The sequence below is a fragment of the Pseudomonas sp. Ors-4-3C genome, assembly GCF_055755035.1.
Genome location: NZ_CM146900.1, coordinates 407,291 through 463,474, shown reverse-complemented (window position 1 = coordinate 463,474; position 56,184 = coordinate 407,291). Strand labels below are relative to the sequence as shown.

At 61.1% G+C, this 56,184-nt stretch carries 53 protein-coding genes (2 of these 53 only partly in view); 15 read left to right on the top strand and 38 right to left on the bottom strand.

From position 1 onward, the window contains the following. The 5 genes from ACVHNU_RS02080 to ppc form a co-directional block, all read right to left on the bottom strand. Nucleotides 1-809: the 5' portion of a DUF72 domain-containing protein gene (locus ACVHNU_RS02080; protein ID WP_103368432.1), read on the bottom strand. The gene continues 52 nt to the left of window position 1, outside the view; only the first 809 of its 861 coding nucleotides appear in the window; the start codon lies at nt 807-809; the stop codon falls past the left edge of the window. Then, entirely contained in the window at nt 809-1,117 is a 309-nt protein-coding gene (locus ACVHNU_RS02075) for a hypothetical protein (RefSeq protein ID WP_003222071.1), read from the bottom strand. Before ACVHNU_RS02075 ends, ACVHNU_RS02080 begins: the two co-directional genes overlap by 1 nt. Nucleotides 1,118-1,427: 310 nt before the next feature. After that, a complete protein-coding gene (gene tsaB / locus ACVHNU_RS02070; RefSeq protein ID WP_473018905.1) occupies nt 1,428-2,102 on the bottom strand; it encodes a tRNA (adenosine(37)-N6)-threonylcarbamoyltransferase complex dimerization subunit type 1 TsaB in 675 nt (224 codons plus the stop codon). Between the two features lie 93 nt (nt 2,103-2,195). After that, complete coding sequence (adk, locus tag ACVHNU_RS02065) at nt 2,196-2,843, bottom strand: adenylate kinase (protein ID WP_003222067.1); 648 nt, start codon at nt 2,841-2,843, stop codon at nt 2,196-2,198. Between the two features lie 290 nt (nt 2,844-3,133). After that, a complete protein-coding gene (ppc, locus tag ACVHNU_RS02060) occupies nt 3,134-5,764 on the bottom strand; it encodes a phosphoenolpyruvate carboxylase (protein WP_473018904.1) in 2,631 nt (876 codons plus the stop codon). Nucleotides 5,765-5,977: 213 nt separating this feature from the next. Between ppc and ACVHNU_RS02055 the strand changes: the two genes are divergently transcribed. The 3 genes from ACVHNU_RS02055 (at nt 5,978) to lptF (ending at nt 7,938) form a co-directional block, all read left to right on the top strand. After that, on the top strand, nt 5,978-6,322 hold the full coding sequence (locus ACVHNU_RS02055; RefSeq protein WP_003222064.1) for a hypothetical protein: 345 nt from the start codon (nt 5,978-5,980) through the stop codon (nt 6,320-6,322). Nucleotides 6,323-6,688: 366 nt separating this feature from the next. Next, complete coding sequence (locus ACVHNU_RS02050; protein ID WP_003222062.1) at nt 6,689-7,093, top strand: DUF4398 domain-containing protein; 405 nt, start codon at nt 6,689-6,691, stop codon at nt 7,091-7,093. A 56-nt stretch (nt 7,094-7,149) separates the two neighbouring features. Then, entirely contained in the window at nt 7,150-7,938 is a 789-nt protein-coding gene (gene lptF / locus ACVHNU_RS02045; protein WP_003222060.1) for a lipotoxin F family OmpA-related lipoprotein LptF, read from the top strand. Between the two features lie 174 nt (nt 7,939-8,112). Here lptF and ACVHNU_RS02040 read toward each other — a convergent pair whose 3' ends face one another. The 15 genes from ACVHNU_RS02040 to ACVHNU_RS01970 all read right to left on the bottom strand — a co-directional run bounded on the left by ACVHNU_RS02040 (nt 8,113) and on the right by ACVHNU_RS01970 (nt 24,801). Then, entirely contained in the window at nt 8,113-8,442 is a 330-nt protein-coding gene (locus ACVHNU_RS02040) for a hypothetical protein (RefSeq protein WP_003222058.1), read from the bottom strand. Continuing rightward, a complete protein-coding gene (locus ACVHNU_RS02035; protein WP_473018903.1) occupies nt 8,439-9,344 on the bottom strand; it encodes an alpha/beta hydrolase in 906 nt (301 codons plus the stop codon). The genes ACVHNU_RS02040 and ACVHNU_RS02035 overlap by 4 nt, the downstream gene beginning before the upstream one ends. A gap of 147 nt (nt 9,345-9,491) precedes the next feature. Then, nucleotides 9,492-10,769, bottom strand: a complete 1,278-nt coding sequence (locus ACVHNU_RS02030) for a flavohemoglobin expression-modulating QEGLA motif protein (RefSeq protein WP_003222055.1) — start codon at nt 10,767-10,769, stop codon at nt 9,492-9,494. 24 nt (nt 10,770-10,793) lie between these two features. Beyond that, nucleotides 10,794-11,348 (bottom strand): hypothetical protein, encoded by a 555-nt coding sequence (locus tag ACVHNU_RS02025; RefSeq protein WP_473018902.1) that lies wholly within the window; start codon nt 11,346-11,348, stop codon nt 10,794-10,796. 159 nt (nt 11,349-11,507) lie between these two features. Continuing rightward, complete coding sequence (locus tag ACVHNU_RS02020; RefSeq protein WP_003222051.1) at nt 11,508-12,221, bottom strand: TetR/AcrR family transcriptional regulator; 714 nt, start codon at nt 12,219-12,221, stop codon at nt 11,508-11,510. A 105-nt stretch (nt 12,222-12,326) separates the two neighbouring features. After that, nucleotides 12,327-13,829, bottom strand: coding sequence for a lysine--tRNA ligase (gene lysS / locus ACVHNU_RS02015; protein ID WP_473018901.1), 1,503 nt, complete (start codon nt 13,827-13,829; stop codon nt 12,327-12,329). A gap of 112 nt (nt 13,830-13,941) precedes the next feature. Beyond that, a protein-coding gene (gene prfB, locus ACVHNU_RS02010) for a peptide chain release factor 2 (protein ID WP_103485386.1) occupies nt 13,942-15,037 on the bottom strand; the annotation gives its coding sequence in 2 pieces (ribosomal slippage) (nt 13,942-14,964 and nt 14,966-15,037; 1,095 coding nt in all). A 226-nt stretch (nt 15,038-15,263) separates the two neighbouring features. Continuing rightward, on the bottom strand, nt 15,264-16,265 hold the full coding sequence (locus ACVHNU_RS02005) for a response regulator (RefSeq protein ID WP_201135705.1): 1,002 nt from the start codon (nt 16,263-16,265) through the stop codon (nt 15,264-15,266). A 48-nt stretch (nt 16,266-16,313) separates the two neighbouring features. Next, entirely contained in the window at nt 16,314-17,324 is a 1,011-nt protein-coding gene (gene cheB, locus ACVHNU_RS02000; protein ID WP_003222043.1) for a chemotaxis response regulator protein-glutamate methylesterase, read from the bottom strand. Further along, the gene (locus tag ACVHNU_RS01995; protein WP_473018900.1) at nt 17,321-19,615 is read right to left on the bottom strand and encodes a response regulator; all 2,295 of its coding nucleotides are present in this window, start codon (nt 19,613-19,615) and stop codon (nt 17,321-17,323) included. Before ACVHNU_RS01995 ends, cheB begins: the two co-directional genes overlap by 4 nt. Next, nucleotides 19,612-20,307 carry a chemotaxis protein CheW gene (locus ACVHNU_RS01990; RefSeq protein ID WP_003222039.1) on the bottom strand — a complete coding sequence of 232 codons (696 nt, stop codon included), beginning with the start codon at nt 20,305-20,307 and terminating at the stop codon, nt 19,612-19,614. Before ACVHNU_RS01990 ends, ACVHNU_RS01995 begins: the two co-directional genes overlap by 4 nt. Then, nucleotides 20,304-21,575, bottom strand: coding sequence for a CheR family methyltransferase (locus tag ACVHNU_RS01985; RefSeq protein WP_473018899.1), 1,272 nt, complete (start codon nt 21,573-21,575; stop codon nt 20,304-20,306). The genes ACVHNU_RS01990 and ACVHNU_RS01985 overlap by 4 nt, the downstream gene beginning before the upstream one ends. Then, nucleotides 21,572-22,090 carry a chemotaxis protein CheW gene (locus ACVHNU_RS01980; protein ID WP_473018898.1) on the bottom strand — a complete coding sequence of 173 codons (519 nt, stop codon included), beginning with the start codon at nt 22,088-22,090 and terminating at the stop codon, nt 21,572-21,574. Before ACVHNU_RS01980 ends, ACVHNU_RS01985 begins: the two co-directional genes overlap by 4 nt. Continuing rightward, a complete protein-coding gene (locus ACVHNU_RS01975; RefSeq protein WP_473018897.1) occupies nt 22,090-23,712 on the bottom strand; it encodes a methyl-accepting chemotaxis protein in 1,623 nt (540 codons plus the stop codon). The genes ACVHNU_RS01980 and ACVHNU_RS01975 overlap by 1 nt, the downstream gene beginning before the upstream one ends. A gap of 366 nt (nt 23,713-24,078) precedes the next feature. Beyond that, nucleotides 24,079-24,801 carry a tellurite resistance TerB family protein gene (locus tag ACVHNU_RS01970; protein WP_473018896.1) on the bottom strand — a complete coding sequence of 241 codons (723 nt, stop codon included), beginning with the start codon at nt 24,799-24,801 and terminating at the stop codon, nt 24,079-24,081. A gap of 176 nt (nt 24,802-24,977) precedes the next feature. Between ACVHNU_RS01970 and ACVHNU_RS01965 the strand changes: the two genes are divergently transcribed. The 8 genes from ACVHNU_RS01965 to ACVHNU_RS01930 all read left to right on the top strand — a co-directional run bounded on the left by ACVHNU_RS01965 (nt 24,978) and on the right by ACVHNU_RS01930 (nt 35,049). Continuing rightward, entirely contained in the window at nt 24,978-25,892 is a 915-nt protein-coding gene (locus tag ACVHNU_RS01965; RefSeq protein WP_007967749.1) for a LysR family transcriptional regulator, read from the top strand. 130 nt (nt 25,893-26,022) lie between these two features. Then, nucleotides 26,023-27,480 (top strand): gamma-aminobutyraldehyde dehydrogenase, encoded by a 1,458-nt coding sequence (locus ACVHNU_RS01960; RefSeq protein WP_473020047.1) that lies wholly within the window; start codon nt 26,023-26,025, stop codon nt 27,478-27,480. 85 nt (nt 27,481-27,565) lie between these two features. Continuing rightward, complete coding sequence (ydcS, locus tag ACVHNU_RS01955) at nt 27,566-28,717, top strand: putative ABC transporter substrate-binding protein YdcS (RefSeq protein WP_473018895.1); 1,152 nt, start codon at nt 27,566-27,568, stop codon at nt 28,715-28,717. 266 nt (nt 28,718-28,983) lie between these two features. Beyond that, nucleotides 28,984-30,021, top strand: a complete 1,038-nt coding sequence (locus ACVHNU_RS01950) for an ABC transporter ATP-binding protein (RefSeq protein WP_134785514.1) — start codon at nt 28,984-28,986, stop codon at nt 30,019-30,021. 1 nt (nt 30,022) lies between these two features. Further along, nucleotides 30,023-30,958 carry an ABC transporter permease gene (locus ACVHNU_RS01945; RefSeq protein WP_473018894.1) on the top strand — a complete coding sequence of 312 codons (936 nt, stop codon included), beginning with the start codon at nt 30,023-30,025 and terminating at the stop codon, nt 30,956-30,958. Continuing rightward, entirely contained in the window at nt 30,948-31,757 is an 810-nt protein-coding gene (locus ACVHNU_RS01940; protein ID WP_473018893.1) for an ABC transporter permease, read from the top strand. The genes ACVHNU_RS01945 and ACVHNU_RS01940 overlap by 11 nt, the downstream gene beginning before the upstream one ends. 165 nt (nt 31,758-31,922) lie before the next feature. Further along, nucleotides 31,923-33,347 carry a gamma-aminobutyraldehyde dehydrogenase gene (locus ACVHNU_RS01935; protein WP_473018892.1) on the top strand — a complete coding sequence of 475 codons (1,425 nt, stop codon included), beginning with the start codon at nt 31,923-31,925 and terminating at the stop codon, nt 33,345-33,347. Between the two features lie 217 nt (nt 33,348-33,564). After that, nucleotides 33,565-35,049 carry an APC family permease gene (locus ACVHNU_RS01930; protein WP_473018891.1) on the top strand — a complete coding sequence of 495 codons (1,485 nt, stop codon included), beginning with the start codon at nt 33,565-33,567 and terminating at the stop codon, nt 35,047-35,049. Nucleotides 35,050-35,125: 76 nt separating this feature from the next. Here ACVHNU_RS01930 and ACVHNU_RS01925 read toward each other — a convergent pair whose 3' ends face one another. The 3 genes from ACVHNU_RS01925 to ACVHNU_RS01915 all read right to left on the bottom strand — a co-directional run bounded on the left by ACVHNU_RS01925 (nt 35,126) and on the right by ACVHNU_RS01915 (nt 36,175). After that, nucleotides 35,126-35,527 (bottom strand): type II toxin-antitoxin system VapC family toxin, encoded by a 402-nt coding sequence (locus tag ACVHNU_RS01925; protein ID WP_400498633.1) that lies wholly within the window; start codon nt 35,525-35,527, stop codon nt 35,126-35,128. Continuing rightward, nucleotides 35,527-35,772: an AbrB/MazE/SpoVT family DNA-binding domain-containing protein gene (locus tag ACVHNU_RS01920; RefSeq protein WP_400498622.1), complete on the bottom strand. Its 246-nt coding sequence runs from the start codon at nt 35,770-35,772 to the stop codon at nt 35,527-35,529. Before ACVHNU_RS01920 ends, ACVHNU_RS01925 begins: the two co-directional genes overlap by 1 nt. A gap of 217 nt (nt 35,773-35,989) precedes the next feature. Beyond that, entirely contained in the window at nt 35,990-36,175 is a 186-nt protein-coding gene (locus ACVHNU_RS01915; RefSeq protein ID WP_003222012.1) for a hypothetical protein, read from the bottom strand. Between the two features lie 393 nt (nt 36,176-36,568). Between ACVHNU_RS01915 and ACVHNU_RS01910 the strand changes: the two genes are divergently transcribed. Then, nucleotides 36,569-38,197: a glucan biosynthesis protein D gene (locus tag ACVHNU_RS01910; protein WP_003222010.1), complete on the top strand. Its 1,629-nt coding sequence runs from the start codon at nt 36,569-36,571 to the stop codon at nt 38,195-38,197. A 159-nt stretch (nt 38,198-38,356) separates the two neighbouring features. Here ACVHNU_RS01910 and ACVHNU_RS01905 read toward each other — a convergent pair whose 3' ends face one another. From ACVHNU_RS01905 to ACVHNU_RS01890, 4 genes are all read right to left on the bottom strand, one after another. Beyond that, the gene (locus ACVHNU_RS01905) at nt 38,357-38,890 is read right to left on the bottom strand and encodes a GNAT family N-acetyltransferase (protein WP_473018890.1); all 534 of its coding nucleotides are present in this window, start codon (nt 38,888-38,890) and stop codon (nt 38,357-38,359) included. 83 nt (nt 38,891-38,973) lie between these two features. Then, complete coding sequence (locus ACVHNU_RS01900) at nt 38,974-40,080, bottom strand: NADH:flavin oxidoreductase/NADH oxidase (RefSeq protein ID WP_003222005.1); 1,107 nt, start codon at nt 40,078-40,080, stop codon at nt 38,974-38,976. A gap of 348 nt (nt 40,081-40,428) precedes the next feature. Further along, nucleotides 40,429-42,138 carry a single-stranded-DNA-specific exonuclease RecJ gene (recJ, locus tag ACVHNU_RS01895; RefSeq protein WP_223008419.1) on the bottom strand — a complete coding sequence of 570 codons (1,710 nt, stop codon included), beginning with the start codon at nt 42,136-42,138 and terminating at the stop codon, nt 40,429-40,431. A 55-nt stretch (nt 42,139-42,193) separates the two neighbouring features. Continuing rightward, nucleotides 42,194-42,736, bottom strand: a complete 543-nt coding sequence (locus tag ACVHNU_RS01890; protein ID WP_003222001.1) for a YaeQ family protein — start codon at nt 42,734-42,736, stop codon at nt 42,194-42,196. 146 nt (nt 42,737-42,882) lie between these two features. Here ACVHNU_RS01890 and ACVHNU_RS01885 point away from each other — a divergent pair, with 146 nt between their 5' ends. Both ACVHNU_RS01885 and ACVHNU_RS01880 read left to right on the top strand, forming a co-directional pair. Then, the gene (locus ACVHNU_RS01885; RefSeq protein ID WP_473018889.1) at nt 42,883-44,082 is read left to right on the top strand and encodes a CaiB/BaiF CoA transferase family protein; all 1,200 of its coding nucleotides are present in this window, start codon (nt 42,883-42,885) and stop codon (nt 44,080-44,082) included. Next, nucleotides 44,030-44,989, top strand: coding sequence for a TIGR02285 family protein (locus tag ACVHNU_RS01880; RefSeq protein ID WP_473018888.1), 960 nt, complete (start codon nt 44,030-44,032; stop codon nt 44,987-44,989). Before ACVHNU_RS01885 ends, ACVHNU_RS01880 begins: the two co-directional genes overlap by 53 nt. Before the next feature lie 174 nt (nt 44,990-45,163). On the opposite strand, the gene ACVHNU_RS01875 is transcribed toward ACVHNU_RS01880, so the two are convergent. The 7 genes from ACVHNU_RS01875 to xerD form a co-directional block, all read right to left on the bottom strand. Next, nucleotides 45,164-45,445 carry a DUF3509 domain-containing protein gene (locus ACVHNU_RS01875; protein ID WP_473018887.1) on the bottom strand — a complete coding sequence of 94 codons (282 nt, stop codon included), beginning with the start codon at nt 45,443-45,445 and terminating at the stop codon, nt 45,164-45,166. A 162-nt stretch (nt 45,446-45,607) separates the two neighbouring features. Beyond that, nucleotides 45,608-46,015, bottom strand: coding sequence for a response regulator (locus ACVHNU_RS01870; RefSeq protein WP_103485370.1), 408 nt, complete (start codon nt 46,013-46,015; stop codon nt 45,608-45,610). Between the two features lie 127 nt (nt 46,016-46,142). Then, nucleotides 46,143-47,495 carry a transporter substrate-binding domain-containing protein gene (locus ACVHNU_RS01865; protein ID WP_473018886.1) on the bottom strand — a complete coding sequence of 451 codons (1,353 nt, stop codon included), beginning with the start codon at nt 47,493-47,495 and terminating at the stop codon, nt 46,143-46,145. Between the two features lie 119 nt (nt 47,496-47,614). Next, nucleotides 47,615-49,024: a threonine synthase gene (thrC, locus tag ACVHNU_RS01860; RefSeq protein ID WP_003221994.1), complete on the bottom strand. Its 1,410-nt coding sequence runs from the start codon at nt 49,022-49,024 to the stop codon at nt 47,615-47,617. A 66-nt stretch (nt 49,025-49,090) separates the two neighbouring features. Then, nucleotides 49,091-50,395 carry a homoserine dehydrogenase gene (locus ACVHNU_RS01855; RefSeq protein WP_007967780.1) on the bottom strand — a complete coding sequence of 435 codons (1,305 nt, stop codon included), beginning with the start codon at nt 50,393-50,395 and terminating at the stop codon, nt 49,091-49,093. A 131-nt stretch (nt 50,396-50,526) separates the two neighbouring features. Next, nucleotides 50,527-51,258: a bifunctional protein-disulfide isomerase/oxidoreductase DsbC gene (gene dsbC, locus ACVHNU_RS01850; RefSeq protein ID WP_003221989.1), complete on the bottom strand. Its 732-nt coding sequence runs from the start codon at nt 51,256-51,258 to the stop codon at nt 50,527-50,529. 253 nt (nt 51,259-51,511) lie between these two features. Continuing rightward, nucleotides 51,512-52,408, bottom strand: a complete 897-nt coding sequence (gene xerD, locus ACVHNU_RS01845; RefSeq protein ID WP_003221987.1) for a site-specific tyrosine recombinase XerD — start codon at nt 52,406-52,408, stop codon at nt 51,512-51,514. A gap of 108 nt (nt 52,409-52,516) precedes the next feature. Here xerD and ACVHNU_RS01840 point away from each other — a divergent pair, with 108 nt between their 5' ends. Further along, nucleotides 52,517-54,325 carry a cation:proton antiporter gene (locus ACVHNU_RS01840; RefSeq protein ID WP_473018885.1) on the top strand — a complete coding sequence of 603 codons (1,809 nt, stop codon included), beginning with the start codon at nt 52,517-52,519 and terminating at the stop codon, nt 54,323-54,325. Nucleotides 54,326-54,443: 118 nt separating this feature from the next. Here the strand turns inward: ACVHNU_RS01840 and ACVHNU_RS01835 are convergent, their stop codons facing one another. The 4 genes from ACVHNU_RS01835 to rimM form a co-directional block, all read right to left on the bottom strand. After that, entirely contained in the window at nt 54,444-54,857 is a 414-nt protein-coding gene (locus tag ACVHNU_RS01835) for an acyl-CoA thioesterase (protein ID WP_098967381.1), read from the bottom strand. Nucleotides 54,858-55,002: 145 nt separating this feature from the next. After that, nucleotides 55,003-55,353 carry a 50S ribosomal protein L19 gene (rplS, locus tag ACVHNU_RS01830; RefSeq protein ID WP_003175895.1) on the bottom strand — a complete coding sequence of 117 codons (351 nt, stop codon included), beginning with the start codon at nt 55,351-55,353 and terminating at the stop codon, nt 55,003-55,005. 45 nt (nt 55,354-55,398) lie between these two features. Beyond that, complete coding sequence (gene trmD, locus ACVHNU_RS01825) at nt 55,399-56,151, bottom strand: tRNA (guanosine(37)-N1)-methyltransferase TrmD (protein WP_003221981.1); 753 nt, start codon at nt 56,149-56,151, stop codon at nt 55,399-55,401. Nucleotides 56,152-56,154: 3 nt separating this feature from the next. Beyond that, nucleotides 56,155-56,184: the 3' end of a ribosome maturation factor RimM gene (gene rimM / locus ACVHNU_RS01820; protein ID WP_003221979.1), read on the bottom strand. Its footprint extends 507 nt past the window's final position; 30 of the gene's 537 nt are visible here — the last part of the coding sequence; the start codon falls outside the window, past its right edge — the gene reads right to left on this strand; it ends in the stop codon at nt 56,155-56,157.

Sequence of the window (56,184 nt, the reverse complement as noted above, 5' to 3'; positions counted from 1 at the left end):
GATGGCAGGCCAGGCAAACGTTGCATCAATTGTGCGTGAAAACGTTGCGCCAGCTTCGCCGCCATGACGTTGTCGGCGGTGTGCAGGAAGATATAGGGCGTGCGGCCCTCTTCGATCCACTCGGCAATTTTCGCCACCCATGGCACCAGGAACGGGTCGTTAGCCTCAAGCTCGGGGTGGCCGATGAAGCGCACCTGCGGGAACTGGGTGAACGCCGCCGGACGGGTCGGTACCCGGGGCTTTTTCGATTGCGCGTGGATCACCGAAGACTCGGTCGACAGGCAACTGAACAGCGCCCGTGGATCGAGGCAGATGCGTTCTACGCCACGGTCGAGCAGCAAGCGATTGAGCAGGCGTTCGCTCTCACCCTTGGCAAAGAACTGTTCGTGACGCACTTCCACCGCCAGCGGCCGGTCCAGCGCGTCGATGAACGCGGTCAGCTCCGGCAGTCGATGCGGGGTGAAGCTTTTCGACAATTGCAGCCACAGCGGCGAAACACGTTCGCCGAGCGGGCTGAGCAGGTTTACGAAAGTTTCGGCGGCGGTCAGTTGATCGCGCAGGTCACCGCTGTGGCTGATGTCGCCGGGAAACTTGGCGGTGAAGCGAAAGTGTTCGGGCATGGTCTCGGCCCAACGCTGCACGGTGGCCGGCGACGGGCTGGCGTAGAAGGTCGTGTTGCCTTCGACGGCGTTGAACACTTGGGAGTAGAGAGCGAGGAAGTCGGAGGTCTTGGCGTCTTCGGGGTACAGATACTCGCGCCAGGCGTTTTCACTCCAGGACGGGCAACCGAGGTAGTAAGGCAGATCCATCAGATGTACAAGTCGAGGCCCAACACATCCGCATCCCAATCGACAAAACCGGCGGTGCTCAGGTAGCTGGCCAGGGCCATTGCTACGCTTTTGCTCATGGCGCGGTGATAAATCATGTCTTGCTGACGGGCAGGCAGATTGGCAAGGCGTTGTGCGGAGGCTTTGGCAGCGCGGGCGGCCAGTTGCTCTTCAGTCGGGAATTCCAGCTCGCCGTCGATATCGTCGACGGATTCATCCAGCGCCACATTGCCTTTGCGAGGCTTGCGCTTGATGGGGTAGGACTGAGAGGAGAGGCCGTCTATACGCATAAATTCATGCTCGGTATCGATGATGGCAATTTAGCGGCACTTGACCGACTTAGCAAACTGCCGAGTGATAACTAGAACACATAAAGCGTAAAAGGTTTAAAGCCCGGGGTTGGAAACTGACGATTGGCAGAATTTGTAATAAGGCACTGAATTCTGCGTGAGTGCTTTTGTGGCGAGGGAGCTTGCTCCCGCTGGGCTGCGAAGCGGCCCCAATAATCTCAGCGTCCGAGCCAGAAACGTGTACGACTGCTGCGCAGCCGAGCGGGAGCAAGCTCCCTCGCCACAGGGGAATTGCAAACATCCAGATAAATCAGCGAGCCTTCGGGGTGGCGACTTTATCGCGCAGATAAACCGGTTGCGCATCATCGGCCGGGATCGACTCACCGCGTTCCCAGGCAAACCGCGCCAGGGTCAGCAGGTCTTCAGCGTGAGGCAGCATGCCGGCTTCCTGACCGGACAGACTGACCGCGATCCGCTCACCATAGCCCCAACCGGTACCGGCACCGAACCATTCGCCGCTGGCATCGGCCGGCAATGCCGCCACTTCCGGCGGCAGTACCGCTTCGACACCGACCAGACGCATCTCGCCCGCGGTTTCGCGGTAGCAGCCCCAATACACTTCATCCATCCGCGCATCAATGGCCGCCGCAACCTGGCTCACGCCGTGTTCGCGATACGCACGTTGCGCCAGTACGGCCAGGTTCGACACCGGCAGCACCGGACGATCCAGCGCGAACGCCAGCCCCTGCACCACGCCGATGGCAATCCGCACGCCGGTAAACGCACCCGGCCCGCGACCGAACGCGATGGCGTCCACCGCTTGCAGCGTGGTGCCGGCATCGGCCAGCAGTTGCTGGATCATCGGCAGCAGTTTCTGCGCGTGCAAACGCGGGATCACCTCGTAATGGCTCGTGACCTTGCCGTCATGCAGCAAGGCAACGGAGCAAGCTTCGGTCGCGGTGTCCAGGGCCAGCAAGGTGCTCATCGATGTATCCAAAACAGGTGGTGGAAAAAGTGCGTCAGTATAAACAACTACGGCCCGCAAGCGGGCCGAGGATGATGCAGCCAATCAGCTTTTTCAGCTCAGCGCTTCGAGCACCTTGGCGGTGATCGCTTCCACCGAACCAACGCCCGGGATGTGGCTGTACTTCGGCTTGCCGTTGGCAGCGGAGAGCTTCTGGTAGAAGTCCACCAGCGGCTTGGTCTGCGAATGGTAGACCGACAGGCGATGACGCACGGTTTCTTCGGTGTCGTCCTTGCGCTGCACCAGATCGTCGCCGGTAACGTCGTCTTTGCCAGCCACTTTCGGCGGGTTGTAGACGATGTGGTAAACGCGGCCGCTGGCCTCGTGAACGCGACGACCAGCGATACGCTGAACGATTTCTTCGTCCTCAACAGCGATTTCAACCACGGCGTCCAGCTCGACACCGGCGGTTACCAGTGCTTCGGCCTGTGGAATGGTGCGCGGGAAACCGTCGAACAGAAAGCCGTTGGCGCAGTCTGGTTGAGCGATGCGATCCTGCACCAGCGCGATGATCAGGTCATCCGACACCAGACCGCCGGCATCCATGATGCTCTTGGCTTGAACGCCCAGCGGAGTGCCGGCCTTGACCGCAGCACGCAGCATGTCGCCGGTGGAGATTTGCGGAATGCCGAATTTCTCGGTGATGAACTTAGCCTGAGTACCTTTACCGGCCCCGGGAGCTCCCAGCAGAATGACGCGCATCGATGTGCTCCTCAATTTTTTATATAGAAAACAACAGGATTCGCCTCTTGGGGCGGATCTTAAAAATATGGGTCGTGGCCGCACAAACGGCCAAAGGCTGATCAAGATACACAGCAGGCTGCGCCCACACAAGACGCCAAAAGTCGGAGAAACCGCCGCCTGCCGCGACCTTGCGAGCCGGTGAGCCAAGTCGCAACCCCATCACTAACTGTCGCCTGCCCGCACTTGCTCGCCGTATACAAAGCGACACCCGGCCTGTGCACCGGGCGCCTGACACGACAGCAAAAACCTTAGCCGGTATTACGCAAACCGGCGGCGATCCCCGCCACAGACACCAGCAGCGCCTGTTCCACCGGGCTGCCCTGCTCGACATTCTGTTGCCGCGAACGGGCCAACAGTTCGGCCTGCAATAGATGTAGCGGATCGAGATAGGTGTTGCGCAGACGGATGAATTCCAGGGTGTCCGGGCTATGTGCCAGCAGCTGCGACTGGCCGGTCAGGCCGAGTACCACCGCGCACGCCTGCGACAATAGGTCGCGTAACTGCGCGCCCAACGGCAGCAAGTCCGGCTCGACCAGACGCTGATCGTACGACAGCGCGATGTCGGCGTCGGCCTTGGCCAGAACCATTTCCAGCATGTCGATACGGGTGCGGAAGAACGGCCACTGTTCGCGCATCTGCCCGAGCAGTTCGCCCTCGCCACGCGCCAGCGCCTTGCTCAACGCGGTTTCCCAGCCGAGCCAGGCCGGCAGCATCAGACGGGTCTGGGTCCAGCCGAAAATCCACGGAATCGCCCGCAGACTTTCGATGCCACCGGCACGGCGCTTGGCTGGGCGGCTGCCGAGGGGCAGACGTCCCAACTCCTGCTCCGGCGTCGATTGGCGGAAATACTCGACGAACTGCGGATTTTCCCGCACCACGGCGCGATACGCGGCGACGCCGTCGGCGGCCAGTTCATCCATCAGATGGCGCCATTCGGGCGTCGGTGGCGGTGGTGGCAACAACGTCGCTTCCAGCACGGCAGCCAGATACAGATTGAGGTTCTGCTCGGCGATGTCCGGCAGGCCGAATTTGAATCGAATCATTTCGCCCTGCTCGGTGGTGCGGAAGCGCCCCGCCACCGACCCCGGCGGCTGCGACAGGATCGCCGCGTGCGCCGGACCGCCGCCACGGCCCACGGTGCCACCGCGACCATGGAACAACAGCAGTTCGACTTGCTGCTCGCGGCAGATCTCCACCAGCCGCTCCTGGGCGCGATATTGCGCCCACGCCGCAGCGGTGGTGCCGGCATCCTTGGCAGAGTCGGAATAACCGATCATCACTTCCTGCGGGCCTTGCAGCCTGGCGCGGTAACCCGGCAGCAGCAACAGACGTTCCATCACCGGCCCGGCGTTGTCGAGGTCGGCGAGGGTTTCGAACAGCGGCACCACGCGCATCGGCCGCAGCACACCGGACTCTTTGAGCAGCAGTTGCACCGCCAGCACGTCGGAGGCGGCGCCTGCCATCGAGATCACGTAGGAACCCAGCGATGCACTCGGTGCGGCAGCGATTTCCTTGCAGGTGGCGAGCACTTCAGCGGTGTCGGCGGACGGTTTGAAATGCGCCGGGAGCAGTGGCCGACGATTGCTCAATTCGCGGGTGAGGAAGCTGATGCGCTGTTCTTCGTCCCAGTCTTCGTAGCGACCGAGGCCGAGGTAATCGGTGATTTCGGTCATTGCCGAGCTGTGTCGCGTCGAATCCTGACGCACATCGAGGCGCACCAGGAACAGGCCGAAGGTCACCGCCCGGCGCAGGCAATCGAGCAACGGTCCGTCAGCGATCACGCCCATGCCGCATTCGTGCAACGAGTTGAAACACAGTTCCAGCGGATCTAGCAGATCGCGGTTGTTGTGCAACACGTCAGCCGGTGCCGGCGTGTTGGCCGTCAGCGACGCCTGTGCCCAGTTGCGCGTGGCGCGCAGGCGTTCGCGCAATTGCTTGAGCACCGCCCGATAGGGTTCGGCGCTGTCGCCGGCCTTGGCCTTGAGCGCGTCGCTGGCCTGCTGCATCGACAGTTCAGCAGCGAGGTGATCGACATCGCGCAGGTACAGATCGGCAGCCATCCAGCGCGCCAGCAACAGCACCTCGCGGGTCACCGCTGCCGTGACGTTCGGGTTGCCGTCACGGTCGCCGCCCATCCACGAAGCAAAGCGGATCGGCGCCGCCTCCAGCGGCAAACGCAAGCCGGTGGCAGCAAACAACGCCTGGTCGGCCTTGCGCATGTGGTTGGGAATCGCCTGCCACAGCGAGTGTTCGATCACCGCAAACCCCCACTTGGCCTCGTCGACCGGGGTCGGCCGGGTGCGGCGGATTTCTTCGGTGTGCCAAGCTTCGGCGATCAGCCGTTGCAGGGTGTTCTGGATCTGCTCGCGCTCGGCGCTGGTCAGGTCGCGATGATCCTGTGCCGCCAGTTGTCCGGCGATCGCATCGTATTTCTGGATCAACGTGCGCCGCGCCACTTCAGTGGGGTGCGCGGTCAGCACCAGTTCGATTTCCAGGCGCGCCAGTTGCCGGGCCAGGGATTCGGCGCTGTGGCCTTCGTTGCGCAGGCGGGCGAGCAGTTCCGGGAGCACGCGGGATTCGAACGGCGCCGGCTGCGACTCTTCGCGACGATGAATCAATTGATACTGCTCGGCGATGTTCGCCAGGTTGAGAAACTGGTTGAACGCCCGCGCCACCGGCAGCAGTTCGTCTTCGCTCAACTGATTGAGGCTGGCGCTGAGTTCGGCGTCCATCGAGCCACGCCGGTCGGCCTTGGCGCCCTTGCGGATCTGCTCGATCTTGTCGAGAAATTCCTCGCCGTACTGGTCGCGGATGGTATTGCCCAACAGCTCACCCAACAGGTGAACGTCCTCGCGCAAGCGTGCATCAATATCGGTCATCAGCAGTTCTCCAGCGGTAATCGGGACGGCTCAGAAACGAATGCTTTGCCCAGAGAGTGCCGCTCTACGGCGCTTCTTACAAGCAGACGACGAAGGGACTTTAAACCTTGGGGCTTGGAGCTAGTCTCAATAGCAAGCCGTACAACGGCTTGCCGCCGGCCCCGCCGGACACTCACCCAGGCCTGCCACGAGCAGGCGCGAAATGAGGTCATCATGAAAATTCGTGAACTCGCCCAGCATTGGGAAGAAAACGCCAAGGGTCGCCTGACCGACACCGGCTACACGATTCATCTGGACGTCGAGGCCGCTGCGCGGCTGGCGGCGATTGCCGAGATGTACCCCAAACGCCACCCGGAAGAACTGCTCGGCGAACTGATCGGCGCCGCGCTCGAAGAATTCGAGGCGAGCCTGCCGTATGTGAAAGGTTCGACCGTGGTCGCCACCGATGAGGAAGGTGATCCGCTGTACGAAGACGTCGGGCCGACACCGCGGTTTCTGGCGCTTTCTCGCCGGCATCTGCAGGACTTGTCCGCCGCTGCCGGCAAGCAAAAACACTGACACAACAAAGATCAAACTGTGGGAGCGGGCTTGCTCGCGAATGCGGTATTTCAGCCGACATTGATAGCGACTGATTCACCGCATTCGCGAGCAAGCTCGCTCCCACATTGGCTGTATTGAACTTCAAAAATCCCACACTTTTTACCCCGCGCGTACCTCTCCCCGCCTCCAAAGTTCCCGGTTTAGAGCCTTGTCCGTTTGGTCAAAAAAAAATTTGGCGATAGGCCATCTTTTCTGAACTTTTGAAAAACGCCTCCGGTCGGAAGCTGTAACCACGCCTGGAACGAGCGTTTCAAAAACTCGCTTTACACGACGCTCGCGGCTCCTCGACCAGGATGGATTTTCAGTTTTATCAGGAGTTAAACAATGGAGTTGAAGACCATGAAGACCCAAACCTCGTTCTCCCACCTGCGCGGTCTGAAACTGGCTGCTCTGGCTATCGGTACCAGCTTCGTTCTGGCCGGTTGCGCCGGTAACCCACCGACCGAGCAGTACGCCGTGACCCAATCGGCGGTCAACAGCGCCGTCAGCGCCGGTGGTACCGAGTTTGCTGCGGTGGAAATGAAGCAGGCGCAGGACAAGCTGAAACAAGCCGAAATCGCCATGCACGACAAGAAGTATGAACAGGCTCGCACCCTCGCCGAACAGGCCGAATGGGATGCGCGTGTAGCAGAACGCAAGGCTCAGGCCGCCAAGGCCGAACAGGCTCTGAAGGATTCCCAGAAAGGTGTTCAGGAACTGCGTCAGGAAAGTCAGCGCACCGTGCAGTAAGCGCGCATCCCGAATCGCAAAGCTGAAACTTTTATAGATAGAAAGGACGACAAATTATGCGTAAGCAACTGATGATCCCCGCTCTTCTGGCCGCAAGCGTTGCCCTGGCTGCCTGCTCCACTCCGCCTAACCCGAACCTGGAACAGGCGCGCACCAACTACGCCGGCCTGCAGGCCAACCCGCAAGCCAGCAAAGTCGCTGCCCTGGAAACCAAGGACGCCAGCGATTACCTGGACAAGGCTGACAAGGCTTATCTGGACAAGCAAGACGCTGCCAAGGTTGACCAACTGGCCTACCTGACCAACCAGCGCGTGGAAGTGGCCAAGCAGACCATCGCCCTGCGCACCGCTGAAAACAACCTGAAGAACGCTGCCGCGCAACGTGCCCAGGCCCGTCTGGACGCTCGCGATCAGCAGATCAAACAGCTGCAGAACAGCCTGAACGCCAAGCAGACTGATCGCGGTACCCTGGTGACCTTCGGTGACGTGCTGTTCGCCACCAACAAGGCTGACCTGAAATCCAGCGGTCTGGTGAACATCAACAAACTGGCGCAATTCCTCCAGGAAAACCCTGATCGCAAAGTGATCGTCGAAGGCTACACCGACAGCACCGGCGCGGCGTCTTACAACCAGTCGCTGTCCGAGCGTCGTGCGACCTCGGTTCAAGTCGCACTGATCAAGATGGGCGTAGATCCTTCGCGCATCGTGGTTCAGGGTTATGGCAAGGAATACCCGGTTGCCGACAACGGCAGCGTCTCGGGCCGTGCGATGAACCGTCGTGTGGAAGTGACCATTTCCAACGACAACCAGCCAGTGCTGCCACGTTCGGCCGTCAGCTCGAACTAAGCGTCACGCAGTAACGCAAAAGCCCCGCCTGACTGAGTCAGGCGGGGCTTTTTTTGGCCATACATATTCCCCTGTGGGAGCGGGCTTGCTCGCGAAAGCGGTGGATCAGTCGGAATATAGAGTGACTGACACACCGCTTTCGCGAGCAAGCCCGCTCCCACAGTTTTGATCGGGTTATTGCTCGAGTTTCTGCGGGGTTTCCTGCCCCATGCAGCGCACGGCTTTTTTCTGCGCGTTGATCAGCACACCGGTCAGGCCTTTCTGCTCGGTATCAAACAGCACCAGCACGCCATCGATGCACTGCGCCACTTGCGGCGCCGGGTCCAGCGAGATTTTGTAGTCTTCGCCCGGCACGGTCTTGAGCATGGTGAATTCGTTGAGCAGCAGCGCATCCTCGGGTTTCGCGAAGTGCAGGTAACCGTAGTACCACAGCGCCCCAACCGTGCCGAGGATGCTGCAGATACCGGTGATGATCAGCGGGATGGCGTTACGTTCTTCAGTCATTGCGGACTCTCATTTTCAGAATTCGGGGGTTGCGGGTAGTTCGGGATCTCGCCGAGGCGGCGCAGGCCGTTGAAATGCTCGGGGTCTTCCAGATAACGCAGCATCACCTGGCGCCAGACCGGGTCGCCGAAGGTCTGCACGTGGCCGCCGCGGGTCAGTTGCAGCACACGCGGTGGCGGCGCTGCCTGATACAGGCGGATGGCGTTGGACATTGGCACCAGTGGGTCGTCGATGCTGTGAAAGATCAGTTTCGGCACGCCCTTGAGCTGCGGCATCGAGTGGATGGCGCTGTCGCCGTCCGGCACCAGCCACGACAGGGGCACCTGGAACGGCCAGGTCAGCCATGAGGTGCTGAGGGCGTACTGGCCGACGCTGCGGTAACTGGCGGGCACACCATCGAGCACGAAAGCCTTGAGCTGTTTTTGCCGCTCGGGGTGCTGCGCCAGCCAATGCACAGCCATTGAGCCGCCGAGGCTCTGACCGAGCAGGATCAGCGGCTTGCCTTTGACCTCGGGCGCCTGATCCAGCCAGGCGAACGCGGCGTCGATGTCCTGATAGATCGCCGGCAGGCTCGGTTCACCCTCCGACAAGCCATACCCGCGATAGTCCACCAGCAGCACCTGATAGCCATTTTTCGGCAACCACCAACTGCCGCCGAGGTGCATCGGCAGATTGCCGCCATTGCCGTGCAGGTGCAGAACCGTGCCCTTGACCTCGACCCCGGGTTTGGCCGGCAGCCACCAGGCGTTGAGCTTGAGGCCGTCAACCGTGGTCAGCGTGACGGTACGGTATTCGAGCTTGGCTTTTTCCGGGGTGAAGATCTGGCCCGGCTCAGGGTAGAACAACAGCGAACTGCAACCGCCGAGGGTCAGGAGCAGGCAAAGGATGCCGAGGATTCTCATCCGGTGAAACCTCGCGAAGGAAATTAGCAAAACACATGACCCTGTGGGAGCGAGCTTGCTCGCGAAGGCGGAGTATCAGTCGACATTCAGGCTGAATTGCAGACCGCTTTCGCGAGCAAGCTCGCTCCCACAGGGGTAACTCATCGCCTAGAGGATATTGGAGTAATCCGCCTCGATCCGGTCCAGGCTCAGGTGATTGAGGAAGTTGGAGAAGCACATCCACGCCGACAGCGCGTTCATGTCGCGAAACTGTTCCGGCAAATACTTGGGCGGTACCACCAGACCTTCATCGACCAACTGACGCAGGGTACGCATGTCTTCCAGGGTGGTCTTGCCGCAGAACAGCAGCGGCACCTGTTCGAGCTTGCCTTTACGCACGGCCAACTGAATGTAGTTGTAAACCATGATAAAGCCCTTGAGATAGGACAAGTCTTTGGTAAATGGCAGGCCGGTCGGCGTCGAACCACGGAACACCCGACTGGCGTTGCCGTAGCTTTCGGCCATTTCAAAACCCTGCTCGCGGAAGAACTCGAACACCTGCAAGAAGTCCGCGCCCTCCTCGACCATGTGAATCGCGCGGGTACGGTTGGTCAGCTTGCGCAGGCGACTCGGGTAGGAGGCGAAGGTGATGATTTCCATCAGGATCGCCAGACCTTCCTGGGTCACCGTCGACGAGGGCGGGCCCTTGGACAGGAAGGTGCAGATCGGCTGGTTCAGACCGTTGAGGGTGGTGCCGACATGCACCAGGCCTTCGTGGACTTCCAGTGCGCGCACGTCGCGGTCGTTGAACAGCGCGTCGGTGCGGATCTTGATGTAGTCGGCGCCCGCCGCCGCGTCGGCGACAATCCCGTCGGACTCGAACACGCGGATGGTTTCCTCGGCCTCGCCGAACACCTTGTTCAAACGGGTTTGCAGCAGGTGCACGGCGTCCTTGGCGGTGAGGATCTTCGGCTCGTCCTTCAGGTCGCCCCGGCCATCAATGTTGTTCAGGTAGTCGGACATCATCAGGCCGAGGTCGGCCAGGGTCGGGTCGCCGGCGTGAAACGCATCGGAGGCGGCGCCATACAGCTCTTGCGAGATCAGGCCGAAATCCTCGGTGCCACGCGCTTCGAGCATGCGCACCACCATGCGGTATTCCTTGCACATGCGCCGCATGATCTGCCCGACCGGGTTGAACTGGCCGAGCTGGCGGGTGATGTCGCGCTCGATGTTCTGGAATTCCAGTTTGACCTTGCTCGAATCGAAGGACAGCGGCCGATTGAGGTAATAGTCGCGATCCACCGCCGGCATTTCCTTGCCCTTGGCCTTGAGAAAACCCTTGCGGATATTCTCGTCCCACTTCACCGCGTCGAGCACGCGGATCGGCGTCTGCGCCAGCACAATGCGATCGGACAGCGTGCGTATCGTCTGCTGGTAATCGTCCACCCGAAACTCCTGTAGAAAACTGAATTATTTGGCGCGGGCCTGGCGCTGATAGCGCGCGGCTTCGACGAAGGCATCGGAATTGGCCGGATCGTCGAGGTAAGCAAAGACCTTGTCGAGACTGCTGTCGACCTGTACGCCGTCACCATCGTCGGTCGGGAATGGCTGACCGTCGAGGTTTTTCTGTTTGATCGCCTGATTGATCTGTTCGAGGTCGAGGCTGTACACCACCAGTTCGTGTTTGTCGGTGAGTTCGAAACCGGCGATGGTGTATTGGCCACCGTAACGCGCCGGCACTTTCGCCGACAGATACCAGCGACTGCCATGGTGCGACACGGTGAACGGGTACGCCTCGCGCTCGTGGGGTCTGGCCTTGAACCAGGTGATGGCCTGATAGCGATCAGTGCCGACGCGGGTCAGCTCAAGGTTCATCGGCTCGCCCCAGGCATTGGTGCTCGACCATGTGCCCAGCAACCCCTTGGGCGCCGGGGCACTGGCAGGCAGCGGATCCTTGAAGGTCACCAGACAGCCACTGAGCAGCAGGAACGACAAGGCGATCAGCACGCCACGCCAGGCTTTCATTCAACACTCCCTATGAACACGCGTCGCCCTGATGATCCGGCTCAGTCCCCTTGTGGGAGCGGGCTTGCTCGCGAAGGCGGCGGGTCAGTCAACTGAAGCGTTGAATGTGATACCGCCTTCGCGAGCAAGCCCGCTCCCACAGGGGATCTCCATCAGCTGTCACACCGAGGCGAGGACCAGATGCATATACCGCGTCAGAATCCCGAGCATGTCCTGTTCGGCCAAAGGCTCGGCGTCGTTGAGCAGGCCCTGATATTCCATCCGTCCGATAATCGCCGTCAACACCTTGGCATCTTGCTGCGGTTCACGCGAGCCCAGTACCTGGAACAACTGGCAGGTGCCCTGCAGCAGAATCTGCTGATGGGAGCGCACCAGATCCGCCAGCCGCGGGTTGAGCAGCGCTTCCTGGCGGAACGCCTGCTCGGCCATCAGGTGCTCGCGGCGGTTGACCAGTTGCCGGTGCACGTAGTCAGCCATCAGCCGCGCGATGTCATCCGCCAGTTTCGAGCGCGACTCGGGGCTGCCGTCGCCACTGACGACCATCTCGCGCAGCAGGCCTTCGTTGTTGATCCACAGCTTGGCCATGTAGGCCGCGCTGCGCTCGACGTATTGAGCGAAGGTATCGGTGAGCAGGTCATCGATATCCTTGAAGTAATAGGTGGTGGCCGACAGCGGCACACCGGCCTCGGCCGCCACGGCCCGGTGGCGTACGGCACGCACGCCGTCACGCACGACGATGCGCATCGCCGCGTCGAGAATGTCCTGACGACGCTGCTCGCTGCCCTGTCGGCTGGCCTTGCGGCCCTGGTACTGAACACTTTCAGCGACCGCAGTGGCGATACCCGCTGCACCTTCTTGAGCGATTGCAACCATCACGACTGGACTTCCTCTGCTATTTCAAAAGTAACCAATTGATACATTTGTACCAGACAGGCAATAAAAAGCCGCCTGTTTTAGGCGGCTTTTTAACTGAAACGTTTACGCTTGCGGTCGCATGTGCGGGAACAGGATCACATCGCGGATCGACGGCGAGTTGGTCAGCAACATCACCAGACGGTCGATGCCGATGCCTTCACCGGCCGTTGGCGGCATGCCGTACTCCAGCGCACGCACGAAGTCGGCGTCGTAGTGCATGGCTTCGTCGTCGCCGGCGTCCTTGTCGGCCACCTGCGCCATGAAGCGCTCGGCCTGGTCTTCCGCGTCGTTCAACTCGGAGTAGGCGTTGGCGATTTCACGGCCGCCGATGAACAGCTCGAAACGGTCGGTGACGTTCGGGTTCTCGTCGTTACGACGGGCCAGCGGCGACACTTCGAACGGGTACTGAGTGATGAAGTGCGGCTGCTCCAGCTTGTGCTCGACCAGCTCTTCGAAAATCATCACCTGCAGCTTGCCCAGACCCTCGAAGCCCAGCACCTTGGCGCCGGCCTTCTTGGCGATGGCGCGGGCCTTGTCGATGTCGTTCAGGTCATCGGCGGTCAGCTCAGGGTTGTACTTGAGGATCGAGTCGAACACCGACAGACGGGCAAACGGCTCGCCGAAGTGGAACACCTTGTCGCCGTACGGCACGTCGGTGCTGCCCAGAACCAGCTGCGCCAGTTCGCGGAACAGTTCTTCGGTCAGGTCCATGTTGTCTTCGTAGTCGGCGTAAGCCTGATAGAACTCCAACATGGTGAATTCAGGGTTGTGACGAGTCGAAACGCCTTCGTTACGGAAGTTGCGGTTGATCTCGAACACTTTTTCGAAACCGCCAACCACCAGACGCTTGAGGTACAGCTCAGGCGCGATACGCAGGAACATTTCCATGTCGAGCGCGTTGTGGTGGGTTTCGAACGGCTTGGCTGCGGCGCCGCCAGGAATGGTCTGCAGCATCGGCGTTTCGACTTCGAGGAAGTCGCGCTTCATCAGGAAGCTGCGGATGTGCGCGATCACTTGCGAGCGTACGCGGAAGGTCTGGCGCACGTCTTCGTTGACGATCAGGTCAACGTAACGCTGACGGTAGCGCTGTTCGGTGTCGGTCAGGCCGTGGTGCTTGTCCGGCAGCGGGCGCAGCGACTTGGTCAGCAGGCGCACATTGGACATTTCGACGTACAGGTCGCCCTTGCCGGAACGCGCCAGGGTGCCTTCGGCGGCAATGATGTCGCCCATGTCCCAGGTCTTGACGGCGGCCAGGGTGTCTTCGGACAGGGTTTTACGGTTGACGTAGACCTGGATGCGACCGGTCATGTCCTGGATCACCATGAACGAGCCACGGTTGAGCATGATGCGACCGGCAACCTTGACCGGGATAGCAGCCTCGGCCAGCTCTTCCTTGGTCTTGTCCGCGTACTTCTTCTGCAGATCTTCGCAGTAGTTTTCGCGGCGGAAGTCGTTCGGGAAGGCGTTGCCCTTGGCGCGCTCGGCAGCCAGCTTTTCCTTGCGCAGGGCGATCAGCGAGTTTTCTTCCTGTTGCAGGGCTTGCGGGTCGAGTTGTTGGTCGCTCATGTCTTTAGATATTCCATCAGGTTCGTTGCCCCCGGGCCTGGCGGCCCGGGAATCGCCAGCAGGGCTGGCTCCTACAGGGATCGCGTTGCATCAGCGCCCCTGTGTGCGTCTTTTACAGCCCCGATTTCAGGCTGGCTTCCAGGTATTCGTCGATGTCGCCGTCGAGCACCTTGTCGCAGTCGCTGCGTTCGATGTTGGTGCGCAGGTCCTTGATCCGCGACGCGTCGAGCACGTACGAACGGATCTGGTGACCCCAGCCGATGTCCGACTTGGTGTCTTCCAGCGCCTGGGAAGCGGCGTTGCGCTTCTGCATTTCCTGCTCGTACAACTTGGCCCGCAGCATTTTCATGGCGGTGTCCTTGTTGGCGTGCTGGGAACGTTCGTTCTGGCAGCTGACCACGGTGTTGGTCGGTACGTGGGTGATACGTACGGCCGAGTCGGTGGTGTTTACGTGCTGACCACCGGCACCGGAGGAACGATAGGTGTCGATCCGCAGGTCTGCCGGGTTGATTTCGATTTCGACCTTGTCGTCGATCTCTGGCGAGACGAAAACAGCAGAGAACGAGGTGTGGCGACGGTTGCCGGAGTCGAACGGGCTCTTGCGCACCAGACGGTGCACGCCGATCTCGGTACGCAGCCAGCCAAAGGCGTATTCGCCCTTGATGTGCACGGTCGCACCTTTGATACCAGCGACTTCACCGGCCGACAGCTCCATGATGGTCGCGTCGAAACCGCGTTTGTCCGCCCAGCGCAGGTACATGCGCAGCAGGATGTTGGCCCAGTCCTGGGCCTCGGTACCGCCGGAGCCGGCCTGGATGTCCAGGTAGGCGTTGTTCGGATCCATCTCGTGGCTGAACATGCGGCGGAATTCAAGCTTGGCGAGGTTTTCCTCGAGACGGGCCAGTTCGGCGACGACATCGCCCACTGCACCTTCGTCGTTTTCTTCGACAGCCATGTCCAGCAGGTCGCGGCAATCGGCCAGACCGCCGTTCAGTTCGTCGAGGGTATCGACGATCTGCGCCAGCGCCGAGCGCTCGCGGCCCAGCTCCTGGGCGTATTCAGGTTTGTTCCAGACACTCGGATCTTCAAGCTCGCGATTGACCTCGGTCAGACGCTCATGCTTTTGATCGTAGTCAAAGATACCCCCGAATAGTTTCGGAGCGCTCGGACAGGTCCTTGATGGTGTTCAGGATCGGGTTGATTTCCATGACGGGCAGCACTCGTTGGCGAACTTTTGAAAGCCGGCGAGTATAACGTAATCAGGCTGTCACGGCAGCCCGTCTGGCGGCTGTTAAGGCGATTCACTTGACATGGCCTGACGCAGATCCCCTGTGGGAGCGGGCTTGCTCGCGAAGGCGGTGTGTCATTAAGCATCGATGTCGACTGATACTCCGCATTCGCGAGCAAGCCCGCTCCCACAGGGGGATTGCGAACCTATTCGATACCCACCTGATTACGCCCGTTGTTCTTCGCCAGGTACAACCCGCGATCCGCCGCCGAAATCAGCAGCCGGCAATCGCTGCCCGACTGCGGCACCATGGTCGCCAGGCCGATGCTGATGGTCAGGCTCGCCCCGTCGCTCGGGGTGTTGTGCGGAATCTTCAAGGCCGCCACGGTCTGACGCAGTTTCTCCGCCACCAGGCGTGCGCCGCCCGGCGAGGTGTTCGGCAGCACCAGGGCGAACTCTTCACCGCCGTAGCGCGCCGGCAGGTCCGACGGTCGGGCGCTGGCGTCGCGGATCGCCGTGGCGACCTTGCGCAGCGCCTCGTCGCCTTCGACGTGGCCAAAGCTGTCGTTGTAGGACTTGAAGTAATCGACGTCGATCATCAGCAACGACAACTGGCTCTGGTCGCGCAGCGAACGGCGCCATTCCAGCTCCAGGTACTCGTCGAAGTGCCGGCGGTTGGACAGCCCGGTCAGGCCGTCGGAGTTCATCAGCCGTTGCAGCACCAGATTGGTGTCGAGCAACTGCTGCTGGCTGACGCGCAACGCGCGGTACGCCGCATCCCGCTGCAGCAGGGTCATGTAGGAGCGCGAGTGGTAACGGATGCGCGCCACCAGTTCGATGGTGTCCGGCAGCTTCACCAGATAATCGTTGGCCCCGGCGGAAAACGCCGCACTCTTGATCAGCGGGTCTTCCTTGGTCGACAGGACGATGATCGGGATGTCCTTGGTCGCCGGGTGATTGCGGTACTCGCGCACCAGGCTCAGGCCGTCGAGGCCGGGCATCACCAGATCCTGCAGGATTACCGTCGGTTTGATCCGTACCGCCTGGGCGATGGCCTGGTGCGGGTCGGAGCAGAAGTGGAAGTCGATGTTCTCTTCATTCGACAGCCCACGGCGCACGGCTTCGCCGATCATCGCCTGATCGTCCACCAACAACACCATGGCGGCGTTTTCGTCGGTTTTAATGTCGTCGATCTGTAAATCATTCATGGGCGGTCACCTGAGTACTGCGGGGGCCAGGATTGCGGAATAGCCTGTTCATTTGGGGAAAACCTCCAGCAACCGTGGCGCTATCTTTTCCAGTGGACGGATTTCGACGGCAGCATCGATGGCCGCTGCGGCCTTGGGCATGCCGTAGACCGCACTGCTTTGCTGGTCCTGCGCGATGGTCAGATAACCCTGCTGGCGCATGAGCTTAAGCCCTTGCGCCCCATCGCGTCCCATTCCGGTCAATAAAACCCCGATCGCATCGCCGTTCCAATAACTGGCGACACTTTCGAAAAACACGTCGATCGAAGGTCGGTAGATCTCATTGACCGGCTCGGCGGTGTAGGCCAGCGTGCCGTTTTTCAATAAGCGAATATGGTGGTTGGTGCCGGCCAGCAGCACCGCGCCAGCCTGCGGCGGCTCGCCTTCGCGGGCCAGGCGTACATCGAGGCCGCTGGCGCTGGCCAGCCATTCGGCCATGCCGGCAGCAAACACCTGGTCAACGTGCTGCACCAGCACGATGGCCGCCGAGAAGTTGCGCGGCAGGCCCTTGAGCAACACTTCCAGCGCTGCCGGTCCGCCGGCAGACGAGCCGATCGCCACCAGCCGCTTGCACGACGCCGAACTGCGGTGGGGCGTCGGCACCGGACGCGAGCGCGGGGTTTTCTCGCCGATCAGCCAGCCAATGTTGAGGATCTTGCGCAGCAACGGCGCTGCCGCTTCCTGCGCGTTGCCGGCACCAAGGGCCGGGGTATCGACCACGTCCAGCGCGCCGTGGCCCATGGCTTCGAAGACCCGGTGTACGTTCTGCTGGCGGTCGACCGTGACGATGACAATGGCGCACGGGGTTTCGGCCATGATCCGCCGGGTAGCCTCGACGCCATCCATCACCGGCATGATCAGGTCCATCAGGATCAGATCCGGAGTGTTTTCGGCGCACAGTTGCACCGCCTCGGCGCCATCTCTGGCGACCCAGATCACCTGATGCGCCGGCTCGAAGGCCAGCGCACGGCGCAGTGCCTCCACCGCCAGGGGCATATCGTTGACGATTGCGATTTTCATGCCCGCGCTCCTCCAATGAGCTCAACCACTGCATCAAGCAGGGCGTCGTCATGAAAACTGGCCTTGGCTAAATAATAGTCGGCGCCGGCATCCAGTCCACGACGCCGGTCCTCTTCACGATCCTTGTACGAGACCACCATCACCGGCAGCGATTGCAGACGGTTGTCGCGGCGCAACAGGGTGACCAGCTCGATGCCGTCCATGCGCGGCATGTCGATGTCGGTGATCAGCAAATCGAAGTCCTCCGAACGCAAGGCGTTCCAGCCGTCCATGCCGTCTACCGCCACCGCCACGTCGTAGCCGCGATTGAGCAGCAGCTTGCGTTGCAGCTCGCGCACGGTCAGCGAGTCGTCGACCACCAGAATCCGCTTGCGCGCCACTTCGGCGGCCTGATTGCCATAGCGGGCGATACGTTCCAGACGCCCGGTATTGAGCAGTTTGTCCACCGAGCGCAGCATGTCCTCGACATCGACGATCAGCACCACCGAACCGTCGTCGAGCAACGCCCCGGCGGAAATGTCCTGAACCTTGCCCAGCCGCTCATCCAGCGGCAGCACCACCAACGTGCGCTCGCCGACAAAACGCTCGACCGCCACGCCGTAGACCGCATCGCGCTCGCGGATCACCACGACCTTGAGGGTTTCGCTGCTGCTCTGACTGGCCGGACGATTCAACAACTGGCTGGCGGCGACCAGGCCGACGTGCCGGCCTTCGTGCCAGAAATGCTGGCGCCCCTCGATCTGCACGATGTCCTGTGGCTGCAGATCGCACATGCGCTCGATGTGCGCCAGCGGAAAGGCGTAGGCCTCTTCGCCGACTTCCACCACCAGACTGCGCACCACCGACAGGGTCAGCGGTACTTCCAGATGAAAGCGGCTGCCCTCGCCTGCCGTCTGCTCCAGCACCACCGCGCCGCGCAACTGCCGCACCATGTGCTGCACCGCATCAAGACCGACGCCACGTCCGGACACTTCGGTGACCGTGTCGCGCAGGCTGAAGCCCGGCAGAAACAGGAATGTCAGCAGCTCGTCTTCGCTCAACTGCGCCGCCGTTTCGGCGGGCGAAAGCTGACGTTCGACGATGCTGCGGCGGACCTTTTCCAGATCGACACCGTTGCCGTCATCGCTCAACTCCAGCACCAGCAAACCAGCCTGATGCGAGGCACGCAGGCGGATCAGGCCTTCTTCGGACTTGCCTTTGAGCAGGCGTTGTTCCGGGGTTTCGATGCCGTGATCGACCGCGTTACGCAACAAATGAGTCAGCGGCGCTTCGAGCTTTTCCAATACGTCGCGATCGACCTGCGTCTTCTCGCCCTCGATCTCCAGCCGCACCTGTTTGCCAAGGCTGCGCCCCAGATCCCGGACCATGCGCACCTGACCGGTGAGCACATCGGCGAACGGGCGCATGCGGCAGGCCAGCGCGGTGTCGTAGAGCACTTGGGCGCGCTGGCTGGCTTGCCAGGCGAATTCGTCCAGTTCGGCGTTCTTTTCCGCGAGCAATTGCTGAGACTCGGCCAGCAAGCGTCGGGCATCTTCAAGGGCTTCCTGGGCTTCGAGGCTCAGCGCGTGTTCCTTGAGATGCACGTTGAGGCTTTCCAGTGCCCGCAGGCCGTTATTCTGCATGCGCTTGAGACGCTGCATGGTCGCCAGATGCGGTTTGAGGCGCTGGGTTTCGACCAGCGATTTACTCGACAGGTCGAGCAGGCTGTTCAGGCGTTCGGCGGTAACCCGCAGCACCCGCTCGCCACCTTCGGTGGTGCGTTTGCTCTTGCGCGGAGCCGAATCGGATGCTTCCAGCGGTGTATCGATCACCGTCGCTGGAGGCTCAATCGGAGTCGGCGTTGGCGTTGGCGCCTGCATCTGCAACTCGGCCATCGGCGGCGGCGCCACTGCGGGCGGTGCCGAAGGGTCGAGCAGGCGCCCCATCAACGCCACATACGCTTCGATGTCCGGCGCTTGCGGGGCATTGGCCGGCGTGGCGATACGCATCAACAGATCGGTGCCCTGCAACAACGCATCGATGTGTTCGGGGCGCAGCAGCAGCCGCCCTTCCTGAGCGCTGACCAGGCAATCTTCCATCACGTGGGCGACGCTGACGCCGCTGTCGATCCCGACGATGCGCGCCGCGCCCTTGAGCGAGTGCGCCGCGCGCATGCACGATTCCAGATAATCGGCCTGGGTCGGATTGCGCTCCAGCGCCAGCAGCCCGCTGCTGAGCACCTGGGTCTGGGCCTCCGCTTCGAGACCGAACAGCTCCAGCAGCGAGGCGTCGCGCATTTGCTCGGGGGTCATGTGAGGCTCCGGGTCACGGCGGACAGCAGCTGTTCTTCATCCAGCCAACGCAGGCTGCGCCCCCGGAATTGCAGAACACCACGGGTGTATTTGGCGCTGGCGGTGCTGTGGTGTTCACCGCCGGCACGCGACGCGGCGTCGAGAATTTTTTCGTCGATGGCGTGGATGCCGTCAACTTCGTCCACCGGCACCACCACTGGCCCGCCGTGGGCGGCGATGATCAGCATGCGCGGCATGATCCGCGCGCCGCTGGCCGGTGCGGCATTGCCGTCCAGATCGAGCAGTTCGACCAGCGACAGGCAGGCGACCAACGCCCCGCGCACGTTCGCCACGCCGAGCAAGGCCCGCGAACGCTGATGCGGCAACGAGTGAATCGCCTGCAGAGGCGCCACCTCCACCAGAGTGCGGGTGGCCAATCCCAGCCATTCCTCGCCGAGGCGGAACATCAGCAGCGAACGGGTTTTCACATCGGTTTCAACCGCCACGGCGACCGGATCGCGCTCGTCCTGCTGCAACGCATAACGGTCAAGCAGACGGGTGGCGGCGGCGGAATACACCGCGCAGTTGCGGCAATGAATATGCTCGGCCAGCAGCGGGCACGACTTGTCGCCGTGAATGCCGATGCGGTTCCAGCAATCATCGATGGCCCGGGCGTCTTCGTGGGTGACGTTCAAGGTGTCGGACGGGATCATCGTTTACGCTCACTGTCGGCGGTGCGGCCGCTGCGGGCGGCGCGTTCCTGCAATCGTCTGGCACCGGCGCTGTCACCCTGGGCCTGCAGCAAGGCAGCCAGGTGCATCAACGCTTCGGGGTGTTGCGGTTCAAGGTACAAGGCCTTGCGGTAATAACTCTGGGCTTCGAGGGCGGCGCCGGCAACGTCGCTGAGCAGGCCGAGCCAGTAGAACACCTGGGCCACCGGTTCGTGACTGCGCAGGTACTGCTCACATGCCGCGCGGGCTTCGGCACTCTTGCCTTCGTTGGCCAGCGCAGCGATGTTGGCGAGCAAGGTCGCCGCGTCCGGGTGGGCACTTTTGCTGTTGACGGGCAGCGGTGCAACGCTGGCAAACGGACGCGGGCGCACTGGCGGCGGCGGCGGACTGCGCAACGGTTGGCGCACGGGCAATGGCGTGGGGGTCGGCAATGACACCGGCTCCGGCAGCGGATCATTGTGGCGACTGAAGGCAAACGACTGCGGAATGCCGATCGAACGCATGCCCAGGCGCCCGAGCAGACTGCCTTCGGCCGGGCCGATGAACAGCACGCCATCGGCGTGAGTCAGGCGCTTGAGCACTTCGAAGACTTGCTTCTGGGTCGGCTGATCGAAATAGATCAACAGGTTGCGGCAGAACACGAAATCGAACGGTGGCTCGCCCGCCAGCAGCGTCGGATCCAGCACATTGCCGGCCTGCAGGCGCACCTGCTCGCGCACCGCTTCGTTGACCCGATGCCCCTCCGGCTCGGCGGTGAAATGACGCTCGCGATAGTCCAGATCCTGACCACGAAACGAGTTCTTGCCGTAACGAGCCCGCCGCGCCTTCTCCACCGACAGCGGGCTGACGTCCATGCCGTCGACCTTGAACTGATGCGGTTTGAGACCGGCATCGAGCAAAGCCATGGCAATCGAATAGGGCTCCTCGCCGGTCGAGCACGGCAAGCTGAGGATGCGCAGCGCGCGCATGTTGTTCAATTCATCCAGACGCTTGCGCGCCAGCTTGCCGAGCGTGGCGAAGGATTCCGGGTAACGGAAAAACCAGGTTTCGGGGACGATCACCGCCTCGATCAACGCTTGCTGCTCGTCACGCGAGCCTTGCAGCAGTTGCCAGTACTCATCGCTGTGCGCCGCTTGCGAGAGCGTGGTGCGCTGACGCACCGCCCGCTCGATGATCGCCGGGCCCACCGAGGTGACATCCAGACCGATGCGTTCCTTGAGGAAATCGAAAAAACGCTGGTCGCTGCTCATGACTGCGCCTCAAGCGGCGCCGGGAACAGCAGGCTGCGCACCGCGTCATCCAGCAAGTCGTTGACCCGCACCCACTGCACCAGCCCTTGGGCATCTTCGCGCACCGGGCCAAGGTACGGCGCCTGGCGATTGTCCAGACCATACGGCTGGAAGTCTTCGGGGTTGCAGCGCAGGGTATCGGTCGCCTGCTCAAGGATCAGCCCGAGCCAGCGCGGCGGCTGCCGTTCATCCGGACGGTAATGCACCAGCACCAGCCGCGTACTGGTGCGCGCCTCGGCAGGCTGGCCGAAGGTCAGCGCACTGAGGTCGAGCGCCGGTACCACCGTACCGCGATAGGCAAACACCCCGGCGACCCAGCCCGGTGCCTGGGCAATCGGCTTCAACGGCAGGCGCGGCAGCACTTCCGCCACCTCGGTGGCGCGCAAGGCGTAACGTTCGTTGCCGATGCGAAACAGCAGGAACAACGCCTGCTTCGCCACTGGCGCAGCGCTGCGTTTGGCGGTGATTTCGCTCATCAGACTTTGAATCGCGAAACGCCGCTGCGCAGCCCGACGGCCACCTGGCTCAGTTCGTCAATGGCGAAACTGGCCTGACGCAACGACTCGACGGTCTGGCTGCTGGCATCGCCCAACTGCACCAGCGCGTGGTTGATCTGCTCGGCACCGGTGGCCTGGGCCTGCATGCCTTCGTTGACCATCAACACCCGCGGCGCCAGCGCCTGCACCTGATGGATGATCTGCGACAGCTGCTCGCCGACCTGCTGCACTTCGGACATGCCACGACGCACTTCTTCGGAGAACTTGTCCATGCCCATCACGCCGGCGGACACCGCCGACTGGATCTCGCGGACCATTTGTTCGATGTCGTAAGTGGCGACGGCGGTCTGATCCGCCAGACGCCGCACTTCGGTGGCGACCACGGCAAAACCGCGACCGTATTCACCGGCCTTCTCGGCCTCGATGGCGGCGTTGAGCGACAGCAGGTTGGTCTGGTCGGCGACTTTTACGATGGTCACCACCACCTGATTGATGTTGCCGGCCTTCTCGTTGAGGATCGCCAGTTTGGCGTTGACCAGATCGGCCGCGCCCATCACCGAGTGCATGGTGTCTTCCATCCGCGCCAGACCTTGCTGGCCGGAACCGGCGAGCACCGAGGCCTGATCGGCAGCGGTAGACACCTCGGTCATGGTGCGCACCAGATCCCGCGAGGTGGCGGCGATCTCCCGCGAGGTCGCGCCGATCTCGGTGGTGGTGGCCGCAGTTTCGGTAGCGGTGGCCTGTTGCTGTTTGGAAGTGGCGGCGATTTCGGTCACCGACGTGGTCACCTGCACCGAGGAGCGCTGGGCCTGGGACACCAGCGAAGTCAGCTCGGCCATCATGTCGTTGAAACCGGTTTCCACAGCGCCGAACTCGTCTTTGCGGTCGAGGTTCAGACGGCTGCTCAGGTCGCCGGTACGCATGATTTCGAGGATCTTCACGATGCGGTTCATCGGCGCCATGATCGCGCGCATCAGCAGCAGACCGCAGGCACCGGCCGCCAGCACCGCCACCAGCAGCGAGACGAACATGCTGACCTTGGCCGCTGCCACCGCTTCGTCGATGTTGGCCATGGCCTGATCGGCAACCTTCTTGTTCTCGCCGATGATGTCATTGAGTTTCATGCGGCCGGTGTACCACGCCGGGGTCAGCTTCTCGGTGAACAGCTTGACCGCTTCGGCTTCCAGGTTGCGCTTGTGCAAGTCGAGCACCTGATCCTGGATCTGCATGTAGACGTCGTGGTCTTTCTCGAACGCGGCGAACTCGACCCGGTCTTCATCGGTGGTGACGGTGTTGCGGTAGTTGGCCATCTGCTCTTGCAGGCGCGTCTCGAACGCCTTGTAGTCCGCCGCGTCTTCGCTGCTGATGCCCTGCCCTTCCTTGAGGCCGAGCAGTTCCTGGGTCTGCAGATAGCTGTCGACCCAGGCGCCACGAATCATCGAGCTGTAATAGACGCCGGGCACCGCGTCGTCACGCACACTGCTTTCACTGGCTTCGATCTTCAGCAAGCGTGAATACGAAACAACGACCATCAGCAACATGATGGCGATAATCACCGCAAAGCTCGCCAAAATGCGTTGGCGCAACGTCCAGTTCTTCACAGTGAGTCCTCGTGCCTAAGTCGAAATGCGGGGAGTATAGCCGAGGGCGGTGTTTCATTTATAAGACGCTTTTTAACCCTCGGGCCGGCCCGACGTGGTTCGCGGGAAGGCTCTGGGGTGGGACTGTCCGACAATCCCGGGCTGCCGTGCCAGCGATGGAATGGCAAAAAGGGGCGATGGATCGGCCATTGCTGTTGTTGTGAGGCTGGAAACGCAATCGCGAGCAGGCTCACTCCTACACATTTCGGCGTCCAGTCCAAAACCTTGTAGGAGCTGCGGCACGCTGCGATCTTTTGATTTTTAAAGCCAACATCAAAAGATCGCAGCGTGCCGCAGCTCCTACATGAGTACCGTGTTCAGGTAGTTCTATAGCGACGCCTGTCGTACCTGTTTCTCCAGCTCTACCTTCAACCCCGGCTCCAGCTTCAGTTGCTTCGCCAACTCTTCCAGATAGGCCTTTTCCATAAAGCTTTCCTCATCCACCAGCATCACACTGGCGATGTACATCTCCGCGGCCATTTCCGGCGTACTGGCGGCGCGGGCGACATCGGCTGGGTCGAGGGGTTTGTTGAGTTCGGCGTGCAGCCAGTGTTGCAGTTCCTGATCGTTGTCGAGTCGGGTGAATTCGCCTTCGATCAACTGGCGCTCGCGGTCGTCGATGTGGCCGTCAGCTTTGGCCGCTGCAACGAGGGCTTTGAGAATCGCCTGGCTGTGTTGCTCGGCTTGCGCGGGTGGCAGTCGATCCAGCGTCTGCGGTTCGGTTTGTGGCGCGGTGCCTTTTTGCGCGTTCCAGTTGCCGTAAGCCTTATAGGCCAGCACACCAAGGGCAGCGAGGCCACCGTAGACCGCAACTTTACCGCCGACCTTGCGGGCCTTTTTGCTGCCGAGCAGCAGGCCCATCGCCCCGGCAGCCAACGCGCCACCGCCCGCCCCCGAGAGCAGGCCACCCAGCGCACCAGCGCCTGAAGTGCCACCGAGCAAACCGCCCAGCCCGCCAGCCGCCGGTTTGTTCTGCGCGCTACCGGCCTTGTTCTGCAACAGATCCTGGCCGGACTTGAGTAGTTGATCGAGCAATCCACGGGTGTTCATGTTCCGCCTCCAAAACAGGGGTTATCCGGATCTATCAGGCCCTCAGCCTAGTTCGAAAGTGCCCCGGCCCTGCCTGCGAGTGTGCTTCCAGATGTTGCTCCGCCGGCAACAGCCCTTCGTGAAAATAGATATACACTCCAGCCAATCTATAAAACCGCCCACCGGGTACCCTGCTCATGATGACCCTGCGTCAGATCCGTCACTTCATCGCGGTGGCCGAGACCGGCTCGATTTCCGCGGCTGCGCAAACCGCGTTCATTTCCCAATCGACCCTGACCCTGGCGATTCAGCAACTGGAAGAGGAAATCGGCGTCAGCCTGTTCAGCCGCCACGCCAAGGGCATGACCCTGACTCACCAGGGCCACCAGTTCCTGCGGCAGGCGCACCTGATTCTGGCCACGGTGGATAACGCCAAGCGCAGCCTGCAACAAAGCACCGATCAGGTTGCCGGACAGTTGATCGTCGGCGTGACCAGCCTGGTCGCCGGTTACTACCTCGCCGATCTGCTCACCCGCTTTCAGCGCGCCTACCCCAATGTCGAAATCCGCGTGATGGAGGACGAGCGCCCCTACATCGAGCACCTGTTGGTCAGCGGCGAAATCGATGTCGGCGTGCTGATCCTCTCCAACCTCGAAGACCGCCACGCCTTGCAGACCGAAGTGCTGACCCATTCGCCGCACCGTCTGTGGCTGCCGGCCCAGCATCCATTGCTGGAACACGACAGCATCAACCTCGCCGACGTCGCTCGCGAACCGTTGATTCAACTGAACGTCGACGAGATGGATCGCAACGCCCAGCGCCTGTGGCGCGGTGCCGGCCTGCAACCGAAGATCACCCTGCGCACTGCATCGACCGAAGCCGTGCGAAGCCTTGTCGCAGCAGGTCTGGGCGTATCGATTCAACCGGACATGACTTACCGCCCGTGGTCACTGGAGGGCGACATCATTGAAGCGCGGCCGATTGCCGACCTCAACCAGACCCTCGATGTCGGTCTGGCCTGGCGCCGCGGTACTGCACGTCCCGCTCTGGTCGACCCGTTTTTGACTGTGGCCCGCGAACAGCCGCACGGCGGACGCAAGCCATCTATTTAATCGAATGCCACCTTCAGTATTTAGAATTTGTCGACCTCGGAGCCGCGCACTAGTCTTGCAGCATCTATAAGACGGTCGGCTCCCGGGCACGGGAGCAGCAATGACCACACAAGAAAAGAGATCGCGGAAAATGGCTGGCGTGCAGACCCCGATGTGTACCGCGTTGTTGATCGACGGCGAACTGGTCGCCGGGCAAGGTTTTGTCGAACCGATCCTCAACCCGGCCACCGGTGAAATCCTCACCCACATCGCCGAGGCCAGCACCGAGCAGGTCGAAGCCGCGATCCTCGCCGCTCACCGCGCCTTCACAGAATGGTCACGGACCACGCCACAGCAACGCTCGAACCTGCTGCTGGACATCGCCAACGCGGTGGAAAAACACGCCGACTACCTCGCCCGTCTCGAAGCGCTGAACTGCGGCAAGCCGCTGCACCTGGCGCGGCAGGACGATCTGACCGCCACCGTCGACGTGTTCCGCTTCTTTGCCGGCGCCGTGCGCTGCCAGACCGGTCAGCTCAGCGGTGAATACCTGCCGGGTTACACCAGCATGGTGCGCCGCGATCCGATTGGCGTGGTGGCGTCGATTGCGCCGTGGAACTACCCGATCATGATGGCCGCGTGGAAAATCGCCCCGGCCCTCGCCGCCGGCAACACCCTGGTGTTCAAGCCATCCGAACACACGCCGCTGTCGATCCTCGCACTGGCGCCAGCGCTCGCCGAGATCCTGCCGCGCGGTGTCATCAACATCATCTGCGGCGGTGGCGAAGGCGTCGGCAGTCATCTGGTCGGTCACGCCAAGGTGCGCATGGTCTCGCTGACCGGCGATATCGTCACCGGGCAGAAGATCCTTCAGGCGGCGGCAAAAACCCTCAAGCGCACGCATCTGGAACTCGGCGGCAAGGCCCCGGTGATCGTCTGCAACGACGCGGATATTCAAGCAGTGGTCGACGGCGTGCGCACTTACGGTTACTACAACGCCGGGCAGGACTGCACCGCCGCATGCCGGATCTACGCGCAGGCCGGGATTCACGACAAACTGGTCGCCGAACTCGGCGCAGCGGTCAGCAGCCTGCGCTTCGCCGGCAAACGCGATGCCGACAACGAGATCGGCCCGCTGATCAGCACCCGCCAGCGCGACCGCGTCGCCAGTTTCGTCGAACGCGCCCTCGGCCAGCCGCACATCGAGCGCGTGACTGGTGCGGCGGTGCACTCCGGCGCCGGGTTCTTCTACCAGCCGACGTTGCTGGCCGGTTGCAAACAGACGGATGAAATCGTCCAGCGCGAAGTGTTCGGCCCGGTGGTCACCGTGACCCGCTTCGACGAACTCGCGCAAGCCGTGGACTGGGCCAACGACTCCGAATACGGCCTCGCCTCGTCGGTATGGACTCAGAATCTGGACAAGGCGATGCAGGTCGCCGCCCGCTTGCAGTATGGCTGCACCTGGATCAACAGCCACTTCATGCTGGTCAGCGAAATGCCCCACGGCGGGCTGAAACGCTCGGGTTACGGCAAAGACTTATCCAGTGATTCGTTGCAGGACTACAGCGTGGTGCGGCACATCATGGCCCGCCACGGCCAGCATCTCTGACTACGCTAATAACAAGCCGCAAAACGGCATGGCTTCACCGCGTTCACAACTGCCCCGACCATAATTTAAAGAAGAGGGTTCAACCATGTTCGTGCACAAGACCGCACTGTTCAGTGCAATCACCACAGCCTTGCTGGCCAGCGCCAGCCTGCAAGCGGCCGAGCCGCTGAAGGCTGTCGGCGCCGGCGAAGGTCAGTTGGATATCGTGGCCTGGCCGGGCTACATCGAACGTGGCGAAAGCGACAAGGCCTACGACTGGGTGAGCGGTTTCGAGAAGGAAACCGGCTGCAAGGTCAACGTCAAGACCGCTGCCACCTCCGACGAGATGGTCAGCCTGATGGCCAAGGGCGGTTACGACCTGGTCACCGCGTCCGGCGATGCCTCGTTGCGCCTGATCGTCGGCAAGCGCGTGCAACCGATCAACACCGCGTTGATCCCGAACTGGAAAACCCTCGACCCACGTCTGAAAGATGCGCCGTGGTACGTGGTCAACAACCAGACCTATGGCACCCCGTATCAGTGGGGCCCGAACGTGCTGATGTACAACACCAACGTGTTCAAGACGCCGCCGACCAGTTGGAATGTATTGTTCGACGCGCAGAATTTCCCCGACGGCAAGCCGAACAAGGGCCGCGTGCAGGCCTATGACGGCCCGATCTACATCGCCGATGCGGCGTTGTACCTGAAAACCGCCAAGCCTGAATTGGGGATCAAGGATCCGTATCAACTGACCGAAGTGCAGTACAAAGCCGTGCTCGATCTGTTGCGCGCGCAGCAGCCGTTGATTCACCGCTACTGGCATGACACCACCGTTCAGATGAGCGACTTCAAGAACGAAGGTGTGGTGGCGTCGAGCGCGTGGCCGTATCAGGTCAACGGCCTGATCAACGAGAAACAGCCGATCGCTTCGACCATCCCGAAAGAAGGCGCCACCGGTTGGGCCGACACCACCATGCTGCACGCCGAGGCCAAGCACCCGAACTGCGCGTACAAGTGGATGGACTGGTCGTTGCAGCCGAAAGTCCAGGGTGACGTGGCGGCGTGGTTTGGTTCGCTGCCTGCAGTGCCGGCGGCGTGCAAGGGGAGCGAACTGCTCGGCGCCGAGGGCTGCAAGACCAATGGCTTCGACCAGTTCGACAAGATCGCCTTCTGGAAAACCCCGCAGGCCGAGGGCGGCAAGTTCGTGCCTTATAGCCGCTGGACTCAGGATTACATCGCGATCATGGGCGGCAGGTAAGCCCGAGAGCAACTTGGTCTAACTCCCTTTCCCCCTCTCCCCCCTGGGGGAGAGGGCTGGGGTGAGGGGGTGGCTTTTGGCTTTGCCCTTGATTTCAGAGCAATGGCCAATAAAGCCACCCTCACCCCCCGCCCTCTCCCGGAGGGAGAGGGAGCTAAAAGCAATTTCAGCGCCCTGCACACTTCCTGTAGGAGCTGCCGCAGGCTGCGATCTTTTCGACGCCACATACGACTTTTTGAAAGCCCGCTTTACCGGAGCACCGCACCATGACGCTTGCAGTCCAGTTCACCAACGTTTCCCGGCAGTTCGGCGAAGTGAAAGCCGTTGACCGGGTTTCCATCGATATCCAGGACGGCGAGTTCTTTTCCATGCTCGGCCCTTCCGGCTCGGGCAAGACCACCTGCCTGCGCCTGATCGCCGGTTTCGAACAACCGAGTGCCGGCTCGATCCGCATTCACGGCGCCGAAGCCGCCGGTCTGCCGCCGTATCAACGTGATGTGAACACCGTATTCCAGGATTACGCGCTGTTCCCGCACATGAACGTGCTGGACAACGTCGCCTACGGCTTGAAGGTCAAAGGCGTGAGCAAAACCGAGCGCCACAAGCGCGCCGAAGAGGCGTTGGACATGGTCGCCCTCGGTGGCTACGGCGCACGCAAACCGGTGCAGCTGTCCGGCGGTCAGCGCCAGCGTGTCGCCCTCGCCCGCGCCCTGGTCAATCGCCCTCGGGTGCTGTTGCTCGATGAACCGTTGGGCGCTCTCGATCTGAAACTGCGCGAACAGATGCAAAGCGAATTGAAGAAGCTGCAGCGCCAGCTCGGCATCACCTTCATCTTCGTCACCCACGACCAGACCGAAGCGCTGTCGATGTCCGACCGCGTGGCGGTGTTCAACAAGGGCCGTATCGAGCAGGTCGACACCCCGCGCAATCTGTACATGAAACCCACTACAACCTTCGTCGCCGAATTCGTCGGTACTTCGAACGTGATTCGTGGCGATCTGGCGCGTCAGCTCAGCGGCCATCCGCAGCCGTTTTCGATTCGCCCCGAGCACGTGCGTTTCGCCGAAGGGCCGCTCGCCAGCCATGAAATCGAAGTCAGCGGTTTGCTCCACGACATCCAGTATCAGGGCAGCGCCACGCGCTATGAACTGACCCTGGAAAACGGCCAGACCCTGAGCATCAGCCACGCCAACAATCAGTGGATCGACAGCAGCGCGCAGCACCAGACCGGCCAGCGCCTGAGCGCACGCTGGGCGCGGGAAGCGATGATCCCGCTGCACGATACCGTTGCGAGCGGGGTCTGACATGAGCACGCTCGCAATGACCCAGGCACCGCCGTTGCGGCGGTTTTCCAACCTGCTCTATCGCAAGCCGAATCTTTATCTGTCGCTGCTGCTGGTGCCGCCGTTGCTGTGGTTCGGCGCGATCTACCTCGGCTCGTTGCTGGTGCTGTTGTGGCAGGGTTTCTACACCTTCGACGACTTCACCATGGCGGTCACCCCTGACCTCACGCTGGCGAATTTTGCCGCGCTGTTCCAGCCGTCGAACTTCGACATCATCCTGCGCACGCTGAGCATGGCCATCGTCGTGTCCATCGCCAGCGCCATCGTCGCGTTCCCGATTGCCTACTACATGGCGCGCTACACCACGGGCAAGACCAAGGCGTTTTTCTACATCGCGGTGATGATGCCGATGTGGGCCAGTTACATCGTCAAGGCCTACGCGTGGACGCTGCTGCTGGCCAAGGGCGGCGTCGCGCAATGGTTCGTCCAGCATCTGGGACTGGAGCCGGTGTTGCAGTTCATCCTCGGCATTCCCGGCGTCGGCGGCAGTACCTTGTCGACCTCGCATCTGGGGCGCTTCATGGTCTTCGTCTACATCTGGCTGCCGTTCATGATCCTGCCGATTCAGGCGTCGCTGGAACGCTTGCCGCCGTCGCTGTTGCAGGCGTCTGCCGATCTCGGCGCCAGGCCGAGCCAGACCTTCATGCAGGTGATTTTGCCGTTGTCGATCCCGGGGATTGCTGCCGGTTCGATCTTCACGTTTTCGCTGACCCTGGGCGATTTCATCGTGCCGCAACTGGTGGGCCCGCCGGGCTACTTCGTCGGCAGCATGGTCTACGCGCAGCAAGGTGCGATCGGCAACATGCCGATGGCCGCGGCGTTCACGTTGGTGCCGATTGTGTTGATCGCGGTTTACCTGTCCATCGTCAAACGACTGGGGGCCTTCGATGCACTCTGAGCGCGCTTCACTGGGTCTGCGCATTGCCGCCTGGGGCGGGCTGGTGTTTCTACACTTCCCGATCCTGATCATCTTTCTTTACGCCTTCAACACCGAGGAAGCCGCGTTCAGCTTTCCGCCGAAGGGCTTCACCCTGCACTGGTTCAGCGTGGCCTTTTCGCGGCCGGATGTGCTGGAGGCGATCAAGCTCTCGCTGCAGATTGCCGCCATCGCCACGTTGATCGCGATGGTGCTCGGTACGCTGGCTTCAGCCGCGTTGTACCGTCGCGATTTCTTCGGCAAACAGGGCATTTCGCTGATGCTGATTTTGCCGATCGCCCTGCCGGGGATCATCACCGGGATCGCGCTGCTGGCGACGTTCAAGACGCTGGGGATCGAGCCGGGGATGTTCACCATCATCGTCGGCCACGCGACCTTCTGTGTGGTGATCGTCTACAACAACGTCATCGCCCGCCTGCGCCGCACGTCACACAGCCTGATCGAAGCCTCGATGGACCTCGGCGCCGACGGCTGGCAGACCTTCCGCTACATCATCCTGCCGAACCTCGGCTCGGCGTTGCTGGCCGGCGGCATGCTGGCGTTTGCGCTGTCGTTCGACGAGATCATCGTCACCACGTTCACCGCCGGGCACGATCGCACGTTGCCGCTGTGGCTGCTCAACCAGCTCAGCCGCCCACGGGATGTGCCGGTGACCAACGTGGTTGCCATGCTGGTGATGATGGTGACCATGCTGCCGATTCTCGGCGCGTATTACCTGACCCGCGGTGGCGAGAGCGTCGCCGGTAGCGGCGGGAAATGAATATCTGACTGACACCAAAATCCCCCTGTGGGAGCGAGCTTGCTCGCGAAGGGGCCATGACATCCAACATTGATGTCGGCTGACACACCGCCTTCGCGAGCAAGCTCGCTCCCACAGGTTTCTCAATTCGGCCAGAACAATAAAAGTGTTAGCGAGGACAATGAAATGCAAACCAGACTCTTGATCAACGGCCACCTGGTCAACGGCGAAGGCCCGGCCCAACCGGTGCTCAACCCGGCGCTCGGCAGCGTGCTCGTGGAAATCAATGAAGCCAGCGAGGCCCAGGTCGACGCCGCCGTGCGCGCCGCCGATAACGCCTTCGCCGAGTGGTCGCAAACCACGCCGAAAGACCGTTCGCTGCTACTGCTCAAACTCGCCGACGCCATCGAAGCCCATGGCGAGGAACTGGCGAAACTCGAATCCGACAACTGCGGTAAACCCTACAGCGCCGCACTGAACGACGAGATCCCGGCGATTGCCGATGTGTTCCGTTTCTTCGCCGGCGCCAGCCGTTGCATGAGCGGTTCGGCCGGTGGCGAATACCTGCCCGGCCACACCTCGATGATCCGCCGCGACCCGGTGGGCGTGATCGCCTCCATCGCGCCGTGGAACTACCCGCTGATGATGGTCGCCTGGAAAATCGCTCCGGCCCTCGCCGCCGGTAACACCGTGGTGCTCAAGCCGTCGGAACAGACCCCGCTGACCGCGTTGCGTCTGGCCGAACTGGCGTCGGAAATCTTCCCGGCCGGTGTACTCAATCTGGTATTCGGTCGCGGTCCTAGCGTCGGCAGCCCGCTTGTGACTCACCCGAAAGTGCGCATGGTCTCGCTGACTGGCTCTATCGCCACCGGCTCGAACATCATTTCCAGCACCGCCGACAGCGTCAAACGCATGCACATGGAGCTGGGCGGCAAGGCCCCGGTGATCATCTTCGACGACGCCGACATCGATGCGGCGGTTGAAGGCATTCGTACGTTCGGTTTCTACAACGCCGGGCAGGACTGCACCGCCGCGTGCCGGATCTATGCGCAACAAGGCATCTACGACCAGTTCGTCGAGAAGCTTGGCGCTGCAGTCAGCAGCATCAAGTACGGCTTGCAGGATGATCCGTCGACCGAACTGGGGCCGCTGATCACCGCGCAGCATCGCGACCGCGTCGCCGCGTTCGTCGAGCGCGCCGCAGCGCAGTCGCACATTCGCTTGATCACCGGCGGCAAGGCTGTTGAAGGCAATGGGTTCTTCTTCGAACCGACGGTGCTGGCCGACGCGCAACAGGATGACGAGATCGTTCGCCGCGAAGTGTTCGGGCCGGTGGTCTCGGTGACCAAATTCACCGATGAAGCGCAGGCGCTGGAGTGGGCCAACGATTCCGACTACGGCCTCGCCTCCTCGGTGTGGACGGCGGATGTCGGACGCGCGCATCGCTTGTCCGCGCGGTTGCAGTACGGCTGCACCTGGGTCAACACGCACTTCATGCTCGTCAGCGAAATGCCGCATGGCGGTCAGAAGTTGTCCGGCTATGGCAAGGACATGTCCATGTACGGGCTGGAGGACTACACCACGGTTCGGCATGTGATGTTCAAGCACTAAAGCATCGCCAGCAGGCTGGCTCCTACAAGGAATCGTATTTCAACCTGTAGGAGTGAGCCTGCTCGCGATGGCGTCAACTCCGGCTTCAAGGCAGAAACCGGCCACACGCACCACCAGGATTCAACACCTAACAATAACTACCGACCCGGGCGGCGCCCGCAAAGCCCCGCCACGGCCTCGGCCATCCGAAATCTGCCGATTTCCCGGAGCAAAACACATGAGTGCCTCACCCGAACTCTCGGCCGCCGTTGCCGACAGCGATGCCGAACAACTGCGCAAACTCGGCTACACCTCGAACTTCAACCGCAGCATGAGCCTGTGGGAAAACTTCGCTTTAGGGTTCACCTATCTGTCACCGGTCGTAGGGGTTTATACCCTGTTCGGCCTGTGCCTCGCCGCCGGCGGGCCACCGATGTTCTGGGCTTACTTGCTGGTCGGTTGCGGCCAGTTGCTGGTGTGCCTGATCTTCGGCGAAGTGGTCTCGCAGTTCCCGATTTCCGGCGGCGTCTATCCATGGGCGCGACGTCTGGTCGGCAAGAAATGGGCGTGGATGGTCGGCTGGATCTACTCCATCGCCCTGTGCGTGACCATCGCGGCGGTGGCCGTCGGTGCCGGCCCGTATCTGGCGGCGATGCTCGGGTTTGAACCGAGCAACAACACCAACATCGTCATCGCGCTGGTGCTGACCTTGTTCGCCACGCTGGTCAATCTGAGCGGCACCAAAGTGCTGGCGCGCATTGCCATGTTCGGTTTCCTCTGCGAACTGGTCGGCGCGGTGATCGTCGGCGTGTACCTGCTGATCTTCGAGCGTCACCAGCCGCTGAGCGTGCTGTTCAACACCTTCGACATACGCGTCGACGGCTCGTACCTGCCGGCGTTTCTCACCGCCTCACTGGCGGGGATGTTCCTCTACTACGGCTTCGAGGCCTGCGGCGACGTCGCCGAAGAAACCCCGAACCCCAGCGCAAAAATCCCGGTGGCCATGCGCATGACCATCTACATCGGCGGCATCGCGGCGATGTTCGCCTGCCTGGCGCTGATCCTCGCCGTGCCGGACATGCAAGCGGTGATCAACGGCACCGACAAGGACCCGGTCACCACCATCCTCAACAACGCCTTCGGCCCGGTCGGTTCGAAAGTGGTGATGGGCGTGGTAATGATTTCCTTCATCTCCTGCGTCATCAGCCTGCAGGCTGCGGCGAGCCGTCTGCTGTACTCCTACGCTCGCGATGAAATGGTCATCGGCAGCCGACTGCTGAAAAAGATTTCTCCTACCACTCAGGTGCCCGTTGCCGCGCTGTTCGTGTCCGGCGTCCTGCCCGCCCTGATCATCGCCCTCGGCTTCTTCCTGCAAGACGCCGTGGCCACCATCGTCAGCTTCGCCGCCATCGGCATCTACCTCGCGTTCCAGATGATCGTGCTGGCCGCTTTGTACGCGCGAATGAAAGGCTGGAAACCCAGCGGCAAATTCACCCTCGGCGCGTGGGGCTGGCCAGTGAACATCGGCGCGCTGGTGTATGGCGTCGGCGCCATCATCAACATGGCCTGGCCACGTACGCCGGATGCGGCGTGGTACGTGAACTATGCGATGGTGTTGAGTACGGTGATCGTGATTGGTCTGGGGCTGGTTTACATGTGGATTGGCAAGCCGTATGACCATGGGAAGGCACCGGCTGGGGATGCGTGGAAGGTGATTCGCTAAATACAATCGCCCCGGAAACCCAAAAGTTTCAGGGGCGATGCTCGAAACCTGCACTATTTGTAGTCATTCCTACAACTCAGGAGGGTGTAATCAACTCAACCGAGGGGAAATAGTTTCGGTACCGCTTAGAATCTCGAGTCAACAACGGTAGTTTCTTTACGGCCGCATGCGCACCAATGAAAAAATCCGCTAGGACATTGTGCTTTCCGCCGCCCACCTTCCGATAACGTACAAACGCCTTACCAGCCAAAAAAAGCGCAGATCGCGGAATTTCCTGCATGACTAATCCGAGTTGATTGACCACTCCATCCAATGCTTCAAACGTGGAAAACGTCTGGGACAGCTCTGCATAGACGATCGGATTAATTACCAGCTCATGGACCAGTGACTGAGCGCGGAGCTGCTGAATAGACCAGTCAGCCCAAACAGGGTCATCCTCCAAAACGTCTATCAACACATTGGTATCAACCAACACCATCAATCATCACCCCTGAGCAACGCCATCAAATCATCGGTTCTCCATTTGATATCGGCTTTGCCCCGGACAGCGTCAAATCGATCCTGAGTCTTCGCTTTACCTGCAGCGGGCTTGGCACCTTGCAAAACCACCTCACCCTGCTCGTTAACGCTGAATTCTATGGCCGAGCCTGGCGTCAGATGCAAGGCATCACGAATAGGCTTGGGAATTGTGACTTGACCTTTACTGGTCATGGTTGTCGTCATTTCATGCTCCTTGAGTATTACTCGCCATAGAAACGTAATACTTGACTGCTGGATCTGCAACCGCCGCTGATCGTGGGATTATTCCGATCGACTAGAAGGAAATTTTCATCAAGCTATCAGCGGTAACCCACAATCAGCATTCGACAATCTCCCTAGCCACAGCTTTTACAGTCACCGTGAAAGCCAAATGGCTCCCAAGGTGGCTGCTACTCCAACACTAAAACCGCGAAACACTCCTCATCGCATCCACCAGATACCGCATCGCAATCCGGTCACTCTCCGACAACTCGCGATAGCGCTCCACCAGCTTCAGCTCTTCAGAACTCAATCGACGTCTTCTGCGGCCGCTGCCGAGGCAGGGAAAGATGCCGAGCATTTCGGCGATGCCTTGTATTTTTGCCATGGACGATGTCCTTCTCTGATACTTCGAAGAATTGCTTGATCACCACATCGCCCTGCCCCTTACAGCAGCGCCTGTGCCCCGCCGGTCGTGCCGGCCATGTTCATAGAATAGAAATTTAATCGGCGCTGAAAAGCGGTTTTTAGAGTAATTAGTCGAAAAAAGCAGAAATGCCCTGTAAATCAGAAAGTGCCGTCGGACATTTAACCGACATGTCTTGTTTCATTGACACTCTGTCGGTGTGTATCAACGAATTTTGCAACGCGAGCGAACCGTTTAAGCTAGCCGGCATCTGTTTATAGTCCGTTGCGTTTGGCCGAAGGCTTGTCCGAACCGTAATTTCTGATCCAGCACGTGCCAGGAAAGGCGCGGGATTGCTCACGACAGGTTGTATTTATGCACCGCAGGAATTTGCTCAAAGCGTCGATGGCCATTGCGGCTTACACCGGTCTCTCGGCTTCCGGCCTGCTGGCCGCCCGTGCCTGGGCAGCCAATGGTGGCGCCGCCGATGGCGAGGCCCAGGCTTTCGACTTCGAAGCGCTGAAGCGCCAAGCCAAGCAATTGGCCGGAACGGCCTATCAGGACACCAAACAGGTGCTGCCGCCGACTTTGGCGACCATGACCCCGCAGAACTTCAACGCGATCCGCTACGACGGCGATCATTCGTTGTGGAAAGAGAACAAGGGTCAGCTGGACGTGCAGTTCTTCCACGTCGGCATGGGTTTCCGTCAACCGGTGCGCATGTACAGCGTCGATCCGAAGACCCGGACCGCCCGCGAAGTGCATTTCCGTCCAACGCTGTTCAACTACGAGAACACCTCGGTCGATACCCAGCAGCTCAAGGGTGACCTGGGCTTTGCCGGTTTCAAGCTGTTCAAGGCGCCGGAGCTGGATCGCCATGACGTGGTGTCGTTCCTCGGCGCCAGCTATTTCCGCGCGGTGGATGCGACTGGCCAATATGGCCTCTCGGCCCGTGGTCTGGCCGTCGACACCTACGCGAAAAAACGCGAAGAATTCCCGGATTTCACCAAATTCTGGTTCGAGACCCCGGATCAGAACGCCACTCGCTTTGTGGTCTACGCCCTGCTCGACTCGCCGAGCGCCACCGGTGCGTACCGCTTCGACATCGATTGTCAGGCCGAGCGCGTGGTGATGGAAATCGACGCCCACATCAATGCGCGTACCGCCATCGAACAACTGGGCATCGCACCGATGACCAGCATGTTCAGCTGCGGCACCCACGAACGCCGCATGTGCGACACCATCCACCCGCAGATTCACGACTCCGATCGCCTGGCGATGTGGCGTGGTAACGGGGAGTGGATCTGCCGCCCGCTGAACAACCCGGCGACCCTGCAGTTCAACGCGTTCGCCGACACCGATCCGAAGGGCTTCGGTCTGGTGCAGACCGACCACGAGTTCGCCAACTATCAGGACACTGTCGACTGGTACAGCAAGCGCCCGAGCCTGTGGGTCGAGCCTACAACCGCGTGGGGCGAAGGCTCCATCGACCTGCTGGAAATTCCTACCACCGGCGAAACGCTCGATAACATCGTCGCGTTCTGGACGCCGAAAAAACCGGTGGCCGCCGGCGATTCGCTGAACTATGGCTACAAGCTCTACTGGAGCGCCCTGCCACCGGTCGGTACGCCGCTGGCGCGAGTGCATGCGACCCGTTCGGGCATGGGTGGATTCGTCGAAGGCTGGGCACCGGGCGAGCATTACCCGCCGGTCTGGGCGCGACGCTTTGCCGTGGACTTCACCGGCGGCGGTCTCGATCGTCTGCCGCAGGGCACCGGGATCGAACCGGTGGTCACCTGCTCCAACGGCAAGGTGCAGGACTTCAGCGTGTTGGTGCTCGACGACATCAAGGGTTACCGGATCCTGTTCGACTGGTACCCGACCAGCGACAGCGTCGATCCGGTGGAGCTGCGCCTGTTCATCCGCACCAATGACCGCACGTTGAGCGAGACCTGGTTGTACCAGTACTTCCCGCCGGCGCCGGACAAGCGCAAGTATCCTTGATGACTTGAGGCGCCTGCACGGGCCTCTTCGCGAGCAAGCCCGCTCCCACCCTGGCTCTCGGTCGATCACACAGTTTGTGACCGACACCGAGCCAGGGTGGGAGCGGGCTTGCTCGCGAAAGCGGCAGAACATTCAACATCGGATATTGAAGAACCTGCGTCAGGTCAGTGGGCAATACAGATGAATGTCTTTGGGCTCTTGATCAAACAGCTCAGGATCCGGTTGATCAACCAACCGGCAGCCCTGACGCTGATAGAACTCCACGGTGTTGCGCGATTCAGTGGCTGAGACATACAACGCCTCGGCACCGAATCGCCGCCCCTGCTCACAGGCCAGCGCAAACAACTTCGCCCCCAGCCCCTGCCCCCGGTAGTCGCGGCTGATGTGCAGAAACTTCAACTGGCGCATGCTCAGTCCCTGATTGTGAATAACCTGGTTATCCACAACCACCGCCGCGATCAGCGCCTGCCCATCGAAAAACCCATACAGCCAACCACCGCGCCGCAAGCACTTCGCCAGCGTCAGCGCATTCTCTTCGGCTTCGCCTTCCGGCCATCCGCGCATGTCGAAACGTGCCGGGTAAAGCACCAGCACGCCGTTCTCCAGGCGATAGCACTCTTCCACCAGCTCACTGCGGTCGATCTGCGCCAGCAGCGGCAAGTCGTGTTCGGTCAGTTCTCGTTCGATCAACATGCTCGACTTCCTTGGCAAATGGCAGGCAAGAAAAAACCCGCCGGTTCAATGGCGGGTTTTATAGACGTTACGTCGGTTTGAAATCAATCGCGCAGGTCAGACTCGTGGATCGGCTGATCACGATGGGTCGCGCGTTGATACTGCGCCGGCCACACCGCCTGACGCCCGCCGAGATCATCGTCGGCGTGCAGCGGCCAGTAAGGATCGCGCAGCAACTCGCGGGCGAGGAAGATGATGTCGGCTTGGCAGGTGCGCAGAATGTGCTCGGCCTGCGCCGGCTCGGTAATCATGCCCACGGTGCCGGTGGCGATGCCTGACTCCTTGCGCACCCGTTCGGCGAAGCGCGTCTGATAACCCGGCCCCACAGGAATCTCGGCGTTGGCGGCGGTACCACCGGAGGAGACGTCGATCAGATCCGCTCCCAGTGCCTTGAGGCGACGCGCCAGTTCCACGGTTTCATCCGGGTTCCAGCCGTCTTCAACCCAGTCGGTGGCCGACACCCGGACGAACAGCGGCAGCTCTTGCGGCCACACCTCGCGAACGGCCTCGGTGACTTGCAGCACCAGACGAATGCGGTTTTCGAACGAACCACCGTATTGATCGCGGCGCTGATTGCTCAGCGGTGACAGAAACTGATGCAGCAGATAACCGTGGGCGGCATGTACCTCGACCACGCTGAAACCCGCGGTCAACGCGCGTTTGGCGGCCGCAACGAAGGCCTGAATGACCTCGGCGATCTGCCCTTCATCGAGCTGTTTCGGTTGCGTGTGTTGCGGATCGAAAGCAATCGGCGATGGCCCGACCGGGGTCCAGCCGCCATCCTCCGGTTTGACGCTACCGTGTTTGCCGATCCATGGCCGATGAGTGCTGGCCTTGCGCCCGGCGTGGGCCAGTTGAATGCCGGCAACAGCGCCCTGAGCGGTGATGAAGCGGGTGATGCGTTGCAGCGGTTCGATCTGTTCGTCGTTCCACAAACCGAGGTCTTCAGCGGTGATCCGCCCGTCGGCGGTGACCGCCGTGGCTTCAGTGAATATCAGGCCGGCGCCGCCCACCGCGCGGCTGCCCAGGTGCACCAGATGCCAGTCGTTGGCCAGACCGTCGACGCTGGAGTACTGGCACATCGGCGACACGGCGATGCGGTTGGGCAGGATCAGTTGGCGGAGGGTAAAGGGTTCGAGCAGCAGACTCATGGGGCACCTCTCAAATCAGTGGGCAGGCTCCAGGGTTCTGTTTGAAAAGTCGACGAGTGACAGGAAAAGGTGCAGCACCCGCCCCCGCGGGCAAAAAATTCGACAAGACGTCACAAGGCCAATCAAGCAGTGCTTAGAGCCTAGTCGACAACCGGGGATGAGGGAGGGTTCAAGACATTTTCCATGAGTGCCACCGAACCTGTGGCGAGGGAGCTTGCTCCCGCTCGGCTGCGCAGCAGTCGTAAAACCCTGCACTGTGATTTTCCTGCAGCAACCCGTTTGCAGGGTCTGGGGCCGCTTCGCAGCCCAGCGGGAGCAAGCTCCCTCGCCACAAAAGCACTCAGGGGATCAGCGCGGTTCGATGTGGGCAATCATCAGTTGCACCGTCTCGTTGCCACGAAACTCGTTGACGTCGAGCTTGTAGGCCAGCTCGACCCACTGAATGGTCGGATTCGGCCAGACGTCACGGTCAATGCCGAAAGCGATGCCATCCAGCTTCACCGAACCGCATTCGCTTTTCAGCACCACTTTCAGGTGCCGCTCGCCGACCACTCGCTGCTCGACCAACTGGAACACGCCATGGAACAGCGGCTCCGGGAAGTGCTGGCCCCAAGGCCCGGCATGACGCAGTGCGCGGGCCAGCTCCAAGTGGAACTCCTCGACCGCAAGCGTGCCGTCCGAGAGCATGCGCCCGGTCAGGTCTTCTTCGCGAAGTTGCCGCCGCACTTCAGCGTCAAACGCCTCGGCGAACAGCGGAAAATTCTCTTGCGGCAAGGTCAGGCCGGCCGCCATCGCATGACCGCCGTACTTGGCGATCAGGTTCGGATGCTGCGCCGCCACCACGCTCAAAGCATCGCGGATGTGGAAACCCTGCACCGAACGGCCCGAGCCCTTGAGCAAACCGTCACCGGCATCGGCGAAGGCAATGGTCGGGCGGAAATAACGCTCTTTCATGCGCGAGGCGAGAATGCCGATCACGCCCTGGTGCCACTCGGGATCGAACAGGCATAAGCCGAACGGCATCGATTCCACCGGCAAGTCCTTGAGCTGGGCCAACGCCTCGCGCTGCATGCCCTGCTCGATGGATTTGCGATCCTGGTTCATGCCGTCCAGTTGCGCGGCCATTTCCCGGGCCAGATTGGCGTCGGCGGTGAGCAGGCATTCGATCCCGAGACTCATGTCGTCCAGACGCCCCGCCGCGTTCAAACGCGGGCCGACGATGAATCCCAGGTCTGTGGAGGTAATCCGCGCCGCGTCACGCTTGGCGACTTCAAGAATCGCCTTGATCCCCGGACGGGCACGCCCGGCGCGAATCCGCTCGAGGCCCTGATGCACCAGAATCCGGTTGTTGGCGTCCAGCGGCACCACGTCGGCGACGCTGCCCAGCGCCACCAGATCCAGCAGTTCACCGATGTTCGGCTGCGGTTTGCTTTCGTACCAGCCGAGGCTGCGCAGGCGCGCGCGCAAGGCCATCAACACGTAGAAAATCACCCCGACCCCGGCCAGCGCCTTGCTCGGAAACTCACAGCCTGGCTGGTTCGGGTTGACCAGCGCATCGGCTTGCGGCAGTTCATCGCCGGGCAAGTGGTGGTCGGTGATCAAAACCTTGAGCCCGGCCTTTTTCGCCGCGGCCACGCCTTCGACGCTGGAGATGCCGTTGTCGACGGTGATCAACAACTGCGGCTCGCGCGTCAGGGCGACTTCGACGATTTCCGGGGTCAGGCCATAGCCGTATTCAAAGCGGTTCGGCACCAGATAATCGACATGCGCCGCGCCCAGCAGACGCAAGCCGAGCACGCCGACCGTACTGGCGGTCGCGCCATCGGCATCGAAGTCACCGACGATCAGAATCCGCTGACGCTGCTCCAGCGCCGTCACCAGCAGATCCACCGCCGCCTCGATGCCCTTGAGCTGCTGGAACGGAATCAACCGCGCCAGACTTTTATCCAGCTCCGCCTCGGACTGCACGCCCCGCGCGGCGTACAAACGCGTCAGCAAAGGTGGCAGGTCACCGAGAAACGGCAGCGTGGCAGGCAACGGTCGAGGATCAATACGCATGGGGTAACGGAAACTTCTCTTGAATACGTGGGATTAATCAGTGAACGACGCAGGATCAGCCGCGCTCACCGGCCAGCCATTCCAGCTGGACTTCGTGCTGACCGCGGTCGTCAGTGACGAAGATCGTGCCTTCGCTGATCATCACGTCCCACTTGATGACGCGCGGCATGTCCTTGGCCAGGGTTTCCAGCACCTCTTGCGGCACGGCGGCGATGTTGACGTTTTTCAGGTTCTTGGCCACCGGTACCACTTTGCCTTCCCACACGCGCAGGCTGCCGTAGGCCAGCAGGCTGGTGCGTTCGGTGCGACGCGAGCACCAGGTCAGACGATCGGCGTCCGGCTGACCGACTTCGATCCAGTGCAGAACGCGGTCATCCAGGCTTTTTTCCCACAGCGCAGGTTCATCCACGTCCGACAGACCACGGCCAAACGACAGCAGTTCGTTGTACCAGAGGGCGTAGGCCAGCAGCCGCACGGTCATGCGCTCTTCGGTTTCCGAAGGGTGACGGGCGATGGTCTGCTTGACGCTCTCGTAGACGCTACGGTCGAGGTCGGTTAGGTTCAGTTCGAATTTGTACGTGGTAGACGGCTGGGCCATGAACGGGCTTCTTGATACGAGGAAAGTCGGCAAGTCTAACCGATGCCGTAGGCAATCATCGAATTGATGGCGATCAACCTGCGGCGTCTGACAGCCGGCTATGTTAAAACGCTGTATCCGCTCAGCCTTGTCCTACAGGATTCAGTATGCCGTTCGCCAACAAACCGCTCAGCGGTGTGAAAGTCATTGAATTGGGTACGTTGATTGCCGGGCCGTTCGCCTCGCGCATTTGCGGCGAGTTCGGTGCCGAAGTGATCAAGATCGAATCGCCCGACGGCGGCGATCCGCTGCGCAAGTGGCGCAAATTGTATGAAGGCACCTCGCTGTGGTGGTTCGTCCAGGCGCGCAACAAAAAGTCGCTGACGCTGAACCTCAAGCACCCCGAGGGTCTGGCGATCCTGAAAAAACTCCTCGGCGAAGCCGACATCCTGATCGAGAACTTTCGCCCCGGCGTGCTGGAAAAACTCGGGCTGAGCTGGGAAACCCTGCACGCGCTGAATCCGAAACTGGTGATGGTGCGCCTCTCCGGTTTCGGCCAGACCGGGCCGATGAAGGATCAACCGGGCTTCGGCGCGGTCGGCGAGTCCATGGGCGGTTTGCGCTATATCACCGGTTTCGAGGACCGGCCACCGGTGCGCACCGGGATTTCCATCGGCGATTCGATTGCCGCGCTGTGGGGCGTGATCGGCGCGCTGATGGCGCTGCGTCATCGCGAGGTCAACGGCGGTCTCGGCCAAGTGGTCGATGTCGCGCTGTACGAGGCGATTTTCGCCATGATGGAAAGCATGGTGCCGGAGTTCGACGTGTTCGGTTTCATCCGCGAGCGCACCGGCAACATCATGCCGGGCATCACGCCGTCATCGATCCACACCAGCGCCGACGGCAAGCACGTGCAGATCGGTGCCAATGGCGACGCGATCTTCAAGCGCTTCATGTTGATCATCGGCCGCGAGGATCTGGCCAACGACCCGACGCTGGCGAGCAACGATGGGCGCGACAGTCGTCGCGACGAGTTGTATGGCGTGATCGACCGCTGGGTCAATTCGCTGCCACTGCAAAGCGTGCTCGACCTGCTCAATCAGGCGGATGTACCGGCCAGCCGGATCTTCAGCGCCGAAGACATGTTCAGCGATCCGCAGTACCTCGCCCGGGAAATGTTCCTGCAGGCGAAACTGCCGGACGGCAAGCCTTTCAAGATGCCGGGCATCGTGCCGAAACTCTCTGATACACCGGGCACTTCCGAATGGGTCGGGCCGCAGCTCGGTGAACACAATGCGCAGGTACTCCACGATCTTGGCTACGACGAACAGCAGATCGCCCGACTGCGCGCAGACGGAGCCATTTAACCTGAAACATCACCGGACATCGGACGCCAACCGCGCCCACCACTGGTGGACGTGGCGGCTGTTCGGCCTGTTGTTTCTGCTGATTCTGCCCGCCTGGGCGCAGGCAAAACCGACGCTGATCTGGTTACTGCGCGATCTGCCGCCCCTGACCATCTTCGAAGGCCCGAAAAAGGGCCAAGGCGTCATCGACCAACTGCTGCCGATGCTGATTGCCGGCATGCCGCAATACGAACACACGCTGATGCGGGTCAATCGCGCCCGCGGCATGCAGATGCTGCACGAGCCGTCCTTTACCTGCGACCCCTCGCTGATCTGGAGCAAGGAGCGCACGCAATGGATCGCCTTCTCTATCCCGGCGTTTCGCGCTGTCAGCAATGGTCTGGTGGTGCGGCAGAAAGATCGCGACGTACTGGCACCTTACCTGGTCGATGGCGAAGTCGATCTGAAGGCATTTCTGGCCAATGGCGAAATCAAGGTCGGGGTCATCGCAGAGCGTAGTTACGGCGAATTTCTCGACAATCTGCTCAAGCAGGCACCCGGCGGCGCACTGACGCCGCACTACGGCAACGATGCCCTGAGCAGCCTGCTGTCGATGCAGCGTCTGGGGCGTCTGCAAGTGGTTTTAGGTTACTGGCCGGAAATCCGCTATCAGGCGCAGCAGGCGCAAATTGCCGAAGATGAATTGGTGTTCTACCCGATTCGCGGCACCGGCAAGTATCTGTCTGGCTATGTCGGATGTTCCGATACGCCCCAGGGCCGTCAGGCGATCAGCGAGATCAACCAACTGCTGCGTACCCTGCCCCATGCGCAACTTGACCAGTCGTACGCCGACTGGCTGGATCCCGAGATGCGCACGGATTACCTGCAACAGGCGCGGATGTTTTTCGAGCAGCAGACCGCGCAATAAAACCTGCGGGCAAAAGAAACCCCGAGAAGTGGGGAGACGACTCGGGGTTAAACGTGGTCTACATAAAGACCCGTAGCAGCAAGCGACAAGCACCGGAGCACAATGCTTGATCCTGCTGTTATGGGGTCTGACTGACGGGAGTGCAGGAAGGTTCCCACAAAAAATATTTCATCTTTACAGTGCCGCGCGCTTATCCAGCGCTGCATTGCGCAAAGCCGCGAACACACAGGGCTCCAGTCGACCTTCGGCGATCAGCACATCGCGGTGCAGACCGTCGACCACATCGGTCAGCAGGCGCTTGTCGGTCAATTGCGCCTGATTGAATTCGCGCTCCACCACGATGGCCCCGTTGCTGTTCTTCAGCGTCACCAGGCATTCGCCATGGGCGCCACACGGAGTCAACGTGACCTGATACGGGCTCAGAGCCTCACCGAGCAATAGACTGATACTTTCCATCTCGATCTCCACTCAATAGTCCGAAAACATTGTGCCTGGGGCGTGTTCACAATAAATGACCACCCGCCCGAGAAGAAAGTTCTGAATACCGCGCTGCTCCCGGAGCAGTTAGCGGTCTGTCAAAGAATGCACGGTGAAGATGACAGAAACAAAACCGTCGGTTCAGGCACCCGACGGATGGGCTGCCGTTTGCAGGTAGCTGTCCAGCAACCCGCGCATCAGTACCGCCGAAACCGGCGTCTGCAGGCGCCCCAGCAGCTTCAGGTCCTGAGCGTGCAGCATGCTTTCGAGATCGCTCAGCAGACCCGGTGCCATCCGCCCCAGCAGGATGACGGCGCTGGCCTCCCGTCGGGCCGCCAGATGCCGGATCAGTGCCAGGCCTTCTCCGCCTTCCAGTTGCGGATCGCAGATCGCGATGTCGACCCGGGTACGACGCTCCAGCGAACAGCGCGCCGAAGCCAGCGACGGCGCCGTCAGTACGTCATAGATGCCGACCGCGTTGAGCATCTGGTGCAACGCCATCATTCGATAAGGATCAGGTTCTAGAATCAGGACTTTGAGCGAGCGCATGGGCGACCTCGGAAACGGCAATCGCGGAATTGTCCGCAGTTGCCGCCCACTTTAGGGCAGCCTCCTTCAGTCCCCCATCGGAAAAGGAGGCGCGTGACATAGGAAATTTCCCTGTATCACTGCGATGTCATACCGCTGTTGCGTCGCGCTGGGTGATGTCCGTCCAGCCGCCGAGCAGGCCTCGCAATTCGCCTTTCGCGCTGTAGAACGGCACGGTCCACTGGTAGATTTCCCGATTGCCATTATTGAATTGCAGGCGGCGTCTGCTGAAGCGGGTTCTGCGTGTCCTCAACTGAATCATGAACTCATCATGCAGCATCCCGGCGGTAGCTCGCGGCAGCGCATCGACGTCGATCAAGCGGCATCCTTTCACCTGTTCAAAGCGGATCGACAACGCCTCTTCATAACTTTTGTTGCACAGAATCAGGCGCCCCTCCAGGTCTCGAACGAACACAGGATCAGGCATGGCATCGATCAACGCACGCTGGAACACCAACTGATCACCGAGTTCGCTTTGCACGTCTCGATGCTGTTTGATCACAGCCGCCATTCGTCGATTCCATAACAGCGACATCACACAAAAGCCCCCGACCAGAACCACACCCCAGCAGCTCGAGCGGAGCCAGTGCTGCCAACCGGCGGCGGCCGGCTTCTGGCCGATGCCGCCCAGCCATTTCAGGCGAATGGCTCGTAGCTCTGAGGCCGGGAATGCTTCCAGGGCCTTGTTCAGAATGCTCAGCAATTGCGGCTGGCCTCTGCGCACCGCCAGAAGATCGGCCTCCCACTTGCCCTCCAGCAGTTCGCCGACCTTCAGCAGGCCTGAAGGGTAGAGTTGCGCGCCGATTTCGTTTTCGATGGTGGCATAGGCTTCGCCGCTCTCGACCAACGCCCGCGCCTCGGCATAGGTTTTGACCGAACGTAATTCGATGGACGGATAATCGCGCCGGATCATCCCCTCCAGCGCGTGCCGGCCAGGTAATACCAGCACCCGCTTGGCCAACTGCTCCAACGAATGCAGCCCGGGTTCGCCGGTACGGCCGACAAACACCCAGCCGGCACCGCCAAAGGCATGGCTGAAATCCAGACTCGATCTGCGCTCGTCATTCATCGCCAGGGTCGTGCTCATGTCCGCTGCACCGGTTTCCAGGCGCTCGAGCATCTGCGCGGTCGAGAAGGATTCCCGGTAGATGAACTTTAATCCGGTCATGGCACTGATGCGTTTGAGCACATCACTGTTAAGGCCACTCCAGTGACCGTGCTCATCCAGGAACAGGTACAACGGGTACTGCTCCGCTGCCACGATCACCGTCGGGTTATCCCGGATCCATTGCAGCTCTTCCTCATCCAGCACCACGGTGCCAATGTTCAACTGCTCTTCATCATGCGCCAGGTGCGCCGCCGCACCCACGCGCCAACCCCACAACAGGCACAACAGAAGTACCCGCTTCAGGGTGTGTTTCCATCCTCTTTCAAACAGCATTGCCACTTCCTTCGTGATCGACTCACCCGTCCTTCATGGGCGAAAACCCGAGCAGTGTGGCAGCAGAAACAAAAAAGCCCGTCAGGAGACGGGCTTCAAAATGTGACAGCTTTTTCGACTTACAGCGGCTTGCCGCGGTTGCCATGCTGGCTGACAAAGGCCTGTACGGCTTTCAGTTCGTTTGGCAAAACGGTGCAGCGCTCGTTTCGCTCAAACAAATCAGAAAGATGTGCAGGCAGTTCGAGAGCTTTTCCTACACCTGCTTTCTCTACGGCATCCGGGAACTTCACCGGATGCGCCGTGCCCAGGATCACCATCGGGATGTCCAGACTGCGACGGCATTCGCGTGCGGCCTTGACGCCGATGGCGGTGTGTGGATCCAGCACTTCGCCGCACTGCGCGTAGACTTCGGCAATGGTTTCGCAGGTTTGCGCATCGTCCACGGCCAGCGAGTCGAACAGCTTGCGGGCTTCAGTCCAGCGCTCTTGCTCGACGCTGAAACCGCCGCCCTGCTTGAACGAATCCATAAGCCCGGCAATCGCCGCACCGTTGCGACCGTGCAGGTCGAACAGCAGGCGTTCGAAGTTCGACGAGACCATGATGTCCATCGACGGCGACAGCGTGGCGTGCAGGGTTTCCTTGACGTACTGGTTGCCGCTCATGAAGCGGTGCAGGATGTCGTTGCGGTTGGTGGCGACGATCAACTGGTTGATCGGCAGGCCCATGTTGCGTGCCAGGTAACCGGCGAAGATGTCGCCGAAGTTGCCGGTCGGCACCGAGAACGCCACCGAACGTGCCGGGCCGCCCAACTGCAGGGCTGCGTGGAAGTAGTAAACGATCTGGGCCATGATCCGCGCCCAGTTGATCGAGTTCACCGCGACCAGGCGCGTGCCCTTGAGGAAGCTCTGGTCGGCGAAGCTGTTCTTGACCATTTCCTGGCAGTCATCGAAGTTGCCTTCGATGGCGATGTTGTGGATGTTCTCACCGAGGATGGTGGTCATCTGCCGACGCTGCACTTCGGACACACGGTTGTGCGGGTGCAGGATGAAGATGTCGACGTTTTCGCAGTGCTTGCAGCCTTCGATGGCGGCCGAACCGGTGTCACCCGAGGTGGCGCCGACGATCACCACGCGCTCGCCGCGCTTTTCCAGCACGTAATCGAGCAGCCGACCGAGCAGCTGCAGGGCGAAGTCCTTGAACGCCAGGGTCGGGCCGTGGAACAGCTCGAGCACCCATTCGTTGCCGTTCAGCTGACGCAGCGGCGCAACGGCGCTGTGCGAGAACACACCGTAGGTTTCTTCGAGGATCTTTTTGAAATCGGCGTCAGGAATGCTGCCGGTGACGAACGGGCGCATTACGCGGAAAGCCAGCTCGTGATACGGCAGGCCGGCCCAGGAGGCGATTTCTTCCTGGGTGAAACGTGGCAGGTTTTCCGGGACGTACAGACCGCCGTCAGTGGCCAGACCGGCCAGCAGGACGTCTTCGAAATTCAGGGCCGGTGCCTGGCCGCGGGTACTGATGTAACGCATGACTGACTCCAATGGAGAGTGTGCACAACAGTGGCCCCTTTCACGGGGCCATTGCAGGACAACGACTTAGTTCAGGTGCTCGACGCGGATCCGTACAACCGGACCATTCACGCCGGCCAGGGCTTCGAGGGCGGCGATCGCATCGTTGATACGCTGCTCGACCACGCGGTGGGTCAGCAGGATCATAGGTACCAGACCGTCGTGTTCCTCGACTTCCTTCTGCATGATCGACTCGATGTTGATGCCGCGCTCCGAGAGGATGCTCGCCACCTGAGCCAGTACGCCCGGATGGTCCTTGGCCTGGATGCGCAGGTAGTAGGCGCTTTCGCAGGCTTCGATCGGCAGGATCGGATGCGCCGACAGCGAGTCCGGCTGGAAGGCCAGGTGCGGCACGCGGTTTTCCGGATCGGACGTCATGGCGCGAACCACGTCCACCAGGTCGGCGATCACCGACGAAGCGGTCGGCTCCATGCCCGCACCGGCACCGTAGAACAGCGTCGAACCGGCGGCGTCACCGTTGACCATCACGGCGTTCATCACGCCGTTGACGTTGGCGATCAGACGATCCGCCGGGATCAGCGTCGGGTGTACACGCAACTCGATGCCGGCCGCAGTGCTGCGCGCCACGCCGAGGTGCTTGATGCGGTAGCCCAGCGCTTCGGCGTAGTTCACGTCGGCGGTGGTCAGTTTGGTGATGCCTTCGGTGTAAGCCTTGTCGAATTGCAGCGGAATGCCGAACGCGATCGACGCCAGAATCGTCAGCTTGTGCGCTGCGTCGATGCCTTCGACGTCGAAGGTCGGATCGGCTTCGGCGTAGCCCAGCGCTTGCGCTTCGGCCAGCACGTCTTCGAAGGTGCGACCCTTCTCGCGCATTTCGGTGAGGATGAAGTTGCCGGTGCCGTTGATGATCCCGGCGACCCAGTTGATGCGGTTGGCGGACAGGCCTTCACGGATCGCCTTGATCACCGGAATGCCACCGGCCACGGCCGCTTCAAACGCCACGATCACGCCTTTCTCGCGTGCCTTGGCGAAAATTTCATTACCGTGAACGGCAATCAGTGCCTTGTTCGCGGTGACCACATGCTTGCCATTCTCGATGGCCTTGAGTACCAGCTCGCGGGCAACGGTGTAGCCGCCCATCAGCTCTATGACGATGTCGATCTCAGGGTTCGTGGCCACTTCGAAGACATCGTTGGTAATCGCAATACCGGTCGTCTGGAACTGAGGCTTTGGCGTGCGCGTGGCAATTTGTGCCACTTCGATCCCACGCCCGGCACGACGAGCAATTTCCTCGGCGTTGCGCTGAAGTACGTTGAAGGTACCGCCACCGACGGTCCCTAACCCACAGATGCCTACTTTGACCGGATTCACTGTGAACTCCCCATGAAACGGCCGACGCAAGGTCGGCCGGAAAACAACCGCGTGTTCGCGGCTCTCTATTAATGGCCCGGCGAAGTTACCGCCGGACCATGATCGTCAAAGGCTGACCGTGACGATGCGAATTACTTGGCGCCCAGCGCCAGTTTGGCGACTTGTGGCGCCGGCTGGTAGCCCGGAATGACTTGCCCGTCGGCCAAAACGATGGCCGGTGTACCGTTCACGCCGATCGACTGACCCAAAGCGAATTGCTTGGAAACCGGGTTATCGCACTTGGCGGCCTTGATTTCCTTGCCATCGACCATTTTGTCCATGGCCGCTTTCTTGTCTGCCGAGCACCAGACCGCTTGCAGCTGCTCGTCACCCGGCGAGCCGAGGCCCTGACGCGGGAACGCTACGTAACGCACTTCGATGCCGCGCTTGTTCAGCTCAGGCACTTCGGCGTGCAGCTTGTGGCAGTACGGGCAGGTGGTGTCGGTGAACACGGTGATGTGCGATTTGGTCTCGCCCACGGCCGGATACACCACGGTTTCGGCCACCGGAATGGCATTGATCAGTTTGGAAATGCCCGCGCGTTCGGCTTTCTCGGTCAGGTTGACCGGCTTGCCGTCCTTGAGCTGGAACAGGTAGCCCTGAACGATGTACTGGCCGTCGGCGCTGGCGTACAGCACGCGGCTGCCCTTGAGCTTGACTTCATACATGCCCGGCAGCGGGCTGGCGCTGATGCTTTCTACCGGAACCTCGAGTTCGAGTTTTTCCAGGCTTTGACGAATGGCTTTGTCGGCCGCGTCATCGGCGACGGCAAAGGTGCTGACCAACGCAATGGCGGCGGCGGCGAAAATCTGGGTCAGACGCATGAGAACTCCTGAAGGCGGACAAATGAAACGGTCAGAACGCCCGAGCCGGAACACCGGGTCATAACCGTCCATCGTGCAAACCGGCAAAGCCTACCACATAAGGCTCGCATGGCCGAATGCGCCTGTCGCCAGAGATTGTGGGCGACGCAACCCCTGTGGGAGCGGGCTTGCTCGCGAAGGCGTCTTGGCAGGCGACAAATATCTCGTCTGTGACGGCCTCTTCGCGAGCAAGCCCGCTCCCACAGGTTTTTCATTAGCCTCTAGGGTGATGTTTGGCGTGCAGGTCCTGCAAGCGCGCACGCGCCACATGGGTGTAAATCTGCGTGGTCGACAAATCACTGTGCCCCAGCAGCATCTGCACCACCCGCAGGTCGGCGCCGTGGTTGAGCAGGTGCGTGGCGAACGCATGACGCAGGGTGTGCGGCGACAGCGATTTGCCGATCCCGGCGACCTTGGCCCAATGCTTGATGCGGTGCCAGAAGGTCTGGCGGGTCATCTGCTCGCCGCGCTGGCTGGGGAACAGCACATCGCTGGGGCGCCCGCCGAGCAGCTCGCTGCGGCCATCGCGCATATAGCGCTCGATCCAGACAATCGCCTCTTCGCCCATCGGCACCAGCCGCTCCTTGCTGCCCTTGCCCATCACCCGCAACACGCCCTGACGCAGATTGACTTGCTCCAGCGTCAGGCTCACCAGTTCGGTCACGCGCAGCCCGCAGGCGTACAACACTTCAAGCATGGCGCGGTCACGCTGGCCGATGGCTTCGCTCAGATCAGGCGCTTTGAGCAACGCTTCGACGTCAGCTTCCGACAACGATTTGGGCAGCGGCCTGCCCAGTTGCGGCATGTCGACGCGCAAGGTCGGATCGACCGTAATCAGTTTTTCCCGCAGCAGATAGCGATAAAAGCCACGCACACCGGAAAGAAATCTGGCGGTGGAACGGGGTTTGTAATTCTGCTCCAGGCGCCAGGACAGGTGATCGAGGATCAACTCGCGACCGGCATTGATCAGCTCGAGGTTTTTCTCCTGCAGCCAGCCGTTGAACAGCGCCAGATCGCTGCGGTAGGCGCCGCGGGTGTTGTCGGACAGACCTTTTTCCAGCCACAGGGCGTCGAGGAATTGGTCAATCAGTGGATGGTCGATGGCAGGCATGGGCGCTCAAGACACGCAACCTCCAGGGCTGCGCGCAAATGTAGAGTGAACTGTAGGAATGGCCGCTAGTCTTTCATAGCCCGCAATTTCAAGGAACAGGGAGCTTCAATGAACGAGCAGCAAATTCTCTTGGCATTTGGCGGGATCGGCGCCGCTGCGCTGGGTTGCCAGTGGCTGGCGTGGCGCCTGAAGCTGCCGGCGATTCTGTTTCTGTTGCTGACCGGGATTCTGGCTGGCCCGGTACTGGGCTGGCTCGATCCGCAGGAAATGTTCGGCCCCCTGCTGATGCCGCTGGTGTCGCTGGCGGTGGCGTTGATCCTGTTTGAGGGCAGCCTGACCCTGCATCTGTCGGAATGGCGCGAAATCGGCAGCGTCGTGCATCGACTGGTGACCCTCGGCGCACTCACGACCTGGGTGGTGATTGCCGTCGCGACCCATTTCCTGCTCGGCTTCGACTGGTTGCTGGCGATTCTGTTCGGCAGCCTGACGCTGGTGACCGGGCCGACGGTGATCGTGCCGATGCTGCGCGTGGTGCGGCCGAAAGCCTCGATCGCCAACATCCTGCGCTGGGAAGGCATCGTCATCGACCCGATCGGTGCCCTGCTCGCGGTGGTGGTCTACAGCTTCATCATCGCCCGGTCCGAGGGCAACGGCCTCGAACAGAGCCTGCTGACTTTCGGCGGCGTGATTGTCTGCGGCAGCGTATTCGGGGTGGTCGGCGGCTGGGTGCTGGGCACCATCATCCGGCGCCAGTGGTTGCCCGAGTACCTGCATAACCTCGCCTCGCTGGCGGCGGTGTTGGGGATCTTCATTGCATCCAACCAGGTGATGCACGAGTCCGGCCTGCTGGCGGTGACGCTGATGGGCATGTGGCTGGCGAACATGAAGGGCGTGGACGTGCGGCACATCCTGCACTTCAAGGAAAACCTCAGCGTACTGCTGATTTCCGGGTTGTTCATTCTGCTGGCGGCGCGGCTGGATCTGCATGCCTTGATCGGCCTCGGGCCGTTGGTGCTGATTCTGCTGCTGGTGATTCAACTGATCGCGCGCCCGCTGAATGTGCTGTTGAGCACCGCAGGTTCGAGCCTGAGCTGGCGTGAACGCGCCCTGCTTTGCTGGATCGCCCCGCGCGGGATCGTGGCGGCGGCGGTCTCGGCGATTTTCGCGATTCGTCTGGATCAAGCCGGGCACGAAGGCGCGCTGCTGCTGGTGCCGCTGACCTTCGCGGTGATCATCGGCACCGTGGTGCTGCAAAGCGCAACAGCACGCCCCTTGGCGCGCTTGCTGAACGTGGCCGAACCGGCGCCGAGCGGCTTCCTGATCGTTGGAGCAAACGGCCCGGCGCGTCTGTTGGGCAAGTCGTTGCAGCAATTGGGCAGCCGGGTGCTGTTGACCGATTCGAGCTGGGAGAATATTCGTGCGGCGCGCATGGAGGGGTTGCCGACGTACTTTGGTAACCCGGCTTCGCAGCATGCCGATGCGCATCTGGATCTGGTGGGGTTGGGGCACTTGCTGGCGCTGTCGCCTTCAGGCGAGCTGAATACTTTGGCGGCGATGCGCTTTCGCCATGACTTCGGTCATCAGCGTCTATTTGGCCTGGCCAGCGGTCAGGAAAGTCGTCGCAGCGACAAGCACCGGGCGAGTCTCGAGCATCGTGGCAATCAGCTGGGGAGCGAGGCGCTGACCTATGCCAAGCTGGCCAGTCTGATCAGCAACGGTGCCGAGGTGTACAGCACAACGCTGACGGACGGTTTTGGCTGGGAGGACTACCAGGCATTGCATGGCAGTCGGGCGACCCTGCTGTTCATGCGCGATGACAGCGGGTGGGTGCATGTGGTGACGCCGGAGACTGCTTTGAAACCGGGATCCGGGTGGACGTTGTTGGCGTTGATCCAGCCTGAGAGCAGCGGCGCCTGATCTGACGAATTCGCGAGCAAGCCCGCTCCCACAGTGTCCGTGTCGTACATAAACGTTGTAAACGACACAAAACCTGTGGGAGCGGGCTTGCTCGCGAAGGCCGCGACTCGGTTTCAGATCAGGCAGGAAATCCGGGCAGCACCGGCACCGGCCGCTTGTCATCATCAATAGCGACAAAGCTGAACTGCCCATGGATCGCCTTCTCGCGCCCGTCACAGCTCATGCTCTCAACAAACACTTCCACCTCGACCTTGAGGCTGGTGTTACCCACTTTGATCACCCTGCCCACCAGTTCGACGATGGAGCCGGCCGGTATCGCGTGATTGAAGTCGATACGGTCGGTGGACACGGTCACCAGCGGCAAACGGCAGAAGCGCGTGGCGGTGATGAACGACACTTCGTCCATCCACGCCAGCGCGGTGCCGCCGAACAGGGTGTTGTGGTGGTTGGTGGTCGGCGGGAAGACGGCTTTGGTCACGCGGGTCACCGAGAGTTCGGTGCGGCGTTCGATTTCCTGGTCACGGGTGGTCATGAAGAATGGCTCTGATTTCTGGCTCCCGAAACACAAGCAAGATCAAAAGATCGCAGCCTTCGGCAGCTCCTACAGTGGGGGCAGTTTATTGCAGGCAACAAAAAAGCAGCCCGTAGGCTGCTTTTTTCTGCATCGGAAGCTGGACTTAAGCCAGTTTTTCCTTGATGCGAGCTGCTTTACCCGACAGGTCGCGCAGGTAGTACAGCTTGGCTTTACGTACGTCACCGCGACGTTTAACAGCCATGCTGTCGATCTGCGGGGAGTAGGTCTGGAAAGTACGTTCTACGCCAACACCGTTGGAGATTTTACGAACGGTGAACGCACTGTTCACGCCGCGGTTACGCTTGGCGATTACAACGCCTTCGAACGCTTGCAGACGGGAACGATCGCCTTCCTTCACTTTCACCTGAACGACAATGGTGTCGCCTGGGGCAAAGGTAGGGATTTCTTTGGTCATCTGCTCTGCTTCGAGTGCAAGGATGATTTTGTTGGTCATGCTGTGCTCCTAAGGTAAATCAACTGATCTACCATCGATACGTTGTTAACTATCGTCCCGCTCGCGGATGTATTCCTCGAGCAGCTTCTTCTCTTCTCCAGAAAGCGAGCGGCTTTCCAGAAGATCGGCGCGTCGTTCATAGGTCCTACCAAGGGACTGCTGTAAACGCCAACGCCGGATATGCGCGTGATTGCCACTTAGCAACACGTCGGGAACACGCTGATCCGCATACACCTCAGGTCGGGTGTAGTGCGGGCAATCCAGCAGACCATCCGTAAAGGAATCTTCCTCAGCGGAATCCGCATGCCCTAAAGCTCCGGGCAGCAGTCGTGTAACCGCATCGATCATGACCATGGCCGGCAGCTCGCCGCCAGACAGTACATAGTCACCAATCGACCACTCTTCATCGACATGAGCCTCAATAAAGCGCTCGTCAATGCCTTCATAGCGGCCGGCAATCAGGATCAATGCATCCGATTTTGCCAACTCGCGTACCGCCGACTGAGTCAGTTGACGGCCTTGGGGGGACAGGTAAATCACCTTCGCCGCCTCCCCGGCTGCTGCCTTGGCCTGAACCAGAGCATCTTCCAGGGGCTTGATCTTCATCACCATGCCCGGACCACCGCCAAACGGGCGATCGTCCACAGTGTGATGCCGATCCGTCGTGTAATCCCGCGGATTCCAACAGGTCAGCTGCAACAGCCCCTGTTTGACCGCACGACTGGTAATGCCGTACTCACTGATGGCCGAGAACATCTCGGGGAACAGCGTAATGACGTCTACGCGCAGGCTGGCCATTGCTTAGAAGTCCGCGTCCCATTCCACCCGCAT

Bases quoted from the DNA above. Each gene is read 5' to 3' on its own strand.
- ACVHNU_RS01885 (WP_473018889.1), top strand. From the start codon at position 42,883: ATGCCGTTCGCCAACAAACCGCTCAGCGGTGTGAAAGTCATTGAATTG.
- ACVHNU_RS01835 (WP_098967381.1), bottom strand. From the start codon at position 54,857: ATGACCACCCGTGACCAGGAAATCGAACGCCGCACCGAACTCTCGGTG.
- cheB (WP_003222043.1), bottom strand. From the start codon at position 17,324: ATGAAAATCGCAATCGTCAACGATATGCCCCTGGCGGTGGAGGCACTG.
- ACVHNU_RS02050 (WP_003222062.1), top strand. From the start codon at position 6,689: ATGGAGTTGAAGACCATGAAGACCCAAACCTCGTTCTCCCACCTGCGC.
- ACVHNU_RS01990 (WP_003222039.1), bottom strand. From the start codon at position 20,307: ATGATCCCGTCCGACACCTTGAACGTCACCCACGAAGACGCCCGGGCC.
- ACVHNU_RS02005 (WP_201135705.1), bottom strand. From the start codon at position 16,265: ATGAATGATTTACAGATCGACGACATTAAAACCGACGAAAACGCCGCC.
- ACVHNU_RS01920 (WP_400498622.1), bottom strand. From the start codon at position 35,772: ATGACGACAACCATGACCAGTAAAGGTCAAGTCACAATTCCCAAGCCT.
- rplS (WP_003175895.1), bottom strand. From the start codon at position 55,353: ATGACCAACAAAATCATCCTTGCACTCGAAGCAGAGCAGATGACCAAA.
- ACVHNU_RS01970 (WP_473018896.1), bottom strand. From the start codon at position 24,801: ATGAACACCCGTGGATTGCTCGATCAACTACTCAAGTCCGGCCAGGAT.
- ACVHNU_RS01985 (WP_473018899.1), bottom strand. From the start codon at position 21,575: ATGAGCAGCGACCAGCGTTTTTTCGATTTCCTCAAGGAACGCATCGGT.
- lysS (WP_473018901.1), bottom strand. From the start codon at position 13,829: ATGAGCGACCAACAACTCGACCCGCAAGCCCTGCAACAGGAAGAAAAC.
- thrC (WP_003221994.1), bottom strand. From the start codon at position 49,024: ATGCGTTACATCAGTACCCGCGGCCAGGCACCGGCCCTGAATTTCGAA.
- ACVHNU_RS01940 (WP_473018893.1), top strand. From the start codon at position 30,948: ATGCACTCTGAGCGCGCTTCACTGGGTCTGCGCATTGCCGCCTGGGGC.
- ydcS (WP_473018895.1), top strand. From the start codon at position 27,566: ATGTTCGTGCACAAGACCGCACTGTTCAGTGCAATCACCACAGCCTTG.
- ACVHNU_RS01995 (WP_473018900.1), bottom strand. From the start codon at position 19,615: ATGACCCCCGAGCAAATGCGCGACGCCTCGCTGCTGGAGCTGTTCGGT.
- ACVHNU_RS01905 (WP_473018890.1), bottom strand. From the start codon at position 38,890: ATGTTGATCGAACGAGAACTGACCGAACACGACTTGCCGCTGCTGGCG.
- ACVHNU_RS01890 (WP_003222001.1), bottom strand. From the start codon at position 42,736: ATGGCCCAGCCGTCTACCACGTACAAATTCGAACTGAACCTAACCGAC.
- ACVHNU_RS01870 (WP_103485370.1), bottom strand. From the start codon at position 46,015: ATGCGCTCGCTCAAAGTCCTGATTCTAGAACCTGATCCTTATCGAATG.
- ACVHNU_RS01965 (WP_007967749.1), top strand. From the start codon at position 24,978: ATGATGACCCTGCGTCAGATCCGTCACTTCATCGCGGTGGCCGAGACC.
- recJ (WP_223008419.1), bottom strand. From the start codon at position 42,138: ATGCGTATTGATCCTCGACCGTTGCCTGCCACGCTGCCGTTTCTCGGT.
- ACVHNU_RS01960 (WP_473020047.1), top strand. From the start codon at position 26,023: ATGGCTGGCGTGCAGACCCCGATGTGTACCGCGTTGTTGATCGACGGC.
- ACVHNU_RS01930 (WP_473018891.1), top strand. From the start codon at position 33,565: ATGAGTGCCTCACCCGAACTCTCGGCCGCCGTTGCCGACAGCGATGCC.
- ACVHNU_RS01915 (WP_003222012.1), bottom strand. From the start codon at position 36,175: ATGGCAAAAATACAAGGCATCGCCGAAATGCTCGGCATCTTTCCCTGC.
- ACVHNU_RS02075 (WP_003222071.1), bottom strand. From the start codon at position 1,117: ATGCGTATAGACGGCCTCTCCTCTCAGTCCTACCCCATCAAGCGCAAG.
- ACVHNU_RS01950 (WP_134785514.1), top strand. From the start codon at position 28,984: ATGACGCTTGCAGTCCAGTTCACCAACGTTTCCCGGCAGTTCGGCGAA.
- ACVHNU_RS01925 (WP_400498633.1), bottom strand. From the start codon at position 35,527: ATGGTGTTGGTTGATACCAATGTGTTGATAGACGTTTTGGAGGATGAC.
- lptF (WP_003222060.1), top strand. From the start codon at position 7,150: ATGCGTAAGCAACTGATGATCCCCGCTCTTCTGGCCGCAAGCGTTGCC.
- ACVHNU_RS01910 (WP_003222010.1), top strand. From the start codon at position 36,569: ATGCACCGCAGGAATTTGCTCAAAGCGTCGATGGCCATTGCGGCTTAC.
- ACVHNU_RS01900 (WP_003222005.1), bottom strand. From the start codon at position 40,080: ATGAGTCTGCTGCTCGAACCCTTTACCCTCCGCCAACTGATCCTGCCC.
- ACVHNU_RS01935 (WP_473018892.1), top strand. From the start codon at position 31,923: ATGCAAACCAGACTCTTGATCAACGGCCACCTGGTCAACGGCGAAGGC.
- ACVHNU_RS01865 (WP_473018886.1), bottom strand. From the start codon at position 47,495: ATGCTGTTTGAAAGAGGATGGAAACACACCCTGAAGCGGGTACTTCTG.
- adk (WP_003222067.1), bottom strand. From the start codon at position 2,843: ATGCGCGTCATTCTGCTGGGAGCTCCCGGGGCCGGTAAAGGTACTCAG.
- trmD (WP_003221981.1), bottom strand. From the start codon at position 56,151: ATGGCCAGCCTGCGCGTAGACGTCATTACGCTGTTCCCCGAGATGTTC.
- ACVHNU_RS01840 (WP_473018885.1), top strand. From the start codon at position 52,517: ATGAACGAGCAGCAAATTCTCTTGGCATTTGGCGGGATCGGCGCCGCT.
- tsaB (WP_473018905.1), bottom strand. From the start codon at position 2,102: ATGAGCACCTTGCTGGCCCTGGACACCGCGACCGAAGCTTGCTCCGTT.
- ACVHNU_RS02055 (WP_003222064.1), top strand. From the start codon at position 5,978: ATGAAAATTCGTGAACTCGCCCAGCATTGGGAAGAAAACGCCAAGGGT.
- ppc (WP_473018904.1), bottom strand. From the start codon at position 5,764: ATGACCGATATTGATGCACGCTTGCGCGAGGACGTTCACCTGTTGGGT.
- dsbC (WP_003221989.1), bottom strand. From the start codon at position 51,258: ATGCGTCTGACCCAGATTTTCGCCGCCGCCGCCATTGCGTTGGTCAGC.
- xerD (WP_003221987.1), bottom strand. From the start codon at position 52,408: ATGCCTGCCATCGACCATCCACTGATTGACCAATTCCTCGACGCCCTG.
- ACVHNU_RS01875 (WP_473018887.1), bottom strand. From the start codon at position 45,445: ATGGAAAGTATCAGTCTATTGCTCGGTGAGGCTCTGAGCCCGTATCAG.
- ACVHNU_RS02035 (WP_473018903.1), bottom strand. From the start codon at position 9,344: ATGAGAATCCTCGGCATCCTTTGCCTGCTCCTGACCCTCGGCGGTTGC.
- ACVHNU_RS02020 (WP_003222051.1), bottom strand. From the start codon at position 12,221: ATGGTTGCAATCGCTCAAGAAGGTGCAGCGGGTATCGCCACTGCGGTC.
- ACVHNU_RS02025 (WP_473018902.1), bottom strand. From the start codon at position 11,348: ATGAAAGCCTGGCGTGGCGTGCTGATCGCCTTGTCGTTCCTGCTGCTC.
- ACVHNU_RS02040 (WP_003222058.1), bottom strand. From the start codon at position 8,442: ATGACTGAAGAACGTAACGCCATCCCGCTGATCATCACCGGTATCTGC.
- ACVHNU_RS01945 (WP_473018894.1), top strand. From the start codon at position 30,023: ATGAGCACGCTCGCAATGACCCAGGCACCGCCGTTGCGGCGGTTTTCC.
- ACVHNU_RS01980 (WP_473018898.1), bottom strand. From the start codon at position 22,090: ATGAGCGAAATCACCGCCAAACGCAGCGCTGCGCCAGTGGCGAAGCAG.